Raw genomic sequence first — 56,083 nt, 5'->3', positions numbered from 1 at the left:
CGCCGCAGTGCGGCAGCACAGCCAGGATCGCGGCGTCCAGGGCCGAGAGCACGTCGATGAGCCGCGCGGCCGCCTTCAACCGCTCGGGCGCGCAGGAGACCTCCAGGCTGGCCTTGTGCTTCCTGGCAGCGCGGCCGCACAACGAGCCGACCAGCGCGGCCGCCACGCCCACGTCGGCGGTTTCCGGGCCGTCGTCGGTGGAATGGCCGAGGACGGAGAGCTTCTCGCAGATGCCCTGCCCCCGATCCACCTGGGCCTGAACCTGGGCGATTATCTCCTCAAACTTGTCGTGATACTTGAACTTCGGCCTCAGCCCCATGGACTTGAGCGACTCCTTCCGGGCCAGGGCGAGGAAATCCCCCATGAGGCCGGAAGCCTGCTGGACGGTGGCCAGCACGTTGCAGAGGTCGTGGCTGACCGTGGCTGCCATGCGGCCGAGATATTTTTCGTTGTCCATGCCCGGGCCCTAGCTCCTGGCCAGCTTCACGGCCTCGCCGATCTTGGCCGTCAGGTCGTCTATGGAGAGCGGCTTGATCATGTAGTCGAACGCCCCGAGTTTCATGCCGTCCATGCCGTCCTTGGTGGCCCCCTGCCCCGTGAGCAGAATCACCTGCACCTTTGGGTAGCGCTCGCGGATCAGCCGCAGGACCTCAAGGCCCTTGATGCCCGGCATGAACATGTCCAGCACGACGACATCGGGCGTGCTCTCGGCCATGGCCGCAAGCCCGGCTTCGCCGTCCAGCGCCACCCGGCAGTCGATGCCGCGCAGTTCGAGGCGTTCCGCCAGGGTCTGGACGAAGTCTTCCTCGTCGTCCACCAGCAGGATGTTCCAATCCTTCATGGTCACGCAGCCTCCACGGCAGCGGTGGGGGGGGCCATCACCGGCAGCAGCACGGTGAAGGTGGAGCCCACCTGTTCCTGGCTCTGCACGGAGACCTCGCCGCCGAGCCTTTTGATGATTCCGTAGGTGATGGAAAGCCCCAACCCGGTGCCCTTGCCGCGCTTGGTGGTGAAGAAGGGCTCGAAGATGCACTTGAGCGTATCGTCGGACATGCCGCACCCGTTGTCCTGGATGGAGAAGCCCACATGCTCGGACCCCTGGTTCCAGGTGCGCACGGCGATGGTCCCCCTGTCGGGGATGGCGGCCAGCGCGTTGTTGAGGATGTTCAGGATCACCTGCTGCAGCTGGCCCCGGTCGGACTCGATGCGCGAGAGCTCGGGGTCGAGCTCCAGGCTCAGGGTCACGTTGCGGCTTTCGGCCTCGCGCTGCAGGAAGCTGGAGGTCTCGGAGATGACCTCGTTCAGGCTCAGGGCCTCGATCTTCACGTCCATGCGGCGGGCGAAGCCGAGCATGCGATGGGTGATGCCCCGGCAGCGCTCCACGGCGCTGATGATGGCCTCCACCTGGCGCAGGAACTTGGACTTGCCGGGGTAGTCCTCCTGGAGGGCCAGCAGGTCTTTCATGAGCCCGGCCTTCTCGTTGATGATGGCCAGGGGGTTGTTGATCTCGTGGGCCACGCCCGCGGCCAGGCGCCCGATGGAGGAAAGCTTCTGGGCGTGCTCCACCTGGCGGAAGGCCAGGGCCCTGCGCTCCTCGGACTCGCGCATGCGCACCAGCAGCAGGCCCGTGAAGCGGGAGACCACGAAGAAGGTGGCCACCACGCCCGCCAGGAAGATTATCAGCAGGTCCCCGCGCAGGTTGTACCAGGCCGTGAGCACGCCCAGCCGGGGCTTGGCGGCCATGAGCACGAAGTCCGTGTTGGGGAAGTAGGCGTAGGAAAGATAGATGTCGCGCCCGGAGGGGTCCGTGGTGGAGATGACCGATGCCTCGTAGCTCACCGGCGGCAACGGCAGCGGGCAGGGCTGGAGCACGTTGCCGTACAGGTAGGAGCTGGTCTGCAGGATGCCCTTGCGGTTCACCAGGAAGGCGTCCGACCCGGGCTCCAGGCCCATGGCGGAGATGATCTTTTCGAACTGCCGGGTGTCCAGGGTGGCCCTGAGAATCCAGGACTCGCCGGATTCGGCCACGTGCTGCACGCAGATGACCACGTGGGGCAGGTTGCGGTAGCCCAGGAACACGTCGGAGACGTACTTGCCGTTGGCCTGCACCTGGGCGAACCACTCCTGCCCGGAGTAGTCGCGGCCCTTGAGGTCGTAGGGGCCCACGTAGCTCACCTGGTGGCCCTTGGAGTCGATGAGCCCAAGGTCCATGAACCCTTCGAACTCCTTGCGCATCACCCGGAAGATGCGGGCCAGGTCGCGCTCGCTGGAGAGGTCCTGAAAGCTGTAGGCCTGGGCGATGAAGGCCACGGTGGAGACGCGCTCCGCCAGGAACAGGTCGATGGAGTTGCGCGTTTTGCCCAGGATGACGCGCAGCGGGTTCTGCACCTCGCGCGACATGGTGGCCTGGAACTCCGTGAAGTTGATCAAGGCCATCAGCAAGAGCGGCACCAGGGTGACCACGGCCATGAGGCCGACGATCTTGCGTTTGAGCGTCTCGTAGCGCTCGGGCGAGATCGAGTCCTCGCTGGTGTGAAGATCCTTGAAGTGGCGGGTGAAGATATCACCGAGCATCGGTGCCTCCCTTGGCAAAGAGGATGTCCCCGGCCCGAAGCGCCCCTTTGGCGAATCGCTCGAGAGCGACCCTGGCCGGCGCCGCCACATTATCAAGTACTTCCACTCTCTTCCAGCGAAGATAGTGGTAATATTCCTCCTCGATGGCCCCGCAGATCACCACATCCACGTCTTTTTGCAGCACCAGGTCGCACACGCCCTCGGCCGAGGGCTGCGGCAGCAGGAAGTCCGTGGTGGGGATGTTCTCCTCGCCCGGAGTGACCATGGCGATGAGCGCGGCCGAAGCCAGGTCGAACCTGGGGGCCACCTCGTCGCGGAAGAGCGGGATGAGCACTCGTTTGCTGCGCATGCTACTCGCCTCCCGCCCCGGAGAGGTCCAGGTGCCCGAGCAGGTGAACCGGCAGGCAAGCGGGCGGGATGGCCGGCTTGGTGCAGACCATCACCGCGAATTCCACCACGTTGCGCAACTCGCGCACGTTGCCCGGGTAGTCGTGCGCCAGGAGCAGCCTGCGGGCCTTGGGCGTGAACCCGTCCACCTTCTTGCGGAACTTGGCCGCATACAGCTCCAGGAAGTGCGCCAGCAGAAATTCGATATCCTCCCGGCGTTCGCGCAGCGGCGGCAGGTCCAGGCGCAGGGCGCCCAGGCGGTAGGCGATGTCCCTGCGGAGCTTGCCCGCGCGAACCAGATCCTCCGGGGCCAGCGGCGATGAGGCGATGAGCCGCGCCTGTGAGCGCACGTCCATGGCCGCGCCCACGGGGCGGATCAGCCCTTCGTCCGTGAACTGCACCAGGCGGATCTGCAGGGCCTCGGGCAGCTCGCCGATGTCGGAGAGATGCACCGTGCCGGCCCCGGCCCGCTGGAAGGCCCCCGGGGTGATCTCGCCGGTGGGCTGGCGCCGGCCGAATATCTCGGCCTCGAGAAGCTCCGGCGACATGGGCCCGCAGTTGACCCGCACGAACGGCTCCCGCGAGCGGGGCGAGAGCTTGTGGATGGTCTCGGCCACGGCGTCCTTGCCTGTGCCGGTCTCCCCGATGACGATCACCGGGGCGTCGGCCTGGGCCATGGCCGGCAGCAGGCGCATCAGGCGCTCCATCTGGGGGCTCTTGCCCACCAGGCCTCCCACGCCGCCCGGCTCTTCCAGGCGGCGCTCAAGGTCCTTGAGGGCGCTCAAGTCCTCCACGAGGTCGAGCCGGTAGCGCATTTCTCCGCTGGCGTCGTTGACGGGCAGGGAGTGCAGGCGCACCGGGATGCGACGGCGGTGGCGGTTGATGATGTCCGTATCCGCCGGGCCCTCCTGGGCCGTGCGCTTGTGGCACAGCCCCGAGCGCAGCACGTGCCGCCCCGGCACCCCGGCCATCTCGCTCCTGCTGAACCCCGTGAGCCGCTCCAGGGCGGCGTTCATGGTCACCAGCAGTCCGTCCCTGTCCAGGACGGCCACCCCGAGGGGCAGGCCGTCCAGGACGGGGGCAAGGTCGAGCGAGACGAGTATTTCGGGGCTCAGGGGCTTCATCTGATGGGGGCTCCTAGTGTCCGCCGCTACCCACGAGGCCGGATGCGGCCACGGTGAGCACCACCACTTCGAGAAGAGCGATGATGGCGTAAGTCATGTCCTTCTTCTTCAAGAAGGCCGGGATGAGCGGGATGTAGGCCACGATGGTCAGGCCTGCAAGCAGCGCGATGCCCAGGAAGTTAAGGAAGTCACCCTTGGCCAGCAGCGTGGCCCAGCCCCAGCCCTGGGGGACGTTGCCCTGCTCCAGGTAGACCTTCACGGGCTGGCTCCAGAGCTGGACGATCTTGTCCATGGGCACGTGGGGAGCCATCAAGCCCGTGACGTACAGGATATAGGTCAGGGCCATCAGGGCCAGGCCGCCCCAGCAACCCCAGAACAGGAAATCGGCATACAGGGTCTGCTCGGGCGGGGTTTCCACGCTCACGCAGGCATTGGTATTATCAGCCATGATTCGACTCCTTAATCAGATTGGGCGGATTAGAGGCCCAGGCCCTTCATGAGCGCCTTGGCGCCGGAGAACAGCAGCACGCCGATGACCATGTAGCGGATGAACTTCGGCTTGGCCTTGGCCAGCAGCTTCACGCCGGCGAAGGAGCCGAACATCAGCCCGATGACCGAGGGGATGGCCATCAGGGGGATGACGCAGCCCTGGTTCAGGTAGATCCAGGCGGCCGAGGTGTCCGTGATGGACAGCAGGAACTTGGAGGTGCCCACGGAGATCTTCAAAGGCACGCCCATGACCAGGTTGAGCACCGGCACGTTGGCCCAGCCGGCGCCCAGGCCGAACATGCCCGCCATGACGCCGATGACGATGAACAGCAGCAGGCCGGGCAGGGTGCGGTGGGTCTTCCAGTCGATGGTTTCGCAGGTGCCGGGATCGTAGTAGGCGCCTTGCATGCCCAGGGCCATGCCGATGGCGTCCTGCTTTTCGACCACGGGGCGCACCGTGTTCTTGGAGAACAGCAGCAGGAAGGCGATGAACAGGATGGTGCCGCCCAGGGCCATCTGCACGATGTTGGTGGGCAGGGCCAGGCCGATCATGGCGCCGATGATGGCGCAGGTGCTCGCGATGAGCGCCACGGGCAGCGCCAGGCGAAGGCTCGCCATGTTGCGTTTGAGCAGACCGGGGCCCGCGGCCAGCGCGCCCGCGAGGGCCACCAGCAGGCCCGCGCCTCTCACGAAGTCCAGATGGAACGGGAAGAAGCCGCTCACCAGGGGGACGAACAGCACGCCGCCGCCCACGCCCGCCAGCACGGCGATGATGCCCAGCACGAAGCAGAACACCAGCAGAACGGCGGGCCACTGCCACCAAGGGGCGTCGGGCGTACCCGCCGCCTGGGAAACTTCGGCCAACGCCTTGCCGCCGTCGGCGCCCGCGGCCAGGGCGATGGCCACCCAGGCCAGGCACAGGGCCAACACCACCATTGAAAGTCGCATCCATCTCGATTTCATGTTTGCTCGCTCTCCCTTGCTTCCGAATTCATTCAGTACCGCCCGGTTGGGCAGGCGGCACGCCCCACGCTTGTTCCATCACGCACAATCAAGAAGCGTACCAGGAGACATACTCCATTAATTCAATGGATTGCGATTTTCAGCCCTCGGACAATCGGCAAGAATTTGCCGCTAGCGGCAACAGGTTGCCGATCAGGCTTTTCATTTCAAGCGGCAAGGGTTATAAAGCAGGCGTGAGCGGCATGAATTTGCCGCAACCAGGGAGGCAACCGCCATGAGAGCGATGAAGCCGCTATGACCAGCGGCAAAAATCTGCCGCTACGTCTGCATCTGGACGACCTGCCCGAGGAGGGCGGCGGCGTCACGGCCGTGCTCATCGGCTCGCGCTCCATGCGCGACGCCCACCAACTGGCCTCCAAGGTGGCGCCTTCGGACGCGCCCATCCTGCTGCAGGGGGAATCCGGCACCGGCAAGGAGCTTTTCGCCAGGCTCATCCACACCCTCTCCAACAGGAAGGAAAAGCCTTTCATTCCGGTGAACTGCGGCGTGCTCAAGGGCGAGCTCTTCGCGGACAAATTCTTCGGGCACGAGGCCGGGGCCTTCACCGGGGCCTCGCGACAGCAGAAAGGCAGCTTCGAACTGGCCGGGGACGGCACGCTCTTCCTGGACGAGGTGGGCGAGATACCGCCCAACAACCAGGCCGACTTTCTGCGCGTGCTGGAGCAACGCACCTTCCGCCGCCTTGGCGGAGAGCGCGACCTGCCGTTCGACGCCCGCATCGTGGCCGCCACCAACCGCAACCTGCTGGAGATGGTCCGCTCCGGGGACTTCCGGGCCGACCTCTACTACCGCCTCAACGTGGTGCCCGTCTCCCTGCCGCCCCTGCGCCAGCGGACCGACGACATCCCGCATCTTGCGGCCCACTTCCTTGAACACTACGCCCACCGCTACCACCGACCGGTGCCCAGCCTGGCGGAGGAATCGCTCGCGATCCTCGGCAAGTACGCCTGGCCAGGCAACGCGCGCGAGTTGCGCAACATGATCGAGCGGCTTGTGCTGGTGCACCCCGGCGGCGCCATAGAACCCGACGACCTGCCGCCCGAGGTGCTCAACAGTCCCCTGGCTCACAGCGCCGAGTCCCCCGCGCCGGAGAGCATGCTCCTGGAGGCGGCGGTGCGCGAGGCCGAGATCAAGGCCATCCTGCGCGCCTTCCGGCACGCCCAGGGCAGCAAAGCCAAGACGGCGGAAATCCTGGGAATATCCCCCAGGACGCTCCGCTACAAGCTCAGCGAATACGGTTTGGATCTGGACCGCACGGCCCGTTGACCCAAGCCCCCCACAGGGGCTGGGCTGCGATGGTTGAGTGTACGGTTGAGAAGCTCAGCGGGGGCGGCAATATTTTGCCGCATGCGTGGGGCTGCCCCGGCGGACGGCCTAGGCCGAGGCGGCCACCGGCATGGAGAGGCTCCCTCCGTTGCTGAAGCGCTCGACCATGCTCACCACGGAGCGTTCATCCAGGGGCTTGCGCATCACGGCGTCGGCCCCGAACTCCATGGCGTAGTCCAGGTAGTCGAAGTTGAAGGCCGCGCCCCCGTTGGACATGGCGATGACCGTGATCCCGGAGTTGTAGTCCTTCACGTCCAGCACGATCTGCAGACCGGAGCGGCGGCAGAGGAAGATGTCCGTTATGACCATGTCCACCCCGCCCTCCTGCTTGATGAGGTCGAGGCAATAGAGGTCGTCTGAGAGGATGACGTCGTGGCCGTTTTTGATGAGTATTTCCGCGATGTTGGTCGCGGACTCCATGTTGTCTTCGACGATCATTATGCGCACCGTTTTCTCCTTATGGTCGCCTCTCTCCCGGAGGTACAGCGCTACTGGGTGCACATATTTGGCTATCGGACGAATTTCGTCCAGTAGGGAAACCCTACTCTTGGGTGGGGAAAAAGGGGAGCCCGGAAGGTCCGCCCCGGGGCCGGAGTTTATATTGCCGCATCCGGCAACGCGGGGTACCGTGAACTATGAAACATTCCGAAATCGCCTTTCTTCCGGCTGGGTTTGCCGGCCCGGCCGGGCGCCCCGGGTGAGCGCCTGCGTCGGATGCGGCTGGTGCTGCCTGAACGACCAGTGCGTCGAATCGCGCATCCTCCACGGATACAAGCGGCGTTGCCCGGAGATATTCTGGGACGCCGGACAGAAGCTCTACCGCTGCGGGCTCTCCGGCTCGCAGCGCATGCGCCTGCTGCTGGCCATGGGCGAGGGCTGCTGCGCCCCGCTCAACTCCTGGCGCGAAGACGTGCGCGACCGCGACGCCCAATACCCCCCGGACGACGGCCCGTATTGAGCGGGTCGGCCTGCCCGGCCCGTCAATTTGCCGGACTGGACCAATCGGCGTGGAAAACACCCTCGCGGTCCGTGCGCTTGAAGGTGTGCGCCCCGAAGCAGTCCCGCTGGGCCTGGATCAGGTTGGCTGGCAGCCGGCCGCTGCGGTAGCCGTCGAAGTAGGAGAGGCTGGCTCCCAGCGCCGGGACCGGTATTCCCGCCGCGACGGCCAGGCCCACGATGCGCCGCAGCGCCGGGATGCGGCTTTCCACCTGCCCGGTGAACTCTCTGGCCAGCAGCAGGTTGTCGAGCCCCGGCTCGCGCCGGAAGCTGGCCGCGATGTCGTCCAGGAAGGCGGCGCGGATGATGCACCCTGCCCGCCAGACCTTCGCCGCCAGACCCAGCTCCAGCCCGAACTCCGATCGCCGGTCCGCCTCGGCCAGCAGGCTGAAGCCCTGGGCGTAGGAGCAGACCTTGGCCGCGTAGAGGGCCTGCTCCATGTCCGCGACCAGGGCGTCGACGTCCACCCCGCCCTGTGGCGCGGGCCCGGCCAGCAGGCGCGAAGCCCTGACCCTCTGCGTCTTCATGGCCGATATGTTGCGGGCCTCCACGGCCGCCGTGAGCGTCGGCACGGGCACGCCCAGTTCCAGGGCGCTCTCCGCGGTCCAGCGCCCGGTGCCTTTCTGCTCGGCCTCGTCAAGCACCATATCCACCAGGGGTTTGCCCGTGTCCTTGTCGGTGCGTGCCAGCACCTGGGAGGTGATGTCCACCAGGTAGGAGGCCAGCGGCCCCTCGTTCCAACGCGCGTACACCTCCGCCTGCCTCCCGGCTTCGAGCCCTCCGGCCCGGCCCAGGATGTCGTAGGCCTCCGCGATGAGCTGCATGTCGCCGTACTCGATGCCGTTGTGCACCATCTTGACGAAGTGTCCGGCCCCGCCCTTGCCCATCCAGCCCACGCAGGGCTCGCCGTCCGCCCTGGCGGCGATGGCCGTGAGGATCGGCTCCAGCAGGGCATAGGCGTCCCGGTCACCGCCGGGCATGATGCTCGGACCGCGCAGCGCGCCCTCCTCCCCGCCGGAGACGCCCACCCCCAGGTAATGCAGGCCCTTGGCGGCCAAGGTCTCGGCGCGCAGCTCCGTGTCGCGGTAGTGGGAGTTGCCCCCGTCCACGATGATGTCCCCCGGCTCCAGCAGGGGGGCCAGCTCGTCGATCACGTGGTCCACGGCGGACCCGGCCTTGACCATCAGGAAGACCTTGCGCGGCCGCGCCAGCGTGGCCACCATCCCGGCCAGGGTGTCCTCCGCGCGCAGCCCCGCGGCGGTCCCGGCGCGCTCCATGAATTCGTGCGTAACCGATGCCGTGCGGTTGTGGACTGTGACTGAGAATCCCTTGCCGGCCATGTTCAGGGCGAGGTTCTGGCCCATGACGGCCAGGCCGATCAGGGCGATGTCCCGGTTGCTCATCTGCGGTCTCCTGGGGCCGCCCGGCGGGCCGGGCGGCGGGATGCGGTCGACTGCATATATGATCGAGCCGGGCGGCTGGGTCAACAAAAGCCGAGAAATTCCGTTTGGGAGCTAGCCGGGCCTGCGGCGTTGGCAGAAGGCGCAATTATATGGAATTGCGAAGCCAAACCACAGCGCCGCCGGCTGAGCCGCTCATCCGGGGCTGCTTGGCTTTTTCCAGGCATGGCGTGTCATATTTGAAACTTGACCATCTTCTTCGGGATTCACTACATGGACTCAAGATCACAGATGAACCGCCTGCACCGGGAGGGTCCCATGCTCCGCACGACCACGATCTCCGCCTGCCTGCTGCTCCTTGTCCTGTTGTCCCCTGCGCACGCCGCCAGCGAAAAGGCCCAGGAGCTGCGCAAGGCCGACGGCCTGGTGGCCTTCACCCCGCCGGACGCCTTCCTCGCCGGGCTGTTCATCGCCGACGAGATGGAGCCGCAATTCCTCTTCGGCACCGTGAAGGACTTCCTGGCCTCCCGCAAATGCCCCACGACCTGGCTCATCGAGGAGGGCGAAAAGGCCCGCATCGACAAGCCAGCCGGTTCCGGCGGCCCCCTGGAGTACACCCTCTACCTCGAAGAGGATTGCCCCACCGGCGTGGTCCACTACGTCTTCGTGGATCAGAGCGCCATGACTCCCCAGCAGTGGATCGAGTGGCGCAAGCAGTTCCACAAGAACAAGGCCGAGGGTGAGTACGGGGCCACCAGGGAGCGCCTGGAAAAGGCCGTTGCCGGGGGCTCCAAGATGGGCGGCGAGTTGCGCTTCATCATGGTGAACGGGCAGCTGGGCCAGGGCAAGACGCCCGAGCAGGCCCTCTGCCAGGACATGAACTTCAAGCCCTGCTACGACCTCAAGCAGGGCGCCAAGCTCGGCCAGTAGGACTACCTGTGGCACGACAGCGCACCAGCGGGGCCGAAAGGATGACGGGGCTCGCCATCCTGGCCCTGCTCGCCTGCGTGGCGGCCTGGCTCGCCGCGCGTCAGGCCGACTTCAACCCCGCCGTGATCGTGGCCATGAACCACCCCAAGGGCGCCGGGCGCATCGTGGGCGGGCAGCAGGGCGAGGCCCTGTCGCAGAGCGCGGGTTATCTGGCCGGCGTGCAGGGTTTCACCGCCCTCTCCGAGCTTGAAAGCTACAATCCCGAAACGCTCTCCGACAAGATCGACGGCAAGGCCGAGCTGTACCTGGCCTCCAATTTCCAGGAGATGGCCTGCCGGGCCTTCTCCGTTGCGGACGCCCGGGCCGAGGTCTTCGTCTACGCCATGGAGTCCCCCAAGGATGCCTTCGCCGTGTTCAGCGGGCAGCGCCGCCCCGGGGCCGAGCAGCTGGCCCTGGCCCAGAACGCCTACGCAACCGAAAACGCGCTGTTTCTGACCAAAGGGCGCTTCTACCTGGAGTTCGTGGCGGACCACGCCTCCCCGGAGCTGCGCCCCGCGCTGGAGAACCTGGCCCAGACCCTGCTGGCCGCGCTGCCCGAGGACGCGTCCCAAAAATCCGAAGCGGACCTCTTCCCCACAGGCGGCCTCCGGGCGGACAGCGTGCGCCTGGCCGTGAGCGACGCCCTGGGCATGGAAGGGCTGGAGAACGTCTACACCGCCGAGTACGCCCTGCCCGCTGGCGAGGCGGCGGCCTTCCTGGCCCGGCGCGGGAGCGCCGCCCAGGCACAGGCCCAGGCCGAAGCCTATGCGGCCTTCCTGACGGGCAACGGGTTCAAGCCCGTGCCGCCGGGGCCGGACACGGCCGGGCTGCCGGAGGGCGCGCGCGTGCTGGCCCTGGAGGATATGATCCAGGTGGTCATGACCAGAGGCCCCGTGCTGGCGGGCGTGCATGACGCCACGAGCCGGGCCGCCGCGCTGGAGCTGGCCCGCGCCCTGGGTGCCGCCCTGGCCAAATCCCCCGAGGAGGGCAAGCCGTGAGCACCACCGGCCCTGATCCCGCTTTTCCGCCCGGCGAGGCCATGAAGCGCCGCGAGTTCCTCAAGCGCGTGGCCGGGGCCTCGGCCGTGGCCGTGGGAGCCTGCGGCCTGGGCCTGGCCCTGCGCGACCCCACGGGTCCCTCGGCCCTGCCCGAGGTCAAGGCCCTGCCCGGCCTGGGCGATTATTCCGTGAAGGACCGCCCCGCGGGCAGCCCGCGCATGGCCGTGGTGCGCGGCGCGGACCGGGCCGCCATGTTCGAGCAGGGCATGAACGCCCTGGGCGGCATGGAGCAGTTCGTCAAAAAGGGCGACCGCGTGCTCATCAAGGTCAACGCGGCCTTCGCCTCCCCGGCATCGCTTGGGGCCACCACCCACCCGGAGCTGCTTGCCGCCGTGGCCGCCGCCTGCGCCAAGGCGGGCGCGGCCAGCGTGGGCGTGACCGACAACCCCATCAACAACCCGGAGAGCTGCTTCGAGATCGCCGGGCTGGCCGGGGCCGCCCGCCAGAGCGGCGCGAAGATCATCGTCCCCCGGGCCGGGCTGTTCGCGCCCGCCACCCTGCCCGGCGCCAGGCTCATCAAGGACTGGCCCGTGCTGGCCGGGGCCTTCGCGGGCGTGACCAAGCTCATCACCCTCTCCCCGGTGAAGGACCACGCCCGGGCCGGGGCCTCCATGTCGCTCAAGAACATGTACGGGCTGCTGGGCGGCAGGCGAAACGTCTTCCACCAGGACATCAACGCCATCATCACCGAGCTTTCCTTGCTGGCCAGGCCTACGCTCAGCGTGCTGGACGGCACCGTCTCCATGATGACCAACGGCCCCACGGGGGGCTCCCTCTCCGACCTCAAGGCCACGAACATGCTCGTGCTGACCACGGACCCGGTGGCGGGCGACGCCTTTGGCGCGGGCCTGCTGGGCCGCACCCTGGAGGACATCCCCTACATCCGCATGGCCCAGGCCGCCGGGGCGGGCACGGCGGACTTCGCCACCCTGAACCCGATCTACCTGGACTCGGGAGCGTAAGCATGCGCGCCGCTGCCCAGCACCCCATATGGGATTCCAAAGGGCGCAGCCCTTTGGCCGCCGGAGGCTCCCTCCTAATGAGCCCCCTGCTTCCATGCCAATCCGCCGGGGGGGTCACCCGCCCATGAGCATCGTCACCGTCCGCCGCATCAGCCAGGCCTTCTTCCTGCTGCTCTTTCTCTGGTTCTGCGTGGCCGCCACGGTGGGGCCGCATTGGTGGCAGCTGCGCGGCTGGCCCATCAACTGGATTCTCAGCCTGGACCCGCTCACGGCGCTCTCCACCCTGCTGGCCACGGGCACGCTCTATGCGCCGCTGGTCTGGGCCGTGCCCGCCGTGGTGCTCACGGCCGTGCTGGGGCGCTTCTTCTGCGGCTTCGCCTGCCCTTTGGGCACGCTGAACCAGTTTACCGGCTGGCTCGCCCGGCGCGGCAAAACACGCGAGGCCCAGGCAGCTCGGGTGCAGGGCAACGCCCACCACCGGTTGCAATCCTTCAAGTACCTGCTGCTGGCCTTCCTCCTGGCCTGCGCGGCCCTGGGCTCCGTGCAGGCGGGCCTGCTGGACCCCCTGCCCCTGCTGCACCGCTCCATCAACCTGACCATCCTGCCCCTGGCGGACGCGAACTTCCAGGCGCTCAGCGACGAACCCAGGGCCTACCAGTCGGCCTGGCTGATCGGCGCGGTGCTCCTGGCCGTCATCGGGCTGAACATGCTGCGGCCCCGCTTCTTCTGCCGCTTCCTCTGCCCGCTGGGCGCCCTGTTCGCCGTGGCCGGGCGCTTCTCGCCCTGGCGGCTGGGCAAGGCCGAGGCCAACAAATGCGGCGACTGCCGCCTGTGCGAGGAATACTGCGAAGGCGGCTGCCGCCCCTCGGGCGAGATCATCAGCAGCGAGTGCGTGCTGTGCATGAACTGCCTGAAACGCTGCCCGGCCGGGCGCATGGGCTTTTCCGTAAGCCCCCCGGCGGCGGGCTCGCTGCCCATGCCCGCCATCTCCCGGCGCGGGGCGCTGGCCGCCGTGGCCGCCGGAGCCTTGAGCGCGCCGCTGTGGCGCGTGGGGGCGCTTGGCGCTGCCGACCGCGACCCAAACCTGATCCGCCCCCCGGGCTCCCTGGACGAGGACCGCTTCCTGGCCCGCTGCATCCGCTGCGGCCAATGCATGCGGGCCTGCCCCTCCAACATCATCCAGCCCGCGCTTCTGCAGGCGGGCGTGCAGGGCCTGTGGACCCCGGCCCTCAACTACCGCATCGGGCGCAGCGGCTGCCAGCCCAACTGCGTGGCCTGCGGCAACGTCTGCCCCACGGCCGCCATCCGGCCCCTCAGCCTGGAGGAGAAGCACGGCGTGGGCGAGTACGCCCAGGCCGGGCCCATACGTCTGGGAGTCGCCTTCGTGGACCGCACCCGCTGCCTGCCCTGGGCCATGGACCGCCCCTGCATCGTCTGCCAGGAGCTCTGCCCGGTGAGCCCCAAGGCCATCTTCACCCGCGTGGTCTTCGAGCCGGTGCGCGGCGGGCGCGTGGCCGCCGCCAGGCTGGCGGGCGAGTCCCTGGACGTGTCCGGCCAGCTTCCCCCCGGCCTGAACCTGGGCAGCGGGGACTACGCCGTGCGCCCTGCCACCGCGCCTGACGCCGCGCCCAGGCGCATCCTGGCACAATCCGGCTCGCGCCTGACCCTGGACCGCCCGCCCTCAGGCTGGGCGGACCCGGCCCCCGGCGACAAGATCGACGTGGTGGTGCGCCTCCAGCGCCCCTTCGTGGACCCGGCCCGCTGCATCGGCTGCGGCATGTGCGAGCACGAGTGCCCTGTGTCCGGGCTACGGGCCATCAGGGTCACCAGCGAGAACGAATCCCGCTCTCGCTCCGGGCGGATGCTGGCCTGATGTTGCATTTCATCCGGCTCCGTATATAGGAATGAATCGAATCACGGTGACAACGTCTTGCGTTCACGCCGGCTGCGGCGGGGAGGTCAACGTATGAGCGACACGGGCAAAAAGGCGGGATTTTCCCGCAGAGACTTCCTCAAGGCGGCCGGAGCCACCGGCCTGGCGGCGGGCGTCACCCCGGCCGCGGCGCTGGCCGCGCAGGATGCGGCCCCCCAGCCCGGAACCATGCCCAAGCGCAAGCTGGGCAAGACCGGGGTTGAGGTCTCGGTGCTGGGCCTGGGCGGCATGTTCGACACCATCAACAACCAGTTGCTGCTCAAGCAGGCCCACGCCTGGGGCGTGACCTACTGGGACACTGCCGAAGCCTACGGCAACGGCCTCTCCGAGGAGGGCTTCGGCCGCTACTTCAGCCGCAACCCCAACGCCCGCAAGGACATCTTCCTGGTCACCAAGGTCGTGGCCAAGCAGGGCTCGGACTACACCGCCCGCCTGGACGCCGCGCTCAAGCGCCTCCAGACCGATCACGTGGACCTGTTCTTCATCCACGCCATCTCCGGCATCGACGAGATGACCCAGTACAAGCAGTGGGCCGCGGACATGAAGAAGGCCGGAAAGATGAAGCACTTCGGCTTCAGCACCCACACCAACATGGAAGACTGCATGCTGGGCGCGGCCAAGATGGACTGGATCGACGCCATCATGGTCACCTACAACTACCGGCTCATGCAGACGCCCAAGATGCGCGAGGCGCTCGACGCCTGCGTCAAGGCGGGCGTCGGCGTGGTGGCCATGAAGACCCAGGGCGGCGGTCCGGTGAAGACCGACTCCGAGGCCGAACTCAAAATGGCCGGACGCTTCATGGAGAAGGGCTTCACCGACAAGCAGGCCAAGCTCAAGGCCGTGTGGGAGGAGCCCGCCATCGCGAGCATCTGCTCCCAGATGCCCAACCTGACCATCCTTTCGGCCAACGTGGCCTCCGCCAGGGACAAGACCGCCCTGGCCCGCGAGGACGTGCAGGTGTTCGGCGAGCTGGCCGAGGCCACCAAGTGCGACTACTGCGCGGGCTGCGGCAGCATCTGCCAGGGCGCGGTGGGCGGGCTGGTGGCCGTCAACGACGTGATGCGCTGCCTGATGTACTACCGCGACTACGGCGACCAGGACCTGGCCCGCGAGGTGTTCGCCTCCCTGCCGGAGGAGACCCGCGCCAGGATGCTCGATGTTGATTACACCAAGGCCGAGAAGGCCTGCCCCCAGGGCCTGGCCATCGCCGAACTCATGCGCGAGGCCAAGACGCTGCTGGCCTGAGCCTGAGCGCGCATCCACGGCTGATTTGATGAAAATGGGCGGCCCGGTTGCAGAACCGGGCCGCCTTTTACTTTATGGCGCACCAGACCGGGAGCGTCCGCGGCCTCCGCGCAACTGGCGCGCGAACAGGATGGGCGGCTGGAGCTGCGGGACGGGTGGCGGCACTGCCCCGATTCTAGGGACCCGCTTCGCGACGGACAGCCGTCGCGGCTCGGGCCAGGCGGTCCTTGTCCTGGGGGCGGGGTCGGAGGCACCGCCTGACGCGTTCAGGCCGCCGGGCCTGACGGTGCGGCGCCGCCGGAGGGGGGCCTGGGCAGCATGATGGTGAAGGTCGTACCCTTGCCCGGAGTGGAATCAACCAGCAGCTGCCCCCCGTGCATCTCGGTGATGATGTTGTAGGAGACGAACATGCCCAGCCCTGTTCCCTTGCCGGGGACCTTGGTGGTGAAGAAAGGCTCGAATATGCGTTTGCGCACGGCGGGATCCATGCCGGGGCCGTTGTCCATGATTTCAATGCGCATCAGGTCCCCGTCCGGGCGCACGTGAATGGTCAGGGTGGGCTCCTCCGGGGCTTGCCCTCCGGAGGTCATGGCCTGCAGGGCGTTGAGCAGGATGTTCAGGATCACCTGCCCGAGCTTCGTGGGAGAACAGAACACCGGAACGGAATCGGGATCGTACTGCTTTTCCAGCTTTATTTTACGGAAATCATAGCGCTTCTTGAGATCATAATCGTTGGATATCATTTCAAGGACGTTCTCTACGATGGCCGGAAGCTCGCACCGGGAGTGATCCTCCCCGCTCTTGCGGCTGAACTCCAGCATATTGCGCACGATGGAGGCTGCACGGGCGCAGGCCTCGCGGATGTGCTCCAGCGACTCGAGGATGCCCCTGCGCCGCATGTAGGCCGACATGGCCTGAAAATCGACGCCCAGCTCTTCGGCAACGGCCTTGTTGGCCTTCAGGCCCTCGAAAAGACGGCGCTGAAGGTTCTGGGAGGACTGCATGATGATGCCCAGGGGGTTGTTGATCTCGTGGGCCATGCCCGCCGCCAGCACGCCCAGCGACATCATCTTCTCGGCCTGGACCACCGCGTCCTGCATCCCCTTGAACTCGGTGATGTCGGTCATCACGCCCACAAGGAACATCTGCCCGGTGATGTCCGTGTAGCGGGTCTTCTGGATCAGCAGCGTGTGCGTCGCACCCCGGGCGGTGGTGAAGATTTCCTGGCGCACCGGGACACTCCCCTCCGCCAGCACGATTCTGTCCTCGACTCCGTAGGCCTTCGCCACCTCTCCGGGAAAGAGGTCCGCATCGGTCTTGCCGATGAAGTCCTCCGGCTTTCCCCCCGCCAGTTCCGCGCAGGAGGTGTTGAGCAGGATGTAGCGCAAGGAGGCATCCTTGACGAAGACGGGGTCGTTCATGGCGTTGATGACGGCCAGAAAGAAGTCCCTCGACTGCTCCAGGGCGCTGGTGCGCTCGCGGACTATTCTGCTCAGGCGTTTGTTGAAAACCAGAAGCGTCACGCCCACCATGCATCCAGCCAGGAACAAGGTCACGCCGATGGTGACCATGTTGCGCACCTGCCTGCGCTCGCTGTCGCTCTGGGCCTGCTTGATTTCTGGGTAAAGGAACCCTTCCATGTTGAACCCGGGGGACAGCAGCCCGAGCCGCTCGTAGGTTTTGGCTATATGCTGCCAGCGTGCCGGGTTCATGTGCCCCACGTCGACCAGGTCCGGCTGGATGAGGTCGCGCATGGCCGCCGCCTCGTAGAGCAGTTCGTCGCGCGTGCGCTGCGTGGGATAGCGCTCCAGGATCACATCCACCATTTCCTCAGGGTGGGCCATGGCGTAGCGCCACCCCGCCGCGATCGCGCGCAGGAAGGCCTCCACCCTGCGCGGGTGCTGGGCGATTTCATCCTCAGATGTGGTCAGGCAGTCGCCGTAGAAGTCCACGGCGTACTGATTTGGGATGATGATACCCGGCGCCACCCCGCGCCGCTCCATGGTGTAGGGCTCGTTGGTGATGTACGCGGTTATGGCGTCCACCGAGCCGTCGATGAGCGGATCGATGCTCCAGGAGTGGGGCACGGAGGTGTAGTCCTTGGCGAACACGCCCTCGTTGGCGAGCATGGCCCGGCATTCGGGGTCCGTTGAGTCGGTGAACATGATCCGCTTGCCCGCCAGGGACTGGGGCGTGGTCAGGCCGCTGTCGCGCCGTGTGAGCAGTATGTTGGGCGAATGCTGGAAAATCGCGGCCAGGGCCACCACTTTCGCGCCCTTCTGGCGCTCCAGCAGGATGGCGGTGGTGTCCACCGCGTAGTCGGCCTGCCCGGTGAACAGCCGCTCCGATGGCGCGAACCCGGGGAAGCCCTCGATGAGCTGGACGTTCAGGCCCTCCTTGGCGAAAAAGCCTTTCTCCACGGCCGCATAGTAGCCCGCGAACTGGAACTGGTGCTTCCATTTGAGCTGGAGGCGGACATCGGAAAGGGACACGGGGGATTGGGCTGCCTTGTCGGCTGCAAGGACAGGAATAACCTGGACCGAGACGCACGCGACCAGGGCGACGAGGGCGGCCGCAGCGCGCATGAACAGGGCGGGCATGCCCGCGGCGCGGCGGGCCGAACTCCCGCACCGGTCAGGTGGCCGTACCCGGAATGGTATTGCGCCACGAGCCCGGAAGGAGAAACCTTGAGCCAACGCTGCGATATCCATGCAATGTATTCGCAGTCCCGGATGGTTCTTGTCAAGAAACAGCTCCCCGGGCCGGAGGAAGCCGGTCAGGGGCGGCCGGCGTAGCTGCTGGCCGCGACATCGGCAGGTTGCAGCGGGAAGTTGAGCACGAAGCGGGTGCCCGGTCCCGGTTCGACGCCTAAGTCGCCGTTCAGCTGCCCGGCGAGCAGCTTGACGATCTGAAGCCCCAGGGAGCCGGCCTCCAGGAGATCAAAATCCCCCGGCAGCCCGATTCCGTCATCCTCGAAGACAAGAACCAGATTGCGATCCCGCAGGGATGCGTCCACCCGCACCATGCCTTCGTCCCGGCCGTTGAATGCGTGCTTGAGGGCATTGGTGGCCAGCTCGTTGACCAGCAGGCCGAACGGTATGGCCTGGTCGATGTTCAGATCAATGTCGGCGGCGGAGATCGCGACCTTTATGTCACGGTTGCCGCTGAACGATGACACCAGGCGGGGCAGCAGATCCTTGAGGTATCCCTCAACCCTGATGTTGGAAAACGTATGCGAGCGGTAGAGCTGTTCGTGAATCAGGGCCATGGATGCAACCCTGCACCGGCTTTCCGCCAGAACCTGCAGGGCGGCTTCGTTCTCCAGGTTCATCGCCTGGAGGCTCAGCAGGCTGGAGACGATCTGGAGGTTGTTCTTCACCCTGTGGTGGATTTCTCGCAGCAGCAACTCCTTGTCGCGCAGGGATGCCTCGGTGGCCTCTTTGGCCATGAGCCTCTCCAGCTCGCCGCTGGCGCGGACGCCGACCAGTTGCAGGATGGATTCCGCAAGGCGGACATCCTGCAGGGGGCGCCGGCCGATGACGGCGATGAGCCCCGTCGGCTGCCCGGCTGAATCACGCAGCGTGATGCCGACGTAACTCTCGGCCTTGATCTCGCGGAGCACCGGGTCGCCCGGGAACAATGCGCACACATCCCGCGGGAAGCAGCATACGGCCCTCTCCACCACTTCCGCGCAGGGAGTGTCCTTGAGGGCGTAGGTTATGTTATCCTCGAAGACGCCCAGGTGATAGATCGCCAGGGTGATCGCGTGCAGTCCGTCACCGTGCAGCCTGTCGATGCAGACGAACTCCATCTCCAGGGTTTCCGCCAGGAACTCCGCCAGGGCTCCGAAAAAACCGCGCCCCTGGCTGCGTTCCGCGCTGGTGGCCAGGAACGTCAAGGTCTGCTCCATGGCGCGGCGTTGCGTTATGTCGCGGAAGATGCCCATGAGGCAGGCTACACCGCCCAGCATCAGCTTGCTCACCCGGATGTTCACCAGGCGGATGCGGCCGTTGGCGGCGATAACGCGGGCCTCCTGCACCTCTTGGGGGTTCTGGATGTGCCTGACAAAGCCCCTGCTGAACTCGCCCTCGACCTCGCTCTCGGGATGCAGGGCCCGCTGGTGCGCGCCGACGAGTTGCTCCCGCGACCTGCCGAAGAAGGCCTTGGCGGCCTTGTTGCAGTCCACGATGATGCCGGACTGGGCTTCGGCGACAAGCACGGGGTCGGACATCTCGCTGAAAAGCGCCCGGTAGCGCTCCTCGTTCTGGCGCAAGGCTTCGTGGGTGCGGGCCAGCTCCTCTCTCCGGGTGTCCACCAGATGTTCAAGGTTCTGGCACAGAAAATCGTTGTGCAGGATCATGGCCAGAAGGGATGCCGCCGAGTCCAGGCTGGCCAGCAGGCCGTCCATGGCTCCCGAATCGTCCACGCCGAACAGGAACAGCGCGCCCATGCGCCTGCCTGCATAACAGAGGGGGACGACGACTAGATTCCGCGCGCGCATCTCCCGCAGGAACACCGCCTCCTCGCCCCGCGCATTCAGGGTGTCGAGGACCGAGGACCGGGTATATCCATGCGAAAGCAGCGCAAGCCCTTCCATATCCTCATGCGTGGCGATCCATCCGGCCTGGGGCGGGATTGCCGCCACGAGCCTGTGGTGGTCCAGCCCGGAATGCTCAAGGCACTCGATCAGCAGGATCGCCTCTGAGCCGGTCAGCTCTTTCATCGCCTGGGCAAGTTGCCCGCCGCATTCGCCGGGTTTGCCTTCCAGAGCCATATTCTTGCCCACGAGATCCAGAAAGCGATCCGAGAATGTCGCATTGCCCATAGAGCTTCCGTATACAGCCGTCCGGGGAGACGCTGCTGAATTGCAGCAGGCCGTGTTGCCCTGCCTTGAATGCTGGAAAAACCTCTACCGAAGCATTACCCGGAACCGGAACAAGAAGCAATTGCCGACCAGCTTGACCTGGGAATTAATCTATATCACTTCAAAAAATGAGGAAGCCTGGCCCGCCTTTCGGACATGCCGATACGACCCACCGTCAGGCCGGACGCCGCGAAGCCCCTTGAGGTGATCGAGCGCGACAGTCAGCTGCAGGCTGGTGCGCCCCGGGTTTCACCGACGAGGATTCCGCCCGCAGGAATCGCCCTCTCGGCTGGACTTATTCCTCCCCCGAAGGCGACGCGACGGGCACATGAGCCGAGCCCACCCGGGGAAGCGAGGCGAGGCCCGGGGCTGCGTCTTTCCGGGCGGGCAGGATTGCCATAATCCTCCTTCGTTTGTATGAATTGACATGCCCGTCAACAACACCGAGCCCCTATCCGTATACGCCGCCGGACCTGGCTACGCGCCCTGCCTGGCGGCGATGATCCTGGATTCCAGCCGGGCCCATCGGCTGCGAGGCTTCATCGAACACATCCTGGACCTGCCCAAGCCGAAGGCCCTGCGCCTGCTGTCCCGGTTGGCCGCGCATCCTGGCCAGCTCTGCGGACGCATCGACAACGCCTACGTGGCCCTGGTGGACGGTGTGTGCTCCGGAATGGTCACGGTACGCCCGGCCGGGCGCATTGAGGAGTTCCCCTTCTCGCCGGAGGCCCTTGCCGAGGCCGCTTCGGCCGAGCGCCTGGACGGCGCATGGCTTGAGGGCGCGCTTGAACGCCAGCGGGCCTTCGCCGAGGCGCTGTCCGGGGCGCGAGGCCCCGCCCCGTCGGGAACGTGGTTTGTGGAGTATCTTGCCGTACGCTATGAAAACCGCAGCGCCGGTGTGGCCAAGGCGCTGCTCGGCCGGGTGGCCGCGGAAGTGGGTGGAGCGGGCGGCACCGCTTTGGAGCTCTACTGCGAGACGGGCAATTCCCGGGCTGAGGCCATGTGCGCGGCCCTGGGCTTCGAGCCGGAAGGCACTCCCGGAGGCCCGGAAGCCTGGGGGCTCCGCCTGATGCGTAAGGCGCTTTGAAGGATCAGCCTTCGCCGCCCTCTTCCTGAACGTCGCCCTGGGTGGCCTCGCGGCCCGTGCGCTCCCTATGATCGTCGCCGAACGCGCGGCACTCCCAGGGGAAAATCTGGCGGGCCTTCTCCACGGCGATACCCTCCACCGCATCGTACCACTGGCGGAACTTGTCCACCAGGAGCCTGCCCGCCGGGGTGAGGATGTGCCCGCCCTTCCTGCTGGCCGTCTGCTCGATGAGCATCACGCCCAGCACTTTCTCCGAAGCGCGTATCTTGCCCCAGGCCGCCCGGTAGGACATGCCCAGCTCCTCGGCGGCCTTCTTGAGGGAGCCGTTGCGCTCCACCGCTTCCAGGAGCATACCCCGGCCCGTGCCGAAGAACATGCCCTCCTCGGTCTCAAGCCAGAGGCGCAGGCGCACCACGGGCGGCTTGACGCCTCCGAGGCTCATGCGCCGCTCCGGCGGGGGGCGGAACAGGTCCGCGCTGTTGTGGAATCCCTGCTCATTGTGCCGACCATAGCATAAACCCGCCCCGAACAACAGATGCGCGCATAGGGGATTTCCGGCCGCCCCGGCGTCCTGACGTTCCCGCAGGCTTGACAGGCGCACCTCCCCGGGCAAATGGGTCGGGGTATAGGTTCGCCGCGCCCGGCGGTTCCGGCGTCGCGCTTTCAGCTACCCCCTTGCAAAGGCAGGTCCCGATGCTCACGACCCTCAGCGCAACCCTCGGCCGGCGCAGGTTCATGCAGGCAGGCACTCTTGCCGCCTTCGGCTGCTGCCTGCCTTTGACGGGCTGGACCTCGCCCCCCTCCTATTACCAGGCCAACCGCGAGCGGTTGCTGTCCGAGTTCGCCGGTGTCTGCGGGGAGGTGGGCCAGCGGCTCGCCCCCCGCACGGACAAGGCCGGCGCGGTTGCCCGCGAAGCCCTGGAGGCATTCGCCCCCATGATCGACGCCATGCCCGGGATAGGCGGCGAGGCCAACCGCAATCAGCCCTACATCGTATACGCGGGTTGGCTGGCGGCCATCTCGAAGGCCATGAAGGCCCACGGCATGGCCGCATCGGACGCCGGACGCCTGTATTACGATCTTTGCCTGGATAGCCTGCGCGCCACGCCCCCGGCAGCGCTCAAGGCCACGGGGGAGGCCTTCTTCAGCCCGGAAGGCTACGCCGCCACGGTGGCCTGGGCGGAATGGACCCATCTGCGGACCTACCCGGGGGACTGGGTCGCGACTGTCTGGCGCGGCGACGGCCGGGATTACGACATCGGCCTGGACTACAGCGAGTGCGGGGCGTTCAAGTTCTTCACATCGCAAGGGGAGGAGGAGGTCGCCCCCTACTTCTGCCTCAACGACTTCCCCCGCTCCAGCCTCCAGGGCACGGGACTTTCGCGCCAAAACACGCTGGCCCAGGGCGGCGCGGTCTGCGACTTCCGATACAAGAAGGGACGCCCCGTGGCCCAAAGCTGGGACACAGAGGCTCCAAAGCTCATGCGGCGCTTGAGGTCTACGGAGTAAGCGGCGGCCCGCTGGCCGCAGCCCGTTACCGCCCGTGCTTCAAGCCTGGGGCCGCGCCGGCCGCACGGCAGGCGTGGCGCCGTTGGAGTTCCCGCTCCGCGTCTTTTCTTATGCGGCTGATCCCGACCCTGAGGTCTTCCATCCTTCCTGCCAACCGCCGTTCCAAAACGGCCCGAGTTGCACTGGTGGGGTTTCCCCCATTGCTCGGAATCGATATTTCGTTACAGGATGTTTCGGCGCGCCGATCCTGGTGGGATGCGGAGCGCCATGATTGCGAAACGAGGCGCCCTGTGGGCAGGCTCGCATCCCTGCGGATTCAACACGTTCCAAGGTTTGAGGCATGATCGTCAAGTGTCCAGTATCCAAGCTGAAACCCGGGATGTATATCGCCAACCCAGGCCTTTCCGGCCAGAGCAACCCCCACGTCTACCTCTGCGAAGGTCTCCTGAGCGACGAGGCGAGCATCGAAAAGATCGCACCGCCCTATTGCGACGCATACATAGACACTGAGCAAGGGGCGTATTTCAACGAGCACCCTGAAGAGAAAGCCAACTTCGAGTCCCTCTTCAACTCCATCGTCTTTTCCGGCGGCCGGGACGACAACGGCGAGCACAGCCTGGACGACATCCTGGAGAACCTCAAGGCGGCGGACGCCAATTACTCGGAGATGCTGGAGCAATACAAGGCCATCGCCAGGAAGATGTACGGTGCGCAGACCGTGGACGTGGCGGCCTGCGAGAAGCTGACGGAGTCGCTGGTGGTCTCGGAGGAGAAGATGCTCCTGGCCCTGCTGCTCGTCTCGCGCATGCGCACCTCAGACCCTTACGCCTACACCCACAGCCTGAACGTCTCCATGCTCGGGGTGATGGCCGCCAGGGCCTTGGGGTACGGCCAGGACACCCAGCTGGTCTTCGGCATGTCGGGCATCTTCCACGACATAGGCAAGACCCTCATACCTGACAGGATACTCAGGAAATCAAGCAGGCTGACCACGGCGGAGTTTGAGGAGATCAAACGCCACCCCGTGTACGCCAGGAAGCTGCTCTCCCAGCACCGGGACATGCCGGAGGACGTGGTGCATGTGGCCCATGAACATCACGAGCACCACGACGGCTCGGGCTACCCGCGAGGCCTGAAGGGCCCCGAGATCAACCGGGTGGCCGCAGCCATCAGCGTGCTGGACACCTATGACGCGCTGCGCTCGGACCGTTACTACAAGGAGGCCGTCAGCTCGCACAAAGCCATCTGCGTGGTGTACAGCCTGCGCGGCAAGTCCTTCGATCCGCAACTGGCGGACAAATTCATCAAGACGGTGGGCATATATCCCGTTGGCACCATCGTGAAGTTGGAATCGGGCATGAAGGGCATCGTGACCAGGCAGAACGGCGACAACTTGCTTCGCCCCCACATCAGGCTGATCCTGGACGGGAACAACCGCTATTGCGAACGGCGCGACGTCAACCTGCTCGACGAGGACTCCAAGGGCCCCTACGCCATCAAGGACACGCTGACCAACAAGGAGTGCAGGATACACGTCTCTTCGCTCATGAGCTGAGCGAACGGATCCGCATCCGGGGCGCGGCCTTACCTGGCCGCTATGGCCGCGTCGAAGAACTTGCCCACGCCGTACTCCCGCCTGCGGAAGAACTTCTCCGGGTTGGGGCCGATGAGCTGCATTTCCGGATGGGTGCGCTGCATGTCCAGGGCGATCTGCATCTCCTTGGTGCAGCCGGTCGAGAAGGTGGCGTCCTTCCCGGTCCAGACCGGCGGCACGGGGCGCCCCATGAGCACGAAAGCCTGCTCGATGTCCTCGTAGGTCTGGAAGCGCCAGACGTTTATCAGCCCCGAGCGCTGCACCTTTTCCCACATGAACATGAGGTCGTCGGCGTCGAGCCCCTCCTCGAAGTGCTCGGCGGGGTTGATGACGTACGTTCCCGTCAGGCGCGAGCGCAGGTGTTTGACGAAGGCCGTGAGGATGGCGATGGCCGTCTCCGTCTCGTGGGGCACGGAGCCGACGATGGCCGAATAGAACATGATGGTCTTGCCGGCGGCCCTCTCCGAGCGCATCCTGGCGATGATGGCCTCGGCCTTGGCCGTGATCTCCGGCTCGGTGAACACCCGCAGCGTGGCGGGCTTCAGCTTGGCCTGCACCTTGAGCGCGCCCTGGTCGTCCTGGTGTACGCAGAGTACGTCGCGCGTGAACTCGGTGCGCGTGAGCATGAGCCGCCTATGGTTCAACGCCCCCTTGGCGATGACCAGGTCGCACTCCTTCCAGGCGCGGGCGAAGGTCACGCTGACCTTGTAGAGGTTCAGGCGCTCGCGGCTGCCGTCGGAGATGACCAGGAGGGAGTTCTCCTTGATGGCCTGCAGCAGCGCGTTCTTGGTCATCTGGTTGCCGCTCCAGAAGCGCGCCTCCGAAAGGCTCTGGCTGAGGACCGGGTCCTCCTCGGCGTCCCAGATCGTGGGGGCATCGAAGTAGAAGCCCTCCTTCAGGGCCAGGATCACCCTGTGGCCCATGCTGACGAGCACCTTGATCACCATGATGTCGAACATCAGCCCGCCCGCGTTCTCAGGCAGGTAGAGTATCTTCATGGACTTTGGGCGGTTGGGGTTCAGCACGCGCCGCAGGTCCTCGAAGGGGCCGGTACCCCGCAGGTGGTTCTCCACCTCCTCGATGCCCGGCTCGAACTGATCCTTCTCCCAGATGTCGCTCCACACAGAAAGCGCCAGCAGGCGTGAGATCTCCAGCATGTTCAGCTCGAAGCGCAGGTCCTGGATGGAGCCGCAGCTGGCCACGAAGCCCGGACAGGCGTTGAGCGCCGTCTGCATGGCGAGGGTTTCCATGAACTGGCGGGCGCGGCGGTTGAAGGCGCGCCTGCGCTCCCGGTAGGGGTCGTCCTGCCCGGACTGGGCCAGGAAGATGGTGGTCAGGCGCTTGAGCAGGCGCGAGGGGATCATAACCGGGGCGTTGACGGCCTGGCGGTATTTGTGGTCGCACAGCGCCAGGATCATCATCTTGTCGTACTGGTTGGAGCAGTGGGTCTCGATGAGGTCCATCACCTGCCGCCAGACCTTGGCGTAGGCCTCCAGCAGCGTGGGCTCCTGGGTCTTCTCCAGGAGGGAGCGCAGCATCTCGTCCGAGCAGGGCACGTAGTTCTCGTCGGGCCCCAGGTGCACCATGAAGCGGATCTGCTCCGGCGAGGCGTTGCGCGTGGGGTCGATGCTGTGCTCGATGTGGTTCTCGCTCATGAAGTGGATGAGCCAGGCGTCGAGCAGGGGGTCCTTGCCGTAGCGCAGGTCGGCGGGGGAGCTAGTGGGCAGATTGACCGGGCTCATGGCGTGCCTACCTTTCCCGGATGAATCCCTTGTCCAGGAGTTTGCGGAAATAGGAGTGCCGCCCCACGGCGGCAAGGCGCAGGGGCTTGGGAGCGCGGCGCACGCGCACCCAGTCCCCGGGCAGCAGGGGGAAGGCGCTCTGGCCGTCGCAGGTGAGCACCGCGTCGGCCGAGGCCTCCTCCACGTTGATGTCGAGGTATCTGTCGGTGGGCAGCACGATGGGCCGCAGGTCGCACAGGAAGGGGCAGATGGGCGTGAGCGTCAGGGTGTGCAGGTCCGGGTGGACCAGCGGGCCGCCCGCGCTCATGGAATAGGCCGTGGCCCCCGTGGGCGTCGAGACGACCATGCCGTCGGCCCGGAAGGTGCCCAGGCGCTCCCCGCCGTAGCTGATGGTCACGCGGATCAGGCGGGCCATGGCCCCCCGGGCCACCACCACGTCGTTCACGGCCCCGCACTGGAACACCCGCCGGTTGTCGCGTGCCACCTCGCATGAGAGCATCATCACCTTGTTGACGCCGAAGCCCTTGGAGACCACCTGGGCCAGAGGCTCTTCCCAGCCGTCGGCGCACAGCTGGGAGAGAAAGCCCAGCCGCCCGAGGTTGATGCCCAGCAGGGGGACGGCCTCGGCCATGAGCTTGCGCGCCACGCTGATCATGGTGCCGTCTCCGCCGAGCACCACCGCCAGTTCGGGCACGTCCCCGCCCCCGGTCAGGGAGGCGGCGTCGGCGCAGCCGTCCACGTCGGTCTTGTTCAGGACGATGCGCGGGGCGGCCCCCAGGTCGGAGATGGTTTCGGCCACCTCGTGCGCGAGGCTCATCACGGAGGGTTCGCCGGACTTGGCGACCACGAGGACATTGTGTACTGCTGGCTGCATGCCAGCGTTACTAGAGGAAAGCGCAGCCCGCTTCAAGCCGTATCGCTCCTCCCGGTACTTTCCGGCCGCATTCGGCACAATTCGCCCCGGCGGGGAATTTTTTTTGCCCGAGGCCCTAAAGTATCCGGGGGCAATGGACGATAACAGCTGTGACGAGTGAGGAGAAAGAAATGTCCGCCAACCCCGCCCTGGTCAGGAACATGCTGCGAACATACGGGCGGCAGGCCACCACGGCGAGGCGGCTGGCGCGCTACAAGCGAACCCTGCGCGCCGCCGGGGCGGAGGATCAGGTGGCCATCTCCCGCGAGGCCAGAAGGCGCGAACTCGTGCAGAAGGTCGCCGCGGAGATAGTGGAGAGCCTCATCGTCACCGGGTCGGAAAATCCCGTGGTGGAAGACATCAAGAGGGAGTTGGAAAGAACCTTCAAGACCGCGTTCATCTTCGCCTATCCCCCCGAGGATCAGGATCTGCAGATTTTCAAGGTCCTGGGCGAGAACAACGCGGTGGAAGCGACCGGAAACGAGCGCGTGAGGATACTCGAAGCCCTGTGGCACATCGCGCTGGAGAAGGTCGACGAAACGATGATCTAGTCGGAGTTGCTTGTGCGGCCCGGGAGGCCGCTGGCAGAGACGTTCGGCAGGCGGGCCGCCTGGGGAGGCGGCCCCGGTCCAGCAAGGAGCCTGCATGAACGCCTTGGCGGGTAAGGCCCGTCCGGGAGGGGATTATGGACATCAAGAAAATACTTGGAGGAGTAAGCCCGTACAGTCGAACCCAGGTGGACAAGGGCGACAGCACCTCTGCCTCTTCGAGGCTGGAGCGCGCAAAAACCCGCGTCAGGAGTACGTCCGCCGAAGGAGACAAGGTATCCGTATCCTCGGATGCGCTACTGGTGGCCGAGGCCGCCAAAACCGCCGAGGAATCGCCTGATGTGCGGGTGGATCGCGTGGAGGCCCTGCGCCAGCAGGTGCAGTCAGGCAGCTACACCCCCGATTCCCGCAAGATAGCGGAGAAGCTCGTGCAGAGCGATCTGGAGTTCTTGCGGGGTTAACGGGCCAAGCCCGTTGCGAATGAAGCCAGCGCGTCCGCAGACCGTGTTCAGCACGGGCTGCGGGCGCTTTGTCGCGTCCGCGGGCCGGGGCAGGCGGAGGACCCTCAGGCGGGTCCGGCTACGCCCCGCCGCCCGGCAAAAACATCCCGTCAATTCCCCTTACCGGCTGACACGCCCTGCCGAAGGTGATACATTGTCTGCCCGCTCTATGCCGTGGACGGCTGTTCGCGCGGGTATCCCCCATGTCCACAGGAGGTTGCAACATGACCGGTAGAGTTCCCTCCCTTCAGGAAAAGTGCGCCTTGCCGCCAGACGTATCCGAGACGCTCGAAGGAGTCGTCATGCTGACCGCGCTGCGGGTCAAGGTTATTCGCGAAAGGCAGCGCAAGGAAGGGCATTTCGACTGCTTCGGGCGGGCCGTCTCTGGCTATTGCGACCAGCACCAGTGCGTCTACCACGATGAATGCACAAACATCTCGCAGGCCATGCCCGAACTGGCGGCAACCTGAATGCCCATGGCGCGCATTGGAGCCGAACCACGCCCACCCGTGGCAAAGCCGGCTCACGCAGCCGGATCGAGTCACTGACAGGCGGCAATCGAACACTGCCGCCGCACCCGGCTCGCGACGAGCCTCTGTTCATTTTCGCAAAGGCCCAAGGATACTGGCGCGAGTCCATCGGCCCGGACCGCAGGGCTGCAGAAACGGAACCTTGAAACCGAAAGGAGGACGGCGATGTTCAAACCCATCCAAGGCTTGCCCCCCGACGTGTTGGCGCTGGAAGCAGTCGGCAAGATCACCCACCAGGATTACCAGGAGGTTCTGATTCCTCAGGCGGAGGCGTTGATGGCCAAGGGGCCCATCCGCTTGCTGTTCGTCGCCGGGCCGGAGTTCACGGGGTACGACCTTGAAGCGCTGTGGGACGACACCACGTTCGGAGCGAAACACTGGCGCGATTTCACCCGCGTCGCGGTGGTGGCGGACGTGACCTGGCTCCGCGCCGCCGTGAGCATATTCAAACCGTTTTTCCGGGGCGAAGTCGGGCTTTTCAAGGTCTCCGAACTGGAGGAGGCGAAGGGGTGGGTGACCGGCGGAACCGGGAGCTGATGGCGCGGGACCGGGCCCCGGCAACTGAAGAGTGCCGGTTCAAACGGCTGTACGCCGTGGACCCGGCGGGCAGTTGCAACAACCGCCAGCCGGGCGTGAAAAGCAAAACACACAAGACTGTCGGGACTGTAATGCCGGAAGTCTTCTGGGGCGCACCTCAAGGGGGGAGCCACGTCGGGGCAGGAAGGCGGGGGGCTGCTAGGGCGCCGTCTCTTCTTCCCCCGATTCAGGGGGGCCCTGCTCCGATGCGGGGGCGGCGTGCTCCCCGGGGCAGTAGCGGCTGGGGTACTTGGCGTCGGTCTGGGGCACCTGCAGGCCGATGCGGCTCTGCATGTTGATGATGACCGGCCCGGTGAGGTTGAGCGTGGTGTCCTGCGGGCGGCCCTGAGGGATGGTCACCGTGACGAGCACCATGACCTGGCGGATGTTCTCGATGCGCAGGATCTTGCGCTCGGCCTCGCCCACCACCACGTCGTATTCGCTGATGAAGCCGTACGGGTCCGCCACGAGCAGGCCCAGCCTGGGGTCGTTCATGCTCTGGAGGATGAGGAAAGGGGAATCTTCGCGCACCTGCACCAGGGTGAACTCCCTCTCCTGCTCGAAGCCTATGAGGCCTCGGGGAAAATGGATCACCCTGTCCTGCGGGATGGTGAGCACGCCGATGCGGCTTTGGATCACCCGTTCTTGTTTTTTTGCCATAACGCCGCCGCCGCAAGAACGTCCTGTTGATCTGCTTCCAGAGCCATGCGGTTCTGCTCCAACACGCGCAGGTATACTTCTTCCCTGTATACCGGCATTTCCTGGGGCACTTCAAGGCCGATCTTGATCTGCTTGCCTTGCACCCCAAGTACGGTGATCTTGATTTTGTCGCCCAGGTGGATCGATTCCCCCGGCCGACGCGTCAGTATGAGCATTCCCGCCTCTTTACGCGACCATTCCCGCGCACCCTAGTGCGCCGCATCCGCCTTGTCAACGAATCATTCCAGCCCCTTGCCGTTACAGGTAATTCATCAGGCTCAGGTTCATGATCATGGAGGTCGACTTCAGTACGGACTGGTATGCGAGCTGCTGCTGCGCAAGCTTGGTCATCAGCGCGGAGATGTCCACGTCCTCGATGCTGGAGAGCTGCTCCGTCTGGTTGTACTGCAGGTTCTCGAGCACGCTCGTGGCCACCGTGAGGCGGTTTTCGCGCCCGCCGACGTCGGCCGCATAGTTCAGGACGTTCTGCTTGGAGGAGCGCAGGTCCGCCAGGCACTGCTGAACGCCCGCCTGGTTGTTGGTCTCCAGGAAGGCCACCAGCTTGCCCGCCGTCTCGAACAGGTTGGAGGCCCCCGACGACCCGGCCACCACCACCGGCACGTAATGGTTCGAGGAGGGGTCCTTGTAGATGCCGCCGAAGATGTTCTTGCCGATGCCGTTGACCGCGATGGACTCCGTGGGGGAGATGTCCACGTAGATCTTGGCCTGGCGGGGGTGCACGACGAACATGTTGCCCGCCAGCAGCGTGTTGCCGGCGTTCGAGTGCAGGGTGAGCACGCCGCCGGGCAGGTTCAGGCTGGCGCTGCTGGCGAAGGTGTCCGGGGTGGAGGTGTTGGACTGCACCCAGTTGGCTCCGCCGTCCAGGCTGTAGGAGTAGTGCACGTCGCCCCCCAGGGTGCCTGCCTGGTCGATGCGCACGATGACGTTGCCCGTGAAGCTGCCGGAGGCCGTGCCCGTGACCGTGGTGCCCATGCCCTGCAGGGGGTCCACGCCGATGAAGTCCTCGTCGTCGCCCTTGTAGCGCGCCGTGGGCCTGATCCACATCCAGGTACCGTTCGAGTCGTTGGTGTCCGTGGCGCTGGTGGCCACCACGGTGGTGCCGCGGTCGATATCCATGGAGACGCCGCCCAGGTCCATGTGCAGCTTGGGCGAGGCCGGGCCAGGGTCGGAAACCGTGCCCTGCACCCAGGTTTTGCCGCCGTCCGTGGTGTAGCGGTAGCGGCTGCCGGCGGCCAGCGCGCCGCCGTCCAGGTATTGGACCAGCACGGTGCTCTGGCTCGATCCGTTGATGGTGAAGCCGCCGTTGGAGACGACGCCTGCCTGGTTCACGGAGAGGGAGAGAGTCTCCTCGAAGGCCTCGGCATTGGTCTTGTGCCCGGCGAAAATGGACTTGCCGTCGAACTGGGTGTTGGCCAGGCCCACCAGCTGCTGAAAGAGCTGGCGCGCCTCCGAGGCGATCTGCTGGCGGTTGTCCGCGCTGAGGGTGCCTGTGGAGCCCTGCTCCGCCAGCTCGGAGAGCCTGGTGAGCACGGTGCTCACCTGGCTCAAAGTGCCGTCGGCCAGGCTCAGCCAGCCTTTGGCCGCGGTGATGTTGGTCTGGTACTGCTCGATGGCGGAGATGCTGCTGCGATAGCCCAGAATCCGGGTCATGCCCACGGGGTCGTCCGAGGGGCGGTTGACCTTCTTCTGGCTGGAGGCCTGGAGGTTGGACTCCATGAGCTGCCCCAGCGTGGTGTTCATGTAGGTCAGGCTGGAGGAGTAAATCTGCTGCTGAGCGACGCGCAGGGCCATGGCGTCCCTCCTTCTATTGCTTGAGCCCCAGCACGGTCTGCCACATCTGGTCGGCGGTGGAGATCATCTTCGCCGCGGCCTGATAGGAGTGCTGGAACTTCACGAGGTTTGACATTTCTTCGTCGAGGTTCACGCCCGCGACCGCCAGCTGGCGGTTGTTGAGCTCCGTGGCCAGCGAGTTCTCGAAGTCGTAGTTGAACTTGGCCTTTTCGGTGTCCACGCCGACAACGCCCACCAGGCTGTTGAAGTATTCCTGCAGGGTCTGGCTGGTGGGGGCGTCGAAGGTGGTGCGGATGGTCACGTCCTTCTTGGCCAGGTCCGCCAGGGCCTTGGCGGTGGTGTTGTCGCCCGAGTTGGATTCGCCCGCGCCGTTGATGTGACCGGCGTTGACGAAGTTCGTGTTGGACCCGACCAGCGGGTTGAGCGTCATGGAATGGATGTCGGAGCCGTCGAAGAAGGTGTTCACGCCCAGGGCCGCATAGAGGCCCGTGGCGTCGGTTCCGAAGCCGAAGTTGTAGCCCGGCTTGGCGTCGATCTGCAGCTTGTTGTTGCTCACGCTGGCCGTGAGGAAGCTGCCGAAAGTGTTGTTGATGGCGTTCACCACGTCGGTGAGCGAGTGCTGGGCCGGGTCGAAAAGCTGGGTGCCGGGCTGGGCGGGGTCGAAATCCAGGAAGCCGTTGGACACGCAGGCCCCGGTGGCGGCGTTGTACACGTAGAGCGTGGACGCTCCGGCGGAGAGCTTCGAGCTGTAGGCCAGGCCCGAAGCGTCGGAGCCGAGGGCCAGATTGGCGTTGCGGACCTGGTATGTGCCCGTGGCGTCGGTGAACATGCTCAGGCCCGAGCCCTGGCTGTGAATCCTGTTGGTCTCCCAGATGAGGGAGTTGGCCAGGGATTCGAGGCGCTCCTTGTAGCGCCCGATGTCGTAGTCGCGCAGCTCGAACTCGCCCGCCAGGGAGCCGCCGGTGAGGCGGTTGGTGTTGTCCTGCCCGGTGAAGTAGGTCTGGGGCGTGATGTTCACCGGCGTGGAGGCGGACTGATACCAGTACAGCGCGGTCTTGGGCACCACGGTGAAGGTGTCCCCCGCCTGGAGGGTGCCCGTGGGCGTCACCGAGGAGTTGGACTGGGCGCCGAAATAGATGGAGAGGTTGCCCACGCCCACGCTCTGGGCCTGCGGCCTGGCCGAGAAGGTCTTGATGGCCCCGGAGTCGCTGCGCAGCCAGGTCACGCCGCCGTCGAGCGAAACCTGGAACTGGGCGGCCGGGTTGCCGTTGGAGACCACGCCCCCCTGCACCACCCGGATGGTGTACTCGAAGGAGTCCGCTCCGGAGAAGCCCACCGTGCCGTTGAAATTGGAGCCCGGCAGGAGGTTGCGGGTGACCTTCCCGTTCTCGAGCCTGAGGTCGAAGGCGCTGCCGCCGTCCACCAGGGTGTGCCCCGCGCCGGTGAGCACCGTGAAGTTGCCGCCGCCGTTGTCGATGGTCTTGACGTCCATCAGCTGGGCCAGGGCCCGCACCTTGATGGCGCGCTGGTCGTAGAGCCCGTTGGCGTTGTTGTTGCCGGGATCGTCGTGCACGGCGATCTGCTGGTTGATGGCCGCGATTTCCTTGATCAGGTTGTTGGCGGCCGTGACGTCGTCGACGATGCTCGCCTCGGTCTGGCGCTGGAGGTCCGTCAGGTCCGCGGAGGCCTGGCGCAGCACGGACATCAGGTTCTGCGCGTCGGAGATCACGTTCTGGCGCTGCGGATAGCTCGAGGGGTCCAGGCTCAGGTTCTGCCAGTCTTGGAAGAAGGAGGCCAAGGTCTTGGAGATGCCGTCCGTGGTGGATTCGTTGAAGGTCGTCTCCACGGACTGCATGTTCTGGTACAGCACGTTGTAGCGCTGGCTGGACGAGGAGCGCAGGTTGTAGGCCTGCTCGATGTACTCGTCGAACATCCTGATGATTTCCGTCGCCTTGACGCCTGTGCCCATCTGGCCCGGCGAGGAGTCGATGTACATGTCGTCCTTGAAGACGACGCGCTGGCGCGAATAGCCGGTCGTGTTGACGTTGGCTATGTTCTGGCCCGTCACCTCGATGCCCAGCTGCGAGGCGTTCAGGGCTTTCATGCCCGTATTGAGCAGCGAGGTGATGCCGGCCATTACAGGGCCCCCCTCAACATGGCGGGCGCGGGCTTGGTGCTCTGGAAGGCTCCGCGCGGGCCGTAGGCGGGCTTATTGGCCGTGAAGGACTTCTTGAAGAGGTTCACGTAGCCGGTGGACTGGTCGAACAGGGCCAGGGCGAGGGTGTAGCTCTTCTCGGCCTGCTTGGCGCTGGCCTGCTCCAGGGCGTCGATCCTGTCCAGAAGCTCCTGGACGCGGGGCCAGTCCTCGCCGAGGACGCCGGCCACATGCCGCAGGCGCTGGGCCTGGGGATCGATGGCCTGGACCATGCGCTTGATCTCCAGGCGCTCGGCCATGAGCTGGCGCATGAGCTCCTGAATGGAGAACTCCACCGCGCCCACGGACTGGGGCCTGAAATCCTTGAGGTGGGCAAACTCTTCCTGCTGGAGCGTGCCGAGCACCTTCAGGGCCTGATGCTGCCGGGTAAGATTTTCCAGTATGCGCCGGTTCATGGTTGTCTCCGGTTAGAGGTCCGGGATGGGCACCCTCTGCGGCTCGGCCTGGGCGAGCGTTGCTCCGCCTGGGCTGCCGGGGTCCACCGCCACGCCGTCGCGCCTGATCTCGAAGTGCACGTGCGGCCCGGTGGCCCTTCCCGTCTGCCCGACTTGTGCAATAACCTGACCAGCCTTCACGCTCTGGCCCTCCACAACCGCGTTGGCCTTGTTGTGGCCGTAGATGCTCACCGTGCCGTCGGCGTGGCGCAGCTCCACCATGGTGCCGTAGCCCCCCTTGCCCCCGGCGAAGGCCACCACGCCGTCCGCGCAGGCGCGCACCGGCGAGCCCTCCGGAGCGGCGATGTCCACGCCGCTGTGCCAGGCGCGCTGGCCCGTGAAGGGATCGCGCCGCCAGCCGAAGCCGGAGGTCAGCTCGCCCTGCACGGGGGGGGTGAAGCCAGGAGCCAGAGCCAGGGCCTTGTCCGCTCCCTGGAGGTACTGCGCGCCGGGAAGGCCCAAATGCTGGGACGGTGTGCCGTCCAGGGTGCCCGGGTTCGGGGCGGCCTGGGCCCTGGCGCGCGCCTCGGCCTCGGCGGTGGCCCGGGCTGCCGCCTGCATGGGGTCCACGGTTTCCCTGGCTGAAGATGTGTCGGCCCTGGGCGCGGGCGTCGTTGTGGCCTGGGGCTGCCCCTCGCCTCCCCTGCCCTGTCCGGCGGGGTCCATGCCGATCCTGTTGGAGAGGGGCGTGGCGGCGCGCTGGCCCATCTGCCTGGCGGCCTTCTTCTCCGCCGAAGGGGCCGCCAGCCTGTCCGTACCCGCCACGTGCAGGCCCGGTCGGTTCTGCGCGCCGTCCTTGGGGTCGGCGGTCTGACCCTTGGCGGCGAGCTGCTGGCGCATGAAGTCGGCCAGGCCCATGCCGCCCTGCTTGGCCAGGGTCTTGGAGAGCTCCTCGTCGAACATGGAGAGGTACTGGTCCTCGTGCTTGCCGTGGAGCAGGCCGTCCTTGGGCACGGACTTGCGCATCTCCTTGAGCATCTGGCCGATGAACACCGCCTCGAAGCCCTCGCAGGCCTCATTGAGCTTGGCGTCCTTGCCGGGCCCCGGGGTCACTCGCCTGCGCAGGGCGTCCATGGCCGTCTTCTTCTGGACGTCCAGGACCTGCTCGGGCTTGAGCGACGTTTCCGTGGCCACGGCCATGCTAGATCACCTCGAGGTCGGCATGCAGCGCGCCCGCTGACTTGAGCGTCTTGAGGATGCTGATCAGGTCGCGCGGGGTTGCGCGCAGCACGTTGAGGCCCTCCACCAGTTCCTGGAGCGTCGCGCCTTCGAGCATGCGCAGCTTGCGGTTCTCTTCCTTGGTGCTGATGCTGGTCTCGGGCGTGGCCACCGTCTGCGCGCCGATGGGCGCGAAGGGCAGCGGCTGCGACACCTCGGCGGACTCCTGGATGAGGATCTGCAGGTTGCCGTGCGTCACGGCGGATCGGGTCAGCTTGACGTTGAGGCCCACCACCACGGTGCCGGTCTTCTCGTCCACCACCACGCGGGCCTTGTTGTCCGGGGTGACTTCCAGGTTCTCTATGGTGGCCATCAGGGGCACGAGATTGCCCTTGAACTGCTCGGGGATGTCGAGCTTGATGGTGGAGGCGTCGGTGGCGCGGGCGTAGCTGCCGCCGATGCTCTGGTTGATCTTCTTGGCGATGGCCATGGACGTGGAGAAGTCCGAGTAGCCCAGGTTGATGGTCAGGTCGTGCTGCTGGTTGAAGTCGAAGGGGATGGCGCGCTCCACGTTGAGCCCGCCGGGGATGGAGGCCACGGTGGTCACGTTCTTGGTGGCCGTGGCCGCCGCGCCCGAGGCCTGGAAGCCGCCCACGGCCAGCGGGCCCTGGGCCAGGCCGTAGAGCTCGCCGTCCACGCCCTTCATGGGCGTCATGAGCAGCACGCCGCCCAGCAGGCTGGAGCAGTCGCCCAGCGACGAAACGGTGACGTCCAGCTTGGTGCCGGGCCTGGCCGTGGCGGGCATCTGGCAGGTGACCATGACCGCGGCCACGTTGGCCGGGCGCAGGGTGCGCTTGTCCACGCGCACGCCCATCTTGTCGAGCATGTTCCAGATGGACTGGATGGTGAAGTCCGACCCGCGCTTGTCGCCGGTGCCGGAAAGGCCCACCACCAGGCCGTAGCCCACGAGTTGGTTGGTGCGGACGCCCGAGAAGGACGCGACGTCCTTGATCCTGGCCGCGCGCCCCTCCCCAGAGAACAGCGCGGCCAGGATAAGGCCCGTCAAGAGCAGTGTGGTCATGCGATGCCTGAACATGTCGATACCTCTGTGACCGCTGCGCGGCCCGCTGACGTTCGCCCCCTCCCCCGAGGTGGCTAGAACGGCCAGATGTTGTCCAAAATCCTCGACAGCCAGCCGGGCTTCTGGCGGTCCGCCAGCACGCCGGTGCCGAACATGTCGATCTGCGCCTCGGCCAGGGCCGTGGAGGGCACGGCGTTGTCCGGGCCGACGTCCATGGGCCTGAGCAGCCCGCGCACCACCATGATCTGGGTGTCGTCGTTGACGCGCACCTGCCGCGCGCCCTCCACCTGCATCACGCCGCCGGGCAGGATGTTCACGATGCGGCAGCCGATGGTGTAGGTCACGGTGGATTCGCGGCTGGTCTCGCCGTCGGAGTCGAACTGGTCGTTGCGGCTGGTGCTGACCATGGGGGTCGAACCGTTGACGCCCTTCATGCCGGCCAGCGCGCCCAGGTCCATCCCGGTGGTGGAGCGCAGGGCCTTGGAGCCCGGGAAGGGGTCCATGGTGGCGCTCTGGAAGTAGTTGTTCACGCCGATGTCCATGGTGTTCTTGCCGTTGGACTTCGTCTTGGACTTGTTCTTGGCGTTGGATTTCTCGGTGACGTTGACCATCACCACGTCGCCGATGCGCCTGGCCCGGTTGTCCTCGTAGAGGTAGCTGGGCTGGGCGGCCTGCGAATAGAGCGAGCCGGGGTTGTTCACCGGGGAAGGCGCCTGCATCACCGGCGGGGTCAGCGAGCTCATGGGGCTCGGCTGCTTCTGCGCCGGGGGGGCGCAGGCCGCGCTCAGGGCCGCCAGGGCGCACACCGCCGCGCTCACGAATTTCTTGTTGGTACGCATAGCCTCTCCTCCCTGCTTGGCCCTACGGGCCTATCTGGCCACCACGGTTTTGGAGTCCTGGACCCAGGCCGCCAGCTCCCTTCCGCTTTGCACGTTCCGTACCGTTATCTGGCTGCCCTTGGCTCCCTCGGTGACGGCGGTCACGGGCATGGCCAGGTGGATGCTCTTGCCGTTCCACAGGCAGGTCACCTGTTCGCCCTTGAGGATGGCGGGCATGGGCTCAAGGTTCTCCATGGTCAGGGGCACACCCTGGTTGAGCGAGGTCTTGGCGCGCATGGGCGTTGGGTTCTTGGCGTCCCAGGGCAGGCCCTTGATGAGGGCCAGGTTGCGCCGCTCGTAGGTGACCATCTCGCCCGCCACCACGCCGTCGCGCATGTTCAGCGGCCTGGAGGCCACCGGGATCACCTTCCACAGGTTCACGAAGGCGCTGGCCGCGATCTGCCGGATGGGCTTGCCCTGCACGTCCGATACGGTGAGCCGCAGGCTGACCCGACCGGGGGTCATCTGGCCCACGGACTCAACGGAGAGCTTCTCGGTGTCGGGGTCGATGAACAGCTGGCCCGGCAGCGAGATCTCCTTGACCTCCAGCTCGCCGTCCACGCCGGTCATGTTCTCCGTCAGAAAATCGACGATCATCTTGGTGACCTCGTTCCCGGCCACCGGCACCCCGCCGCCCTTCTTGAGCACCACCTGCTCGGGAACGATGAAGTTGCCCGCGGAGCGCGGGAAGAGCACGTCCAGGTCCTCCAGGACGCGCTTGCGCGTGAGCGTCAGCTGGCCCTCGCGGCCCGGGAATGGCCACAGGGGCGTGGAGGCCAGGATGCGCCAGGTGTCGGGGTCGATCTGGCCCACGGGCTCGGCGATGTCGCCCAGCATCACCCGCTCCCCGCCGATGGCCGCGGCGGGCGCGATGCGGACCTTCCAGGCCATGGGGTCCGCCCCGAAGACTGTGGCGGCGGCGAGCAGCGCCAGGACGGCGGCCAGGGCGGCCAGCGTGCGGGCATGGAGCCTTTGCCGAGCGGTGCGTGCGGTGTTCATGGCCACTCTCCCGGGCTAGCGTTTGATGTTCACGGCCGTCTGGAGCATGGAGTCCGCCGTGGTGATGGTCTTGGAGTTGGCCTCGTAGGCCCTCTGCCCCACGATGAGCCCCACCATTTCGTCCACCATCTGCACGTTGGAGCCTTCGATGAAGCCCTGCACGAGGGTTCCGGCGTTCTGGTCGCCGGGGGTGAGCTCCTGGGCGGCGCCGGAGGCTTCGGAGGTCTTGTAGACGTTGGAGCCCTGGGCGGTGAGGCCCGCCGGGTTGATGAACGTGTAGAGGGGGATGGTGCTGGTGGCCAGCACGTTGCCCGCGGAGTCCGTGGCGCTCAGCACGCCGCGCTCGGTGATGACGATGTTCGTCGTCTGCTGCGGGATGGTGACGGTGGGCTGCAGGGTGTAGCCGTTGGCGTTGACGATGGTGCCGTCCTGGTTGAGCTTGAAGGAGCCCGCCCGGGTGTACACGTCGTTGCCGGAGGGGTCCTGCAGGCGGAAGAAGCCCTGGCCCGAGATGGCCACGTCCAGCGGGTTGCCGGTGTTCTGGAAGTCGCCCTGCTGGAAGAACTTGTGCACCGTGGTGGGGCGCACGCCCATGCCCACCTGCATGCCCGTAGGGATGCGGGAGCCGCCCTCGTTCTGGGTGCCGGCCACGTTGAGGGTCTGGTACATCAGGTCCTCGAACTCGGCCCGGCTCTTCTTGAAGCCGATGGTGTTCACGTTGGCCAGGTTGTTGGCCATGGTGTCTATCTGGGTCTGCATGGCCACCATGCCGGTGGTGGCCGTATAGAGAGAGCGCATCATACGCCTGATCCCCCTTACCTGGTTTCGCCGACCTTGGCGGTGGCGTTCTGGTCCATTTCCTGCGTGCTGCTGATGATCTTGGCGTAGGCCTCGAAGGAGCGCTGGGCCTCGATCATGGCCACCATTTCCCCGACCACGTTGACGTTGGGCTTTTCGATGTAGCCCTGGTTGATGCCCGTCTTGCCCGCCTCGATGGCCCGGGTCACGGGCTGGGCGTTGTCGGGGCCCGCGAACATGCTCTGGCCGTACTTCTTGAGCTGCTTGGGGTCGGCCACGTCCACGATGTCGATGGCCCCCACGATGTCGCCGTCCACGGAGACCTGGCCGTCGCGGGTGATGGTGACGGTCTTGCCCTCGCCCAGGGTCACCGGGCCGGACTGGCCCAGCACGGGGTAGCCCTGGTTGGTCACCAGCATGCCCTGGTTGTTGCGGTAGAACTGGCCGTTGCGGGTGAGGAACTGGCCTTCGGGGGTCTGCACCCGGAAGAAGCCGGGGCCGGTGATGGCCAGGTCGAGGGGGTTGCCGGTGGCCTCCAGCCCGCCCTGGGTCATGTCCAGAGTCTGCTCGGCCAGCCGGGGCTTGGCCACCAGGATGGGCCTGGGCAGCAGGTTCTTCTCCTGCAGGTCGTTGCGGGCGTCCGGGCTGAAGTCGGAGGCCATGCGCTGGAACACGTCCTGGAAGGAGACCTTGTCGGCCTTGTACCCGGCGGTGTTCGCGTTCGCCAAATTGTTGGCGATCAGGTTGAGGCGCGTTTCGTTGCTCAAGGCCCCGAACAGCGCGCTGATTGTGCTTTGTTGCATGGCGGCGGTCCTCCTCGCGCCAAGACACAGCATGAAGCGTGCCATACGCGAGGAAGAACGCCGACGGGGAGGACACAGCCGCGTCCGCGGATTGCCCGTTGAAGCCGGAACGTTTGCGGGGTAAGGCAACTGAAGGCGGTCTCCGCCCTCAGGAACTCCACTCCATCCAGGCGGTCGAACCTTGCTCCCGGCTTACCTCTCCAAGAACAAGCAGATCATCAACACCTGCATGCTCGTGGGCGCGCTGGTGGGCGGCGGCCATCTGCACCCTCTGGTGGACAGCCTCCTGTTCTACCTGATCATCTTCGGGGTGGCGCTGTTCAGCTTCGCACGCAACGCCTTCCTGAACGTGATGCTCGTGGCCAGCTCCCTGTCCTATGCGCTGGCTTGGTTCAAGGGCTTCCACGACGTGGACTTCAACCTGATGTTCTGCATCTCCGGGTTGCTGTGCCTGATCTACGGCATCAGCTCCACGGTGCGCTTCGTGCTGACCTCCAAGGAGGTCAGCAAGGCGGAGATCTTCGCGCTGGTGAACTGCTACCTGACAATGGGATTCTTCTGGGCGCTGCTCTATACCCTGGTGGAGGGCGTCCACCCGGGATCGTTCACCCTCCCCATCCAGCTGGACCGCATCATGGACGGGATGATCTATTTCAGCTTCGCCACCATGACCACCGTGGGGTACGGCGATATGGCCCCGCGCACCCTTCTGGCTCAGCGCCTCGCCATAACCCAGGCCATCTTCGGGCAGTTCTACTTCGCCCTTGTGGTGGCCTACCTGATCAATCGCCTGTTCCAGGAAAAGAGGGACGTGAGCGAGTGATCCGCCGTCCAAAAGTCCCCAACCTGCCCGATTTTGCTTGACAGACCGCCCCTAACGCATAATATGTCGTCTTTGCGAGCGGGTGTAGCTCAGTTGGTAGAGTACAAGCTTCCCAAGCTTGGTGTCGCGAGTTCGAATCTCGTCGCCCGCTCCAAATAAATCCTCATGACGCCTGGGCCGGAAGGCCTTCGCGATTACAGGGGTGGGCCATTCGGTTCGGTCCACTTTTTTTTTGCTATGAACACAGACAACACCAAAGTGCTCTCCAGAATTAAGGAATTGGCCGATCCATTCGTGGAAAGCCTCGGCCTGTCCCTCTGGGGCATGGAGTTCGCCGGTGGCGAAGGCCGCCCCACCCTGCGCCTGTTCATCGACGGCCCGGACGGCGTCGACGTGGAGCACTGCGCATCGGTGAGCCGCCAGCTGGGCGCGGCCCTCGAAGTGGAGGACCTCATTCCCGGGGCCTACCACCTTGAGGTCTCCTCCCCCGGGCTGAGCAGGCGCTTCTTTGAACTTTCCCAGCTGCCGCCCTACATCGGGCAGGAGTTGGACATCACCCTGGCCGTCCCTCACGGGGGCCGCAAGCGCTACAAGGGGACTTTCGACTCCCTCGACGGCGACGTCCTCAACATGACGTGCGAGGGCGCGTCCGTCTCCTTCCCTTGGAGCGCGGTGGCCAAAGCCAAACTGGTCTTCACTTTCGAGACACCCGAAGAGAGCAAGGCCAGGGCGAAAAAGACTTCCAAGGCAGACAAAGCCGCCGAGCGCCACTAGGCGCCGGGGCACCGGAGGACCGTACATGGGCATGGAGCTTCGCAAGGCCATCGACCAGATCAGCAAGGACCGCGGCATCGACCGCGATCTGCTCATCGACACTCTCGAGGAAGCCGTACGTTCCTCGGTCGCCCGCAAGTTCGGCGACCACATGGATATCGAGGTCAGCTACAACGACGAGGCCGGCGAGATCGAGGTGTTCCAGTTCAAGATCGTCGTCGACGAGGTGGAAGACCCCCTCTCCGAGATCGACCTGGAGGCCGCCCGCGAGGTCGACCCCAATGTTCAGATGGACGACGAGCTGGGCTTCAAGCTCAAGGTCGAGGACCTGGGACGCATCGCGGCCCAGTCCGCCAAGCAGGTGATCATCCAGCGCATGCGCGACGCCGAGCAGGAGATCATCTACGAGGAATACAAGGACCGCAAGGGCGAGATCGTCTCCGGCATCGTGCAGCGGCGCGACCGCGGCGGCTGGATCATCAACCTGGGCCGCACCGAGGCCATGCTCCCCAAAGAGGAGCAGATCCCGCGCGAGCGCTACAAGCGCGGCGACAGGGTCCAGGCCTTCATCATCGAAGTGCTGCCCAGCGGACGCGGACCCCAGATCATCATCTCCCGCACCCACCCGGACTACATGGCCGCCCTGTTCAAGCGCGAAGTGCCCGAAGTCTCCGACGGCACGGTGCGCATCCTGGGCGTGGCGCGCGACCCCGGCTCCCGGGCCAAGGTGGCCGTCTCCTCCAAGGACCGCGACGTGGATCCGGTGGGCGCCTGCGTCGGCGTGCGCGGCTCGCGCATCCAGAACATCGTGCAGGAGCTGCACGGCGAGCGCATCGACATCGTGGTCTGGCACCCCGAAATCGCCACCTACGCGGCCAACGCCCTCTCTCCGGCGCGCATCACCCGCATCATGGTGGACGAGGACGAGAAGACCCTCGAAGTGGTGGTGCCCGACGACCAGCTGACCCTGGCCATCGGCCGCAAGGGCCAGAACGTCAAGCTGGCGGCCAAGCTGCTGGGCTGGAAGATCGACATCTTTACCGACTCCCGCTACGCGGAGCTCAACGTGGCGCGCAAGGGCATGGAACAGCTTGCCAGCGTGGCCGAGATGAGCATGGAGAATTTCCTCTCCGCGGGCTTCGACACCGTGGCCATGCTGGCCGAAGCCGCCGACGAGGAGTTGGACCGTATCGAGGGGATGACCCCCACCAAGCGCGACCACCTGCGCGCCGCCATCAGGCTCCTGCTGCCCGCGCAGCCCAAGCCCGAAGAGGCGGAGGAAGACGGCCCCGAGGGCGAAGAGATGCCCCGGGAAACGGCGGAAAATGCCGGGAATGACGAACAGAACGACTGATGCGATACGGGGGCCCGTGCGCACGTGCATCGTGTGCCGAGGGCGGTTCCCGAAAAAAGAGCTCACCCGCCACGTGTGGCGAGGTGAATGGACGCCCGATGAGGCGTATATCCAGCCCGGAAGGGGCTACTACTGTTGCGCCGGGGACGCCTGCAAGGCGAAATTCCCCAAGCGCGCCGCCGCCGTGAGGAAAGGCAAGGGGGAAGGCAAACGTGACGAAGCTTAGGGTCCGCGACCTCGCCAAGGAGCTGAGGGTCAGCAACAAGGACATCTATCAAGCCCTGAGGGAGCTCGACATCCGGGCGGCCAGCGATATGGCCACCCTGGAAGACGACCAGGTCGCCCTGGTGCGCTCCAAGATCAAGCATGGCCTCGCCAAATCGGAGGTGGTCCAGAGCCAGTCCCAGCCGGGAGTGGTTGTGCGCCGCCGCCGCGCCAGCGCGCCCGGAAGCGAGGAAGCCCACGCCGAAGCCCCCGCCGCCCAGCAAGCCGCAGCGCCCGTCGAGCAGGCTCCCGCCTCCGAGGCGCCGGCAGCCGAGACCGTGGAGGAAGCCGCCCCCAGGCAGCCCCGCGAGCCCCGGCCCCGCCGCCGCCTGAGCGAAACCCCGCCGGCCAGGATCATTTCCCAGCCCGAGGCCGAGCCCGAGCCGGAAGAGATGCCCGTGGTGCACGAGCACGAATTCGCCAAGCCCGTGGAGACCGAGGCCCAGAAGCCCGTCGCCCCGGTCGTGGCCGAAACCGTGGTCGAGGCAGCGCCCGAGGCGCCGGCCCCGCAGGCCGAGGAGCCTGCCCAGGTTCAGGAGCCCACCGCAGGAGAGCCGGCTGCCGCCGCTCCCGAAGCCGAGGCCCCCAAGGCCGAGGAAGGCCAGGCCCCTGCCGCCGAGCAGGAGAAAAAGGTCAAGAAGCCCAAGCGGGAAGTGCCCATCGGCCCGCAGGTGCGCATCATTTCCATGCCCGAACCCCGCGCGCCGGAACCGCAGCGCCCCTCGGGCCCCCGCCCCGGCGGACCCGGCGGTTATCAGCCCCGCCCCGGCGGTCCCGGAGGACCCGGCGGCCCCGGCCGTCCTGCTGGGCCCGGTGGCTATCCGCAGCGTCCCGGCGGACCTGGCCGTCCCGGCGGTCCTGGCGGCCCCGGCGGACCCGGCGGTCCCCGCCCGCCCTTCGGCGCGCGCCCCGGCGCACCCGGAACCGACGCCAAGCCCGCCCCCCCGACCGAGGCCGAAAGCCGCGACTCCAAGCGCCGCAAGGATAAGCGCGTGGTCGAGTTCGGCGCCGGTACGGCGGAGGACGGACGCGGCGGTCGCGGCGGCAAGAAGCGCATGGGCGACATTCAGGACCGCACCGGTCGCGGGGGCAAGAACCCCAAGAAGAAGAAGGGTGTGGACCAGATCGCACAGATCATGGCCGCCCAGGCCCAGGCCCAGCCGCAGAAGGCCATCAAGCGCAAGATCCGCATGGAGGAGGCCATCCGCGTCTCCGAAATGGCCCGCCAGATGAACCTCAAGGCGCAGGACCTCATGAAGGTGCTGCTCTCCATGGGCATGATGGCCACCATCAACCAGTCGCTGGACTACGACACCGCCGTGCTGGTGGCCGCCGAGTTCGCCTACGAGGTTGAAAAGGTCGGCTTCGACGAGGAGCAGTTCCTGGTGACCGAGGGCGCCGACGCCCCCGAGACGCTGCAGCCCAGGCCCCCCGTCGTGACCATCATGGGTCACGTCGACCACGGCAAGACCTCGCTGCTGGACGCCATCCGCTCCACCAACGTGGTCATGGGCGAGGCCGGCGGCATCACGCAGCACATCGGCGCCTACCACGTGAGCACCCCCAAGGGCGACGTGGTCTTCCTGGACACCCCCGGTCACGAGGCCTTCACCGCCATGCGCGCCCGCGGCGCCAAGGTGACGGACATCGTGGTCCTGGTCGTGGCCGCCGACGACGGCGTCATGGACCAGACCCGCGAGGCCATCAACCACTCCAAGGCCGCCGGCGTGCCCATCGTGGTGGCCGTGAACAAGATCGACAAGCCCGGCGCCGAGCCCGACCGCGTGAAGCGCGAGCTGGCCGAGTTCAACCTGGTGCCCGAGGAATGGGGCGGCGACACCATCTTCGCCTACGTCTCGGCCAAGCAGCGCCTCGGCCTGGACGAACTGCTGGAGATGATCCTGCTGCAGGCCGAAGTGCTGGAGCTCAAGGCCAACCCGGACAAGCGCGCCAAGGGCCACATCATCGAGGCCAAGCTGGACAAGGGCCGCGGCCCCGTGGCCACCGTGCTCATCGAAGAGGGCACCCTGCGTCAGGGCGACGCCTTCGTCTGCGGCCTGTTCTCCGGCCGCGTGCGCGCCATGTTCGACGACCAGGGCCGCAAGATCAAGGAAGCCGGGCCGGCCATGCCGGTCGAGGTCCAGGGCTTCGAGGGCGTGCCCGAGGCGGGCGAGATGTTCACCTGCCTCGAGGACGAGAAGGTCGCCCGTCGCATCGCGGAGGACCGCCTGGCCAAGCAGCGTGAACGCGAGCTGGGCAAGGCCACCAAGATCACCCTGGAGACCTTCCTGGCCTCGCGCAACGAAGCCGAGGCCCAGGAGCTCAAGCTGGTGCTCAAGGCCGACGTGCAGGGCTCGCAGGAGGCCATCTCCGAGGCGCTCACCAAGCTCTCGGGCGACAAGGTCAAGATCCGCATCATCCACGCGGGCACCGGCGCCATCACCGAGTCCGACGTGCTCCTGGCGGCCGCCTCCGAAGCCATCATCATCGGCTTCAACCTGCGCCCCTCGGTGAAGGTCAAGGAACTGGCCGAACGCGAGAGCGTGGACCTGCGCTTCTACGACATCATCTACAAGCTGGTGGACGAGATCAAGGCGGCCATGTCCGGCATGCTGGCCCCCGTGCTCAAGGAGCAGTACCTGGGACAGGCTGAGGTCCGCGAGACCTTCAGCGTGCCCAGGGTTGGCATCGTCGCGGGCTGCGGCGTCCTGGACGGCAAGATCACCCGCAACGCCCAGATCCGCCTGCTGCGCGACAGCGTGGTGGTCTACACCGGCAAGCTCGCCAGCCTGAAGCGCTTCAAGGACGACGTGAAGGAAGTGACCAAGGGCTACGAGTGCGGCATGGGCCTGGAGAACTTCAACGACATCAAGGTCGGCGACGTGATCGAAGCCTTCGAGACCGTGGAAGAAGCCGACACCCTGGATTAATCCGTACAGCCGCCCCGTCCGCGCCTGCGGACGGGGCGGCTTTTCAGCGGGCCAACCATGATCATCGGCGTCCTGAGCCTGGAGTTCCGCCTGCACGGCAACGACTCCCTGAAAGGCAAACGCTCCGTGGCCCAGAAGCTCAAGGCCAAATTGCGCAACAAGTTCAATGTGGCAGTGAGCGAAGTGGCCCACCACGACAGCCACGAGTCCCTCGTGCTGGCGGCGGTGACCGTGAGCCCGGACGCCAAGCACGCCCGGGGCCTCTTGCAGAAAGCCCTGAACATGGTGGTTGCCGCCGACGAAGCGGAACTTATATACGACGACATCGAGCTGATCGGCCAGTAGGCACACGGCCGGAAGCGGGCCTCGCATCCGCACCGCGCAGCTCCAATTGTCTGGGATTCCAAAGGGCGAAGCCCTTTGGCCGCCGGAGGCCCTCCCCCGGCAAAATTTCGGTCCGCCCGCCCACCGACGGCCGACCGCAGAATGATTGACGGGCCGTCGCGCCGGACTCGCTTCCCTTCGAAGATCCCGCCCGCCCGAACAGGATATTTCATGACGACCAAAGAAGGCCCTTCCCGGCGCTCCATCCGCATGGCCGACCAGATCATGCGCGAGATCGCCACCTTGCTCACCGAAGAGATGCAGGACCCCCGCCTGGAGCTCGTGACCATCAGCGGCGTGCGCATGAACTCCGACATGAGCGTGGCCACCGTGCTCTTCACCATGCACGGCGACGACGCCCGCATCAAGGCGGCCAAGGACGCGTTCTACCAGGCCAAGGGTTTCCTGCGCTCCAACATCGGCAGGCGCATCAAGAGCAAGTTCGTCCCCGACCTGCGCTTCGAGTTGGACCAGTTCCTGGAAACCATGGTCTACGGCCATCCCCATGCATGACGTCCTGCGCGCCCTGCAGTCGGGCACCCGTTTCCTGGTCGCTTCCCACGCCGCCCCGGACGGCGACGCCATTGGCTCCATGGCGGCCATGGGGCACCTGCTCCTGGCCCTGGGCAAGCAGGTGGCCCTCTACGACGTTTCGGGCCTGCCGCGCGCGTTCACCTGGGTGAAGCTGCCCGGGGAGATCGCCACGGAACTGCCCCCCCTTGAAGATTTCGACTTCATCGTGGCCCTGGACTGCGGCGATTCGCGCCGCGGCGGCCCCGCCCTGCAGCAGGCCATGACCCAGCGGCCCACTATCGTCATCGACCACCACGTGAACAACCCCCAGTGGGGCGCGCACAACTGGGTGGAGGTCACCCGCTCCTCCACCTGCGAGATGGTGGCCGAGCTGGCCCTGGCCCTGGGCCTGACGCTCACGGGGGCGCTGGGCGAGGCGGTCTACCTGGGCATCGTCACGGACACCGGCCACTTCAGCTTCGACAACACCTCCCCCCACTGCATGGAGATGGTGGCGCAGATCATGCGCCAGGGCCTCAAGCCCGCGCTCATCAACGAGCTGATCCAGAACCAGTGGTCCCTGCCCCGGTTCAGGCTCTGGGGCGAGGTGCTGGGCGTGGCCAGGCTCTATTTCGATGGACAGTTGGGCGTTATCCGCATAACGAGGGAGCAGCTGGAGAGGCTGGGAGCCGACGCGGAGGACTGCGACGGCCTGGCCAACTTCCTGCTGCGCGTGAAGGGCTGCCGCGTGGTGCAGTCCCTGCGCGAGGACGAGGCCGGGGGGCTCAAGCTCAGCCTGCGTTCCGTTTCCGAGCTGAACATCCAGCCCGTTGCGGCCGCCTTCGGCGGCGGCGGGCATCGTTGCGCCGCCGGGGCCAGCATCAAGGGCGCACTGGACGAAGTGGAGCCGCGCCTGATAGAGGCCCTTGGCCAGGTTCTGGGGGCCTAGTGGCGAAGCAGCCCCCAAGGTATCCGCAGCAGCACGGCGTGCTGGCGCTGAACAAGCCCGGCGGCCCCACCTCGGCCCGCTGCCTGGAGATCATCAAGCGCCAGCTGGACCAGCGCAAGATCGGCCACGCCGGCACGCTGGACCCCATGGCCACCGGCGTGCTCGTGGTGCTGCTGGGCGAGGGAACCAAGCTGGCCGGGTTTCTCACCGAGGGCGAGAAGGTCTATTCCGGGCGGTTGCGCCTGGGCCAGACCACCGACACCTTCGACGCCGAAGGCGCGGTGACCGCCGAGGCCCCCTGGGAGCACATCACCCAGGAGCAGGCCCGCGAGGCCGTGGCGGCCTGGACGGCCATGGCCACACAGGAGATACCGCCCTACTCCGCCGTGAAGGTGGACGGGCAGCCTCTCTACAAGAAGGCCCGCCGTGGGGAGGACGTCCCCGTGGTGGTGAAGCCGATAAAAGTTTTCGATGCGGAAGTGCTCCACATGGAGCTGCCGCAGATACATTTCCGGGTGAGAGTGAGTTCCGGCGCCTATGTACGCTCCCTGGTCCACAGCCTGGGGACGCGACTTGGGTGCGGAGCACACTTGACTGAACTCATCCGGGAGCGCAGCCATCCTTTCGGGTTGGACCAGGCCGTCGATCTCGACGAACTGGTTGACCACCCCGAGCGGTTGGCCGAACGGGTTGTCCCTCTGGAGCGCGCCCTGCCGCACTGGCCTGCCCTGACGCTGACTCAGGAACAGGCGAAGAAGGTGCGGGACGGCAAATGGCTCACCCTGGAGGAACTCCCCGGACCGGACACGCGGGCCATGCTCGTGGAGCCGGACGGCCTGCCCGTGGCCCTGGCCGAACCCCAGGACAAGGACGGCGCCAGGCGATGGGCGATCCTGCGAGGCATCAACCTCCGCCAGGACGCACCGGGCAATCCTGCCTGAACCCGATGAAACGGAGGATACCGCTGTGGTCATGACCCCTGAAAGCAAGCTCAAGGTGATCGAGGAGTACAAGACCAAGGAGGGAGACACCGGCTCCCCCGAGGTGCAGATTGCGCTGCTGACCAGCCGCATCGTCTACCTGACCGAACACTTCAAGACCCACGCCAAGGACTACCACTCCCGCACGGGCCTTCTGAAGCTGGTCGGCCAGCGCCGCAAGCTGCTCAACTACCTCAAGAGCAAGGACATCAACCGCTACCGCACCCTGATCGCGCGGCTCGGCATCCGCAAGTAACGAGTGCCCTCCGGCCGACCCGGCTTCCTCGCGGGGCCGGCCGGTTTCTTTTCCGAAGGCCCGCCCGCGCGGGCGGGCCTTTTGCCCAAGCCCGGAGCGATGCGCTCCGGGAAGCATCGCGCGCCAAGCGCGCGACGGCAGATGCAAGCCGTCCCCGAACGTTATCCGCGCCCGAGCCCGGGAACACCGATGTCCCGGCCTTCGGCGCGAATAACACGTTCCGGGAAGGCTTCCACCCAACCCTCAACACGAGGTACACACTATGGGTCTTCTCGATAAGGCTGTACGCCTTGAACGCATGGTGGGCGACAACCCCATCATCATTGAAACCGGCCGTTTGGCCAACCAGGCCGACGGCGCCATCTGGGTCCAGAGCGGCGGCACCGTGGTTCTGGTCACCGTCTGCTCCCAGGCTCTCGAGTTCGACAAGGGCTTCTTCCCCCTCACCGTCGAATACCGTGAGATGTCCTACGCGGCGGGCCGCATCCCCGGCTCCTACTTCCGCCGCGAGATCGGCCGCCCCTCCGAGCGCGAAGTGCTCACCTGCCGCCTGATCGACCGCCCGCACCGTCCGCTGTTCCCCAAGGGCTACCGCGACGAGGTGCAGATCATCGCCACGGTGCTCTCCTTCGACGGCGTCAACGACGCGGACATCCTGGCCGTCACCGGCGCCTCCGCCGCGCTGCACATCTCCAGCATCCCCTTCATGGGCCCCATCGCGGGCGGCCGCGTGGGCTACATCGACGGCAAATTCGTGCTGAACCCGCCCCTGACCGCCCTCAAGGGCGAGTCATCCCTGAACCTGGTGTTCGCCGCCACGCGCGACGCCGTGGTGATGGTCGAGGGCGGCGGCAACTTCATCTCCGAAGACCTGCTGGCCGACGCCCTGGATTGGGGCCACAAGCAGGTTCTGCCGCTCATCGACCTCCAGGAGGAAATGCGCGAGAAGGCCGGCAAGCCCAAGTCCGTGTTCACGCCGCCGGTGGAGAACGCCGAGCTGAAGGCCGTGGTGGAGAAGGCCGTGGCCGCCGAGATCGTCGGCGCGCTGACCATCGTGGAAAAGATGCCCCGCCGCGACGCCCGCAAGGCCTTGAAGCTCAAGGCCGTCGAGGCCGCCAAGGCCGCCTTCCCCGAGGAGGACGGCATCGGCGCCAAGGCCGCCGAGATCTTCGAGAGCCTGGAAAAGAAGGCCATGCGCGCCTACATCAAGGAGACCGGGACCCGCATCGACACCCGCGACACCAAGACCGTGCGCCCCATCGAGATCGAGGTGGGCGTGCTGCCGCGCACCCACGGCTCCTGCCTGTTCGCCCGCGGCGAGACCAAGGCCCTCTGCGTGGCCACCCTGGGCTCCACCGGCGACGAGCAGCGCATCGAGACCCTGGCCGGCGAGAACTCCAAGCGTTTCATGCTGCACTACAACTTCCCCCCCTACTGCGTGGGCGAAGTCAAACCCGTGCGCGGCCCCTCCCGCCGCGACATCGGCCACGGCGCGCTCGCCGAGCGCTCCATCCTGCCCGTGCTGCCCGAGCCCGGCGAATTCCCCTTCACCCTGCGCGTGGTCTCCGAGGTGATGGAGTCCAACGGCTCCTCCTCCATGGCCTCGGTGTGCGGCGCGTCCCTCTCCCTGATGGACGCTGGCGCTCCCATCAAGGCCCCGGTGGCGGGCATCGCCATGGGCCTCATCAAGGAGAACGACGAGTACCTGGTGCTCACCGACATCCTGGGTGACGAGGACGCCATGGGCGACATGGACTTCAAGGTCGCCGGCACCGCCGAGGGCATCACCGGCATCCAGATGGACATCAAGATCACCGGCATCCCTCAGGAGGTCATGCGCCGCGCCCTGCACCAGGCCCGCGACGCCCGCCTGGGCATCCTGGCCAAGATGAACGCCGTGCTGGACGCCCCGCGCACTGAACTGTCGCCCTACGCGCCGCAGCTGACCGTGGTGGAAATCAACCCGGAGAAGATCCGCGAGGTGATCGGACCCGGAGGCAAGGTCATCAAGTCCATCACCGCCGCCACCGGAGCCTCCATCGACATCGACGACTCCGGCAAGATCTCCATCTTCGCCCCCACGCAGGAGTCCATGGAGCGCGCCAAGGAGATGGTCCTCTTCTACGACCAGAAGGCCGACGTGGGCCGCAACTACCACGGCAAGGTCAAGAAGCTCATCGACTGCGGCGCCGTGGTGGAGATCCTGCCCGGGCTCGAAGGCCTGGTGCACGTCTCCCAGCTGGACATCGCCCGCGTGGAGAACGTCTCCGACGCCGTGGCCATGGGCCAGGACCTGGAAGTGAAGGTCATCGCCGTGGAGCCTAACGGCCGCGTGCGCCTCTCCCGCAAGGCCGTGCTGCTCGAGGAGCAGGGGGAAACCATCGACCTGGCCGACTTCGCGGCCCCCTCCCGCCCGCGCGGCGACCGCCCCGGCGGCGACCGCGACCGGCGCGGTGGCGGCGGCGGACGCGGCGGCGATCGCGGCGGACGCAGGTAGCCCGAGCGCAACCCGCAAAATCGAAGCCCCTTCCGGCCAGGCCGGAAGGGGCTTCTTTCATTTGCGGTCGCGCGCAGCCGGAAATCGAAATTTTATTGTTCCAGAAGGCAGGCCAGCCTGGCCTTGGCGGCCTCCAGCCAGCCGGACTGGAGCTGTGCGCCCGTGACGGCCTCCACGCCCTGGACCAGAACAAACCGCGCCTCCGCTGCATGGGACAGCACGATCAGGGCCAGGAAGGCGATAAGACCTCTGCAGAACAAGCGCATGGAGACCTCCCGGTGGAACAGCTTGCCTGTTCCGTATCATGCCGAAGAAGTTCTGGCTAGGCCCTATGCTTTTTTCTGTGGCGGTTGATCAGGGCGGGAATCACGACAAGCAACCCTGCTCCGGCCAGCACCGCCACGATACGCGGGTCCACCGCCTGCTCGGCGGATGCCAGCTCGAGCAGCTTGCTGCCGGACACGGCGTAGATCATGGAGCTCGGCAGCACGCCGAGGAAGGTGCCCAGCAGGAACTTGCGCTTGCGCAGGCAGGAAAGCCCGGCCAGCACGTTGACCATGAAGAAGGGCGTGGCGATCACCAGGCGGGAGCAGAGCACGTACCAGAAGCCGTTGCGGGCCACTTCCAGGTCGATCCGGGCCAGTTGGTGTCCGAAGCGGCGATGAAAGGCGCGGTGGAAGAAGTGGCGGGCCAGCACGAAGCCGAACAGCCCCCCGGAGACCGAGGCCGCCACGTTGAGCGCAAACCCGGCCTGCACGCCGAAGATGAACCCGGACATGAGCTTGAGCAGCGCGGCCACCGGGATGGGCAGGTTGATGATGAGCGTGCAGAACAGAAGCATCCCCAGCCAGGAGGCGTAGAAGTGCTCCCGCACGAAGCCGTGGGAGGCCATGGCCCACTGGCGGGCCAAATCCAGAACCTCCGACGCGTGTGCGTACCAGAGGACGATCAGCGCCAGCAGCGCGACGCCCGCCAGGATCAATGCAACTTTCTTCATGCTCCGCCGCTTTGCGGATAAAGTCGGCGCAGCGTCTCGCCGGTCCGCGGCTCGTTGGCTAACCCGGCGGCGGTGACGGAGCCGTTACGATCCCCCCGCCTCACGCCCTATTCCACCAGGACGCCGGCGTAACCCACCACGCTCGAGTCGTCCCCCGTGGTGTCGCCGGAGGTGGCGTAAGCCGCCAGCCGGGCCGAGGTGGCTCCCAGCTCCAGGGCGATCATCAGCCCAAGCGTCATGGGCAGCACGCCGCACATGCTGATGCCCACCTCCCGCACGATGGAATACAGGCCCACGGGGTCAAGCCGCAGGATGGCCTCGATGGCCATGTTGTCGCGCTCGCGGGCCTGCTCCGCCGTGACGTAGTGGCTCATGTCCGAGCTGACCACGATGGAGACCTTGCCCGCCTGCTCCTTGAGCACCGAAGCCATCGAGGCGGCCACCCCGGAGAGGACGGCCAGCCCGTGCTCGGCCACGGCCACGGGCACGCCGGAGAAATCGCCCTTGAGCACGTTCAGAAAGGGAATGACCACCTCCAGGGAGTGCTCCCGGACATGGCCCAGGTGGTCCGCCAGCAGCCTGGTGTCGCTGCGCAGCAGGGCCAGGGCCAGGGCGGAGTCGATGCGCATGGTCCCGATGGGGGTCTGCCAGGCCCCCTCGTGCCAGACGGAGAAGGGCGTGCCCATGCCCGTGTGGTTGGGGCCGAGCATGAGGATGGTGTCCGCCAGGTCGGCCTGTCCCAGGGTGATGCCCGCCACGCGGCCCGAATAGACGTACCCGGCGTGAGGCACCATGGCCAGCAGCGTGGAGCCGGTGGCGGGTTCCGTGCGTTTGGGGGCCTGGGCGAGGTACGTGCGGACCTCGTGCTCCAGCTCGGCCGGAGAGCCCGGATAAAACTGTCCTGCGACGATGGGGCGGCGGATCATGGCGGCACCTCCCGGAGGTTGGGCTGATGGCACACAAATAGGCCCAGGAGGTCCCGGATGCAAGCGGGTGGGCCGGGAAATCAGGGATCAGGGCGTCCCGGTCAGCTTTCCGGCGCGTTCCTGCAACCCGCGCCCGGCCAGTTCGGATGCGGCCATCCTACCCGCCAGGGAATCACGCTGGCCGTCGCGCAGGGCCTCGAGGGTCTTGCGCCAGTTCTCCAGGTTGCCGGAGAGGCGGTGGAGCGTGGCGATGCGCAGCTGGTTGGCCCCCCACTCGGTGCCGCCCTCGGGGGCCTCCTTGGCGAACTCCGCGCAGAGCGCCAGGGCTTCGGGGTAGCGTCCTGCCGCCTGCGTGGACTCGATCATCAACTGCAGGGCGTCGCGGGCCTTGCCGTCGTCCTTGGCGGACTCCTTGAACAGGGTGCGCGAGTCCATGGCCCAGACCAGGGCCCGGTCGTAGTCCTTGCGCTCGTAGGCGGTGCGGGCCTGGTAGTACACGGCGTAGGCCCGCTTGGCCGGGTCCAGCTGGTCGTCGGCGGCCAGCCTAGCCCAGAGCAGGCGCGACTTGGCGAACTCCCCCGTGTGCTCCAGGGCCATGGCCTGGGCGAACTCCAGGGCCCGGCGGGGGTTGTCCGTCATCTTCCAGGCCGAGACCTTGCGCAGCGTGTCCAGCACGGACTGCCAGTCCTGGTTCTCGCGGTAGATGGTCAGCGTCAGGGAGAGGGCCTTCTGGGCCTCGGGGCTGGGACCCTTGTCCAGGTAGGGCGCCACCAGGGCCAGGGCCTCCTTGGGCATTCCCTGGTAGTACATGGCCAGGGCCACGCCCAGGCGCTCGCGGTCGGGCATCTGGTCCGCCTGGCTCGTCAGGAACGGGTAGCGGTTCCAGAGGTCGATGATGCTCTTGTAGTTCATGGCGTCCACATGGCCCGCGAGCATCTTGATGAAGGCCTGGGTTCCCACGTCGAGCGCCTGCTTCTCCAGTTCGTCGCCGGGGTAGGTTTTGCGGAACTTCTCAACGAGCTGGAGCGCTTCGGGGATCTCGTTCTTGTAGAGCCGCCACATGGCCAGCTTGAGCAGGGCCAGGGGGGCAAGGGGGCTCTTGGGGTACTGCTCGGTTATGATCTCGTAGATCTTGTCGGGCTTGATGTCGCTCGGGTCCGCGAAAGCCTTGAACATCTCCTGCATGGTGGGGGCGTCATGCACGCCCTGCTCGGCCATGCGCATCATGGACATCAGCGCGCCGTAGCTCCCCGGGTAGATGCGGATGACCATGTCGTAGAATTCGCGGGCGGCCTCCCGCTTGCCCAGGCGCATGTTCACGTCGCCCAGGCGTGCCAGCACCAGGTCGTTGGCGGCGTCACCGGGCACGAGGTTGTAGAACCAGAGATAGTCTTCCTTGGCTTTTTCGAACTCGCCCAGTTTGTAGGCCACGTCCGCGGCCACGCGGCGCATGGAGGGGTTCTCCACGTAGTAGCGGGGCCAGCGTTTGTCGATGTAGTCGATGACCTTGCTGGCTTCAGTGAACTGCTGCAACTCCAGCTGCGTCTTGGAAAGCCCCAGCGCGGCGTCGCGGGCGAAACGGCTTTCCGGGTACTTCTGGAGCACCTCGCGGAAGGACTGCCCCGCCCGGGTGAAGTTGGCCCGGGTGTCGCCCAGCTTGGCCATCTCCAGGTAATGCTCGCCCCAGTACACGTCGATGAGGGGCACCTCTTCGTCCAGGGGGTACTTGGTGCGCAGCAGGTTGAAGTAGGCCCGGGCCTCGGGGAGGTTGCCGCGCTTGAGGTTGATGTAACCCAGTTTTATCAATGCCCTGGGCAGGCGCCAGGAGGTGGTGTTGTAGTTGAGGGCCTGCTGGATGGTGTCGTTGGTCTCCAGGTAGGTTTCGGCCAGCTTGTCCTTGTTCAGGGCGAAGACGGCCTCGGCCTGCATGTACAACGCCTCCTCGCGGAGGTCCTTGGTGATGTCCGGCTTCTCCAGCAACGCCCTGGCCAGGCCCAGGCCCTTCTCATAGTTGCCGTGGGCCATGGCCTGTGCCGCGCCCACGATGGCGGCCTTGTCCTCTATGCTGTCCTTGAGTTTGGGCTCTCCCGGCTTCGGGGGGGCCTGTTCGGCTGCGGCGGGCTCAGACGCCGCGCCCTGCGCCGCCTGCGCCTGGGTGGCCGGGGCGTCGGGGCCTGCAGCCGGGGCGGGAGCTTGAGCGGGCGCGT

Annotated in this window: 54 protein-coding genes and 1 tRNA gene (2 of these 55 only partly in view); 26 read left to right on the top strand and 29 right to left on the bottom strand. The window is 66.4% G+C overall.

Annotated features, from left to right (window positions below; translation table 11 throughout):
• The 7 genes in view from MLE18_RS04835 to MLE18_RS04805 are tightly spaced (at most 29 nt apart) and all read right to left on the bottom strand, a layout consistent with a single transcriptional unit that may run on beyond the window.
• On the bottom strand, positions 1-457 hold the 5' portion of the coding sequence (locus tag MLE18_RS04835) for a sensor histidine kinase (RefSeq protein ID WP_243367830.1). 194 nt of this gene lie to the left of the window's left edge; the window shows 457 of its 651 coding nt (coding positions 1-457); it begins with the start codon at positions 455-457; its stop codon lies beyond the left edge, outside the window.
• Positions 458-466: 9 nt separating this feature from the next.
• Positions 467-841, bottom strand: a complete 375-nt coding sequence (locus MLE18_RS04830) for a response regulator (protein WP_243368011.1) — start codon at positions 839-841, stop codon at positions 467-469.
• A 2-nt stretch (positions 842-843) separates the two neighbouring features.
• Positions 844-2,574 carry a sensor histidine kinase gene (locus tag MLE18_RS04825; RefSeq protein ID WP_243367829.1) on the bottom strand — a complete coding sequence of 577 codons (1,731 nt, stop codon included), beginning with the start codon at positions 2,572-2,574 and terminating at the stop codon, positions 844-846.
• Entirely contained in the window at positions 2,564-2,923 is a 360-nt protein-coding gene (locus tag MLE18_RS04820; protein ID WP_243367828.1) for a NifB/NifX family molybdenum-iron cluster-binding protein, read from the bottom strand. The genes MLE18_RS04825 and MLE18_RS04820 overlap by 11 nt, the downstream gene beginning before the upstream one ends.
• A gap of 1 nt (position 2,924) precedes the next feature.
• Entirely contained in the window at positions 2,925-4,085 is a 1,161-nt protein-coding gene (locus MLE18_RS04815) for a sigma 54-interacting transcriptional regulator (RefSeq protein WP_243367827.1), read from the bottom strand.
• A gap of 13 nt (positions 4,086-4,098) precedes the next feature.
• A complete protein-coding gene (locus tag MLE18_RS04810; protein ID WP_243367826.1) occupies positions 4,099-4,533 on the bottom strand; it encodes a DUF1634 domain-containing protein in 435 nt (144 codons plus the stop codon).
• Between the two features lie 29 nt (positions 4,534-4,562).
• Entirely contained in the window at positions 4,563-5,537 is a 975-nt protein-coding gene (locus tag MLE18_RS04805; RefSeq protein WP_243367824.1) for a sulfite exporter TauE/SafE family protein, read from the bottom strand.
• Between the two features lie 294 nt (positions 5,538-5,831).
• On the opposite strand from MLE18_RS04805, the gene MLE18_RS04800 reads away from it, so the two are divergent.
• Positions 5,832-6,863 carry a sigma-54 interaction domain-containing protein gene (locus MLE18_RS04800; protein WP_243367822.1) on the top strand — a complete coding sequence of 344 codons (1,032 nt, stop codon included), beginning with the start codon at positions 5,832-5,834 and terminating at the stop codon, positions 6,861-6,863.
• A gap of 108 nt (positions 6,864-6,971) precedes the next feature.
• On the opposite strand, the gene MLE18_RS04795 is transcribed toward MLE18_RS04800, so the two are convergent.
• Entirely contained in the window at positions 6,972-7,361 is a 390-nt protein-coding gene (locus tag MLE18_RS04795; RefSeq protein WP_243367820.1) for a response regulator, read from the bottom strand.
• A 259-nt stretch (positions 7,362-7,620) separates the two neighbouring features.
• On the opposite strand from MLE18_RS04795, the gene MLE18_RS04790 reads away from it, so the two are divergent.
• Positions 7,621-7,881: a hypothetical protein gene (locus MLE18_RS04790; protein WP_243367818.1), complete on the top strand. Its 261-nt coding sequence runs from the start codon at positions 7,621-7,623 to the stop codon at positions 7,879-7,881.
• 22 nt (positions 7,882-7,903) lie between these two features.
• Here the strand turns inward: MLE18_RS04790 and gndA are convergent, their stop codons facing one another.
• Entirely contained in the window at positions 7,904-9,322 is a 1,419-nt protein-coding gene (gene gndA / locus MLE18_RS04785; protein WP_243367816.1) for an NADP-dependent phosphogluconate dehydrogenase, read from the bottom strand.
• 315 nt (positions 9,323-9,637) lie between these two features.
• Here gndA and MLE18_RS04780 point away from each other — a divergent pair, with 315 nt between their 5' ends.
• From MLE18_RS04780 to MLE18_RS04760, 5 genes are all read left to right on the top strand, one after another.
• Positions 9,638-10,249 (top strand): hypothetical protein, encoded by a 612-nt coding sequence (locus MLE18_RS04780; protein ID WP_243367814.1) that lies wholly within the window; start codon positions 9,638-9,640, stop codon positions 10,247-10,249.
• Between the two features lie 8 nt (positions 10,250-10,257).
• Entirely contained in the window at positions 10,258-11,286 is a 1,029-nt protein-coding gene (locus tag MLE18_RS04775; RefSeq protein WP_243367812.1) for a DUF6599 family protein, read from the top strand.
• The gene (locus MLE18_RS04770) at positions 11,283-12,308 is read left to right on the top strand and encodes a DUF362 domain-containing protein (RefSeq protein WP_243367810.1); all 1,026 of its coding nucleotides are present in this window, start codon (positions 11,283-11,285) and stop codon (positions 12,306-12,308) included. Before MLE18_RS04775 ends, MLE18_RS04770 begins: the two co-directional genes overlap by 4 nt.
• A gap of 124 nt (positions 12,309-12,432) precedes the next feature.
• Positions 12,433-14,181, top strand: a complete 1,749-nt coding sequence (locus MLE18_RS04765) for a 4Fe-4S binding protein (protein ID WP_243367808.1) — start codon at positions 12,433-12,435, stop codon at positions 14,179-14,181.
• Positions 14,182-14,274: 93 nt separating this feature from the next.
• Complete coding sequence (locus tag MLE18_RS04760) at positions 14,275-15,489, top strand: aldo/keto reductase (protein WP_243367806.1); 1,215 nt, start codon at positions 14,275-14,277, stop codon at positions 15,487-15,489.
• 266 nt (positions 15,490-15,755) lie between these two features.
• Here MLE18_RS04760 and MLE18_RS04755 read toward each other — a convergent pair whose 3' ends face one another.
• Positions 15,756-17,981 carry an ABC transporter substrate-binding protein gene (locus MLE18_RS04755; RefSeq protein ID WP_243367804.1) on the bottom strand — a complete coding sequence of 742 codons (2,226 nt, stop codon included), beginning with the start codon at positions 17,979-17,981 and terminating at the stop codon, positions 15,756-15,758.
• Between the two features lie 284 nt (positions 17,982-18,265).
• The gene (locus MLE18_RS04750; RefSeq protein WP_243367802.1) at positions 18,266-20,314 is read right to left on the bottom strand and encodes a sensor histidine kinase; all 2,049 of its coding nucleotides are present in this window, start codon (positions 20,312-20,314) and stop codon (positions 18,266-18,268) included.
• A gap of 466 nt (positions 20,315-20,780) precedes the next feature.
• On the opposite strand from MLE18_RS04750, the gene MLE18_RS04745 reads away from it, so the two are divergent.
• On the top strand, positions 20,781-21,440 hold the full coding sequence (locus tag MLE18_RS04745) for a GNAT family N-acetyltransferase (protein WP_243367800.1): 660 nt from the start codon (positions 20,781-20,783) through the stop codon (positions 21,438-21,440).
• A 4-nt stretch (positions 21,441-21,444) separates the two neighbouring features.
• Here MLE18_RS04745 and MLE18_RS04740 read toward each other — a convergent pair whose 3' ends face one another.
• On the bottom strand, positions 21,445-21,882 hold the full coding sequence (locus MLE18_RS04740; RefSeq protein WP_243367798.1) for a winged helix-turn-helix domain-containing protein: 438 nt from the start codon (positions 21,880-21,882) through the stop codon (positions 21,445-21,447).
• Positions 21,883-22,175: 293 nt separating this feature from the next.
• Between MLE18_RS04740 and MLE18_RS04735 the strand changes: the two genes are divergently transcribed.
• Entirely contained in the window at positions 22,176-22,949 is a 774-nt protein-coding gene (locus MLE18_RS04735; protein ID WP_243367796.1) for an L-2-amino-thiazoline-4-carboxylic acid hydrolase, read from the top strand.
• Between the two features lie 379 nt (positions 22,950-23,328).
• Positions 23,329-24,504 (top strand): HD-GYP domain-containing protein, encoded by a 1,176-nt coding sequence (locus MLE18_RS04730; RefSeq protein WP_243367794.1) that lies wholly within the window; start codon positions 23,329-23,331, stop codon positions 24,502-24,504.
• Positions 24,505-24,533: 29 nt separating this feature from the next.
• On the opposite strand, the gene MLE18_RS04725 is transcribed toward MLE18_RS04730, so the two are convergent.
• The gene (locus MLE18_RS04725) at positions 24,534-26,285 is read right to left on the bottom strand and encodes an ARMT1-like domain-containing protein (RefSeq protein WP_243367792.1); all 1,752 of its coding nucleotides are present in this window, start codon (positions 26,283-26,285) and stop codon (positions 24,534-24,536) included.
• 7 nt (positions 26,286-26,292) lie between these two features.
• Positions 26,293-27,159 (bottom strand): NAD(+)/NADH kinase, encoded by an 867-nt coding sequence (locus MLE18_RS04720; protein ID WP_243367790.1) that lies wholly within the window; start codon positions 27,157-27,159, stop codon positions 26,293-26,295.
• 170 nt (positions 27,160-27,329) lie between these two features.
• Here MLE18_RS04720 and MLE18_RS04715 point away from each other — a divergent pair, with 170 nt between their 5' ends.
• The 4 genes from MLE18_RS04715 (at position 27,330) to MLE18_RS04700 (ending at position 29,313) form a co-directional block, all read left to right on the top strand.
• The gene (locus MLE18_RS04715; RefSeq protein ID WP_243367788.1) at positions 27,330-27,749 is read left to right on the top strand and encodes a DVU0524 family FlgM-associated protein; all 420 of its coding nucleotides are present in this window, start codon (positions 27,330-27,332) and stop codon (positions 27,747-27,749) included.
• Between the two features lie 134 nt (positions 27,750-27,883).
• A complete protein-coding gene (gene flgM / locus MLE18_RS04710; protein ID WP_243367786.1) occupies positions 27,884-28,207 on the top strand; it encodes a flagellar biosynthesis anti-sigma factor FlgM in 324 nt (107 codons plus the stop codon).
• A gap of 263 nt (positions 28,208-28,470) precedes the next feature.
• On the top strand, positions 28,471-28,716 hold the full coding sequence (locus MLE18_RS04705) for a hypothetical protein (RefSeq protein WP_243367784.1): 246 nt from the start codon (positions 28,471-28,473) through the stop codon (positions 28,714-28,716).
• A gap of 225 nt (positions 28,717-28,941) precedes the next feature.
• Positions 28,942-29,313 carry a SpoIIAA family protein gene (locus MLE18_RS04700; protein WP_243367782.1) on the top strand — a complete coding sequence of 124 codons (372 nt, stop codon included), beginning with the start codon at positions 28,942-28,944 and terminating at the stop codon, positions 29,311-29,313.
• Between the two features lie 198 nt (positions 29,314-29,511).
• On the opposite strand, the gene fliW is transcribed toward MLE18_RS04700, so the two are convergent.
• The 11 genes from fliW to flgF form a co-directional block, all read right to left on the bottom strand.
• Entirely contained in the window at positions 29,512-30,012 is a 501-nt protein-coding gene (gene fliW, locus MLE18_RS04695; RefSeq protein ID WP_243367780.1) for a flagellar assembly protein FliW, read from the bottom strand.
• The gene (gene csrA, locus MLE18_RS04690; protein WP_243312844.1) at positions 29,988-30,227 is read right to left on the bottom strand and encodes a carbon storage regulator CsrA; all 240 of its coding nucleotides are present in this window, start codon (positions 30,225-30,227) and stop codon (positions 29,988-29,990) included. The genes fliW and csrA overlap by 25 nt, the downstream gene beginning before the upstream one ends.
• Positions 30,228-30,309: 82 nt before the next feature.
• Positions 30,310-31,863, bottom strand: coding sequence for a flagellar hook-associated protein FlgL (gene flgL / locus MLE18_RS04685; protein ID WP_243367778.1), 1,554 nt, complete (start codon positions 31,861-31,863; stop codon positions 30,310-30,312).
• Between the two features lie 13 nt (positions 31,864-31,876).
• Complete coding sequence (flgK, locus tag MLE18_RS04680; RefSeq protein WP_243367776.1) at positions 31,877-34,000, bottom strand: flagellar hook-associated protein FlgK; 2,124 nt, start codon at positions 33,998-34,000, stop codon at positions 31,877-31,879.
• Complete coding sequence (gene flgN / locus MLE18_RS04675; RefSeq protein ID WP_243367774.1) at positions 34,000-34,473, bottom strand: flagellar export chaperone FlgN; 474 nt, start codon at positions 34,471-34,473, stop codon at positions 34,000-34,002. Before flgN ends, flgK begins: the two co-directional genes overlap by 1 nt.
• 12 nt (positions 34,474-34,485) lie before the next feature.
• The gene (locus MLE18_RS04670; RefSeq protein WP_243367772.1) at positions 34,486-35,652 is read right to left on the bottom strand and encodes a peptidoglycan DD-metalloendopeptidase family protein; all 1,167 of its coding nucleotides are present in this window, start codon (positions 35,650-35,652) and stop codon (positions 34,486-34,488) included.
• A gap of 1 nt (position 35,653) precedes the next feature.
• Entirely contained in the window at positions 35,654-36,766 is a 1,113-nt protein-coding gene (locus tag MLE18_RS04665; protein ID WP_419714885.1) for a flagellar basal body P-ring protein FlgI, read from the bottom strand.
• A gap of 59 nt (positions 36,767-36,825) precedes the next feature.
• Positions 36,826-37,590: a flagellar basal body L-ring protein FlgH gene (locus tag MLE18_RS04660; RefSeq protein ID WP_243367770.1), complete on the bottom strand. Its 765-nt coding sequence runs from the start codon at positions 37,588-37,590 to the stop codon at positions 36,826-36,828.
• 30 nt (positions 37,591-37,620) lie between these two features.
• Positions 37,621-38,628, bottom strand: a complete 1,008-nt coding sequence (flgA, locus tag MLE18_RS04655) for a flagellar basal body P-ring formation chaperone FlgA (protein ID WP_243367768.1) — start codon at positions 38,626-38,628, stop codon at positions 37,621-37,623.
• Between the two features lie 15 nt (positions 38,629-38,643).
• On the bottom strand, positions 38,644-39,429 hold the full coding sequence (gene flgG / locus MLE18_RS04650) for a flagellar basal-body rod protein FlgG (protein ID WP_243367766.1): 786 nt from the start codon (positions 39,427-39,429) through the stop codon (positions 38,644-38,646).
• Positions 39,430-39,443: 14 nt separating this feature from the next.
• Entirely contained in the window at positions 39,444-40,229 is a 786-nt protein-coding gene (gene flgF / locus MLE18_RS04645; RefSeq protein ID WP_243367764.1) for a flagellar basal-body rod protein FlgF, read from the bottom strand.
• Positions 40,230-40,410: 181 nt separating this feature from the next.
• On the opposite strand from flgF, the gene MLE18_RS04640 reads away from it, so the two are divergent.
• The 12 genes from MLE18_RS04640 (at position 40,411) to pnp (ending at position 51,953) form a co-directional block, all read left to right on the top strand.
• The gene (locus MLE18_RS04640) at positions 40,411-41,052 is read left to right on the top strand and encodes a potassium channel family protein (RefSeq protein WP_243367763.1); all 642 of its coding nucleotides are present in this window, start codon (positions 40,411-40,413) and stop codon (positions 41,050-41,052) included.
• A 78-nt stretch (positions 41,053-41,130) separates the two neighbouring features.
• Positions 41,131-41,206 (top strand) — tRNA-Gly (locus tag MLE18_RS04635).
• Positions 41,207-41,346: 140 nt separating this feature from the next.
• The gene (locus tag MLE18_RS04630; protein WP_243367761.1) at positions 41,347-41,826 is read left to right on the top strand and encodes a ribosome maturation factor RimP; all 480 of its coding nucleotides are present in this window, start codon (positions 41,347-41,349) and stop codon (positions 41,824-41,826) included.
• Between the two features lie 25 nt (positions 41,827-41,851).
• Positions 41,852-43,180, top strand: a complete 1,329-nt coding sequence (gene nusA, locus MLE18_RS04625) for a transcription termination factor NusA (RefSeq protein ID WP_243367759.1) — start codon at positions 41,852-41,854, stop codon at positions 43,178-43,180.
• Positions 43,152-43,406 (top strand): YlxR family protein, encoded by a 255-nt coding sequence (locus tag MLE18_RS04620; RefSeq protein WP_336605561.1) that lies wholly within the window; start codon positions 43,152-43,154, stop codon positions 43,404-43,406. Before nusA ends, MLE18_RS04620 begins: the two co-directional genes overlap by 29 nt.
• A complete protein-coding gene (infB, locus tag MLE18_RS04615; RefSeq protein ID WP_243367755.1) occupies positions 43,393-46,374 on the top strand; it encodes a translation initiation factor IF-2 in 2,982 nt (993 codons plus the stop codon). The genes MLE18_RS04620 and infB overlap by 14 nt, the downstream gene beginning before the upstream one ends.
• 57 nt (positions 46,375-46,431) lie before the next feature.
• The gene (locus tag MLE18_RS04610) at positions 46,432-46,719 is read left to right on the top strand and encodes a DUF503 domain-containing protein (protein ID WP_243367753.1); all 288 of its coding nucleotides are present in this window, start codon (positions 46,432-46,434) and stop codon (positions 46,717-46,719) included.
• Positions 46,720-46,929: 210 nt separating this feature from the next.
• Positions 46,930-47,271 carry a 30S ribosome-binding factor RbfA gene (gene rbfA, locus MLE18_RS04605; protein ID WP_243367751.1) on the top strand — a complete coding sequence of 114 codons (342 nt, stop codon included), beginning with the start codon at positions 46,930-46,932 and terminating at the stop codon, positions 47,269-47,271.
• A complete protein-coding gene (locus MLE18_RS04600) occupies positions 47,264-48,220 on the top strand; it encodes a DHH family phosphoesterase (RefSeq protein ID WP_243367749.1) in 957 nt (318 codons plus the stop codon). The genes rbfA and MLE18_RS04600 overlap by 8 nt, the downstream gene beginning before the upstream one ends.
• Positions 48,220-49,161 (top strand): tRNA pseudouridine(55) synthase TruB, encoded by a 942-nt coding sequence (gene truB / locus MLE18_RS04595; protein WP_243367747.1) that lies wholly within the window; start codon positions 48,220-48,222, stop codon positions 49,159-49,161. Before MLE18_RS04600 ends, truB begins: the two co-directional genes overlap by 1 nt.
• 25 nt (positions 49,162-49,186) lie before the next feature.
• Positions 49,187-49,456: a 30S ribosomal protein S15 gene (rpsO, locus tag MLE18_RS04590; RefSeq protein ID WP_243312826.1), complete on the top strand. Its 270-nt coding sequence runs from the start codon at positions 49,187-49,189 to the stop codon at positions 49,454-49,456.
• A gap of 262 nt (positions 49,457-49,718) precedes the next feature.
• Positions 49,719-51,953: a polyribonucleotide nucleotidyltransferase gene (gene pnp, locus MLE18_RS04585; RefSeq protein ID WP_243367745.1), complete on the top strand. Its 2,235-nt coding sequence runs from the start codon at positions 49,719-49,721 to the stop codon at positions 51,951-51,953.
• Between the two features lie 92 nt (positions 51,954-52,045).
• On the opposite strand, the gene MLE18_RS04580 is transcribed toward pnp, so the two are convergent.
• The 4 genes from MLE18_RS04580 to MLE18_RS18075 all read right to left on the bottom strand — a co-directional run.
• Positions 52,046-52,219, bottom strand: a complete 174-nt coding sequence (locus MLE18_RS04580) for a hypothetical protein (protein ID WP_243367743.1) — start codon at positions 52,217-52,219, stop codon at positions 52,046-52,048.
• Positions 52,220-52,275: 56 nt separating this feature from the next.
• A complete protein-coding gene (locus tag MLE18_RS04575; RefSeq protein WP_243367741.1) occupies positions 52,276-52,950 on the bottom strand; it encodes a TVP38/TMEM64 family protein in 675 nt (224 codons plus the stop codon).
• 107 nt (positions 52,951-53,057) lie between these two features.
• A complete protein-coding gene (gene amrB, locus MLE18_RS04570; protein WP_243367739.1) occupies positions 53,058-53,876 on the bottom strand; it encodes an AmmeMemoRadiSam system protein B in 819 nt (272 codons plus the stop codon).
• Between the two features lie 87 nt (positions 53,877-53,963).
• On the bottom strand, positions 53,964-56,083 hold the 3' portion of the coding sequence (locus MLE18_RS18075) for a tetratricopeptide repeat protein (RefSeq protein WP_243367737.1). 1,039 nt of this gene lie beyond the right edge of the window; only the last 2,120 of its 3,159 coding nucleotides appear in the window; its start codon lies beyond the right edge, outside the window — the gene reads right to left on this strand; it ends in the stop codon at positions 53,964-53,966.

This window comes from Fundidesulfovibrio soli, assembly GCF_022808695.1.
In the GTDB taxonomy this organism is placed as follows: Bacteria; Desulfobacterota; Desulfovibrionia; order Desulfovibrionales; family Desulfovibrionaceae; genus Fundidesulfovibrio; species Fundidesulfovibrio soli.
The sequence above is the reverse complement of the archived record's forward strand: the minus strand, read 5'-3'. Positions and strand labels throughout refer to the sequence as shown.

Coding starts and splice junctions, on each gene's coding strand:
- MLE18_RS04825 (WP_243367829.1), bottom strand. CDS start 2,574: ATGCTCGGTGATATCTTCACCCGCCACTTCAAGGATCTTCACACCAGC.
- MLE18_RS04580 (WP_243367743.1), bottom strand. CDS start 52,219: ATGCGCTTGTTCTGCAGAGGTCTTATCGCCTTCCTGGCCCTGATCGTG.
- MLE18_RS04805 (WP_243367824.1), bottom strand. CDS start 5,537: ATGAAATCGAGATGGATGCGACTTTCAATGGTGGTGTTGGCCCTGTGC.
- MLE18_RS04705 (WP_243367784.1), top strand. CDS start 28,471: ATGACCGGTAGAGTTCCCTCCCTTCAGGAAAAGTGCGCCTTGCCGCCA.
- MLE18_RS04600 (WP_243367749.1), top strand. CDS start 47,264: ATGCATGACGTCCTGCGCGCCCTGCAGTCGGGCACCCGTTTCCTGGTC.
- MLE18_RS04750 (WP_243367802.1), bottom strand. CDS start 20,314: ATGGGCAATGCGACATTCTCGGATCGCTTTCTGGATCTCGTGGGCAAG.
- flgM (WP_243367786.1), top strand. CDS start 27,884: ATGGACATCAAGAAAATACTTGGAGGAGTAAGCCCGTACAGTCGAACC.
- amrB (WP_243367739.1), bottom strand. CDS start 53,876: ATGATCCGCCGCCCCATCGTCGCAGGACAGTTTTATCCGGGCTCTCCG.
- MLE18_RS04575 (WP_243367741.1), bottom strand. CDS start 52,950: ATGAAGAAAGTTGCATTGATCCTGGCGGGCGTCGCGCTGCTGGCGCTG.
- flgF (WP_243367764.1), bottom strand. CDS start 40,229: ATGCAACAAAGCACAATCAGCGCGCTGTTCGGGGCCTTGAGCAACGAA.
- flgL (WP_243367778.1), bottom strand. CDS start 31,863: ATGGCCCTGCGCGTCGCTCAGCAGCAGATTTACTCCTCCAGCCTGACC.
- flgA (WP_243367768.1), bottom strand. CDS start 38,628: ATGAACACCGCACGCACCGCTCGGCAAAGGCTCCATGCCCGCACGCTG.
- csrA (WP_243312844.1), bottom strand. CDS start 30,227: ATGCTCATACTGACGCGTCGGCCGGGGGAATCGATCCACCTGGGCGAC.
- MLE18_RS04665 (WP_419714885.1), bottom strand. CDS start 36,766: ATGTTCAGGCATCGCATGACCACACTGCTCTTGACGGGCCTTATCCTG.
- MLE18_RS04735 (WP_243367796.1), top strand. CDS start 22,176: ATGCAGGCAGGCACTCTTGCCGCCTTCGGCTGCTGCCTGCCTTTGACG.
- MLE18_RS04610 (WP_243367753.1), top strand. CDS start 46,432: ATGATCATCGGCGTCCTGAGCCTGGAGTTCCGCCTGCACGGCAACGAC.
- MLE18_RS04830 (WP_243368011.1), bottom strand. CDS start 841: ATGAAGGATTGGAACATCCTGCTGGTGGACGACGAGGAAGACTTCGTC.
- MLE18_RS04700 (WP_243367782.1), top strand. CDS start 28,942: ATGTTCAAACCCATCCAAGGCTTGCCCCCCGACGTGTTGGCGCTGGAA.
- flgN (WP_243367774.1), bottom strand. CDS start 34,473: ATGAACCGGCGCATACTGGAAAATCTTACCCGGCAGCATCAGGCCCTG.
- MLE18_RS04815 (WP_243367827.1), bottom strand. CDS start 4,085: ATGAAGCCCCTGAGCCCCGAAATACTCGTCTCGCTCGACCTTGCCCCC.
- MLE18_RS04820 (WP_243367828.1), bottom strand. CDS start 2,923: ATGCGCAGCAAACGAGTGCTCATCCCGCTCTTCCGCGACGAGGTGGCC.
- MLE18_RS04720 (WP_243367790.1), bottom strand. CDS start 27,159: ATGCAGCCAGCAGTACACAATGTCCTCGTGGTCGCCAAGTCCGGCGAA.
- rbfA (WP_243367751.1), top strand. CDS start 46,930: ATGACGACCAAAGAAGGCCCTTCCCGGCGCTCCATCCGCATGGCCGAC.
- MLE18_RS04780 (WP_243367814.1), top strand. CDS start 9,638: ATGCTCCGCACGACCACGATCTCCGCCTGCCTGCTGCTCCTTGTCCTG.
- MLE18_RS04765 (WP_243367808.1), top strand. CDS start 12,433: ATGAGCATCGTCACCGTCCGCCGCATCAGCCAGGCCTTCTTCCTGCTG.
- MLE18_RS04745 (WP_243367800.1), top strand. CDS start 20,781: ATGCCCGTCAACAACACCGAGCCCCTATCCGTATACGCCGCCGGACCT.
- MLE18_RS04660 (WP_243367770.1), bottom strand. CDS start 37,590: ATGCGTACCAACAAGAAATTCGTGAGCGCGGCGGTGTGCGCCCTGGCG.
- fliW (WP_243367780.1), bottom strand. CDS start 30,012: ATGGCAAAAAAACAAGAACGGGTGATCCAAAGCCGCATCGGCGTGCTC.
- MLE18_RS04760 (WP_243367806.1), top strand. CDS start 14,275: ATGAGCGACACGGGCAAAAAGGCGGGATTTTCCCGCAGAGACTTCCTC.
- MLE18_RS04715 (WP_243367788.1), top strand. CDS start 27,330: ATGTCCGCCAACCCCGCCCTGGTCAGGAACATGCTGCGAACATACGGG.
- MLE18_RS04670 (WP_243367772.1), bottom strand. CDS start 35,652: ATGGCCGTGGCCACGGAAACGTCGCTCAAGCCCGAGCAGGTCCTGGAC.
- flgG (WP_243367766.1), bottom strand. CDS start 39,429: ATGATGCGCTCTCTCTATACGGCCACCACCGGCATGGTGGCCATGCAG.
- nusA (WP_243367759.1), top strand. CDS start 41,852: ATGGGCATGGAGCTTCGCAAGGCCATCGACCAGATCAGCAAGGACCGC.
- MLE18_RS04620 (WP_336605561.1), top strand. CDS start 43,152: ATGCCGGGAATGACGAACAGAACGACTGATGCGATACGGGGGCCCGTG.
- MLE18_RS04800 (WP_243367822.1), top strand. CDS start 5,832: ATGACCAGCGGCAAAAATCTGCCGCTACGTCTGCATCTGGACGACCTG.
- pnp (WP_243367745.1), top strand. CDS start 49,719: ATGGGTCTTCTCGATAAGGCTGTACGCCTTGAACGCATGGTGGGCGAC.
- MLE18_RS04795 (WP_243367820.1), bottom strand. CDS start 7,361: ATGATCGTCGAAGACAACATGGAGTCCGCGACCAACATCGCGGAAATA.
- flgK (WP_243367776.1), bottom strand. CDS start 34,000: ATGGCCGGCATCACCTCGCTGCTCAATACGGGCATGAAAGCCCTGAAC.
- MLE18_RS04810 (WP_243367826.1), bottom strand. CDS start 4,533: ATGGCTGATAATACCAATGCCTGCGTGAGCGTGGAAACCCCGCCCGAG.
- MLE18_RS04730 (WP_243367794.1), top strand. CDS start 23,329: ATGTATATCGCCAACCCAGGCCTTTCCGGCCAGAGCAACCCCCACGTC.
- MLE18_RS04740 (WP_243367798.1), bottom strand. CDS start 21,882: ATGAGCCTCGGAGGCGTCAAGCCGCCCGTGGTGCGCCTGCGCCTCTGG.
- MLE18_RS04725 (WP_243367792.1), bottom strand. CDS start 26,285: ATGAGCCCGGTCAATCTGCCCACTAGCTCCCCCGCCGACCTGCGCTAC.
- gndA (WP_243367816.1), bottom strand. CDS start 9,322: ATGAGCAACCGGGACATCGCCCTGATCGGCCTGGCCGTCATGGGCCAG.